Here is a 44,539-nt window from a genome sequence, read left to right as displayed (position 1 = left end):
ACTTTATTGTCTTCGGACAGTCGTAGTCCCAGATATCGGTTTTCGCGCCCACCACATCATAGTAAACGCTGTTCTGTTGACCGAAGGTCAGCGTACCCCAGGTATCGCTCTTCAGACCGGTGTAGAGCATACGACGCGTGGTGTCGTGTGCGCCGTCGGCGTAGTGGTGATCCCAGTTAAACTGCGCAGGAATATTGACACCCAGCTCGTAGTAGCTGATCCAGCTGATGTCATCAAACAGGTAGTAATCAGCCGCGAAACGGAAACGGGTGCCGCCGTCAAAGCCGTTACGCTTGTAGCTGTTTTTACCGTCGTCGCCGGTCATGTTCTGGAACTGAGGACGAATACTGCCGCCAACGGTAAAGTTCAGGCGGCTCAGCGGGTTACCCGCCTGAGGCTCCTGCTTAAGAACGGTGATTTCCGCCTGAGAAGCGAAGGTAGTCAATGCCACTGCCGCGCCGATCGTTGCCGCCAGCGCTGATTTTTTTATAGTCATTATTTTTCCTTAATAGACACGCTGCTAAATATTTAGCGGGTGAATATTAACTGGAAATAATCGGGCCGTGTGGTCGGGTTTTTAATGTTTTGTGCTACTAAATGAGTGGGTATTATCAGTTTGTGCTATTTAAACGCTGCGCACCGGCATTAAAACCCGGTGCGCAACTATCACCGTGCTAAATCAACTCGCAAACTGACGGAACAGGGCTTTGCCCTTTAACAGCCGCGTGCCGAGCCAGCCTCCGCAGAGAGAAAGCAGCACCGCGCCGCTGAGAGGCAGGATCAACCAGAGACGCCAGTCAGGCTCCCACGGGAAGTCGAAAACCTTTGTCTGCAGCACCGCCAGCGCCGTTTCCGCGCCAATGGCCGCTACCAGACCCGCCACCAGCCCCAGCAGCGCAAACTCGCTCCAGAGCGTCATCCGCAGCAGCCGCTTTCCAGCCCCCAGCGTGCGGTAGACCACCAGCTCCTGATGGCGCTGGCGCATGCCCACCTGCACCTGGGCCAGCAGCAACAGCACGCCGCAGAGGGTCACCAGCACCACCATCACCTCCAGCGCGCGGCTCACCTGCTCCAGCACCTGCCCCACCTGCTTCAGGATCGCCCCAATATCCAGCAGGCTGACCGTCGGAAACTCCCGGTTGAGCTGGGTCAGCATGCCGTTGCCATTTTCCCAGCGGAAACTGGTCAGCCAGCTCTGCGGCTGCCCGTCCAGCGCGCCCGGCGGGAAAATAAAGAAGAAGTTTGGCCGCAGGCTTTCCCAGTCCACTTTACGCAGGCTGGTGACTTTCGCGGTAAAATCCTGGGTATCGCCGGTAAAGGTCACGCTGTCCCCGAGCTTCACGTTCAGCCGCGTCGCCAGCCCCTCTTCCATCGACACCTCACCCGCTTTCGGCGGCCAGGTGCCCGCGGTTAGCGGGTTGTGGTCAGGGCGTTTCTCCTGCCAGGTCAGGTTCAGCTCGCGGTTCAGCGACTCGTCCTTGTTTCCGTCCGCTGGCTGGCCGTTGATCTGCGTCAGACGCGCGCGAACGATGGGATAGAACGACTCAGGGATAATGTGATGCTCCGCCAGGAAGCCCTTCAGCGGCGTGACCTGCTCAGGGGCAATGTTGATCAGGAAATAGTTCGGGCTTTCCGGGGGAAGCTGCTGCTGCCAGCGATCCAGCAGATCGCCGCGCAGCACTAACAGCAGCGCCAGCAGCATAAACGACAGCGAAAACGCCGACAGCTGGCTGAGCGTTGACCACGGCTGATGCAGCAGGCGGTTGACCGCCAGGCGCACGGGCAGGGATTTCACCGTGAGCCGCTTCAGGACGTTGAGCAGTATCCAGCCCAGCACGCCGCACAGCAGCGCCAGCACAACCGCGCCGGCCAGAACCGCCCACAGCAGCGTGCTGCCCCCCATCAGCCACGCCAGCAGCCCCACCGCCACGGCAATAATCACCGGAAGGTAGAACTTCAGCGGCCAGACGTTCGCCACCACATCGTTGCGAAGCACACGCAGCGGCTGCGTCGCGAGCAGCAGGCGGTACGGGCGTAGCCCCACCAGCAGCGAAATCACCGTCATCGCACCGATTGCCCACAGCCACGGCCAGAGGCTGGCCGGCGGCAAGGCGGCCGGGAGCACCGGCTTCAGCATCACCATCAGCAGTTTTTCAAACAGCAGCCCGATTATTCCGCCAGTAATCGCGGAGAGGACCAGCAGCATCAGCCACTGGCCGACAATCAGCTTGCGCAGCTGCGCCCTGCCCGCCCCCAGGGTTTTGAGGATCGCCACCAGGTCGTAACGGCTGCGGCAGTAGTGCCCCATCGCCACGGCAACCGCCGCCACCGCCAGCAGCAGGGTCAACAGTGCCGAAAGCAGCAGGAACTGCTGAGAACGTTCAAGAGATTTACCGAGCGCCCCTTCGTCCTGCTCCAGCCCGTACCAGCGGTGCTCCGGCTTGAGCTGCGGCAGAAGCCATTTTTCATACGCGTCAAGCTGGGCAGGCGTGCCGCCAAACTTATAGCGCCAGGTGACGCGGCTGCCCGGCTGTACAGCATGGGTTGCCGCGACATCCGCGGTGTTCATCAGCAGGCGCGGCGCGAGCTGGAAGGGGTTAAAGCCGGAATCGGGCTCCTGCACCACTTCCCCGGCAATGTTGAAGGTGGCGTCGCCGACGTCGATGCTATCGCCGGGTTTCAGGTTCAGAAGCGCCATCAGACGTGATGCCAGCAGCACCGTACCGGGCTTTGGCTTCAGCCCTGGCGGGTTGGTCTGCAGTTCGCCGTACATCGGGTAGATATCATCGACGGCTTTAACGCTGGCGAGCTGCGGCGTGTCGCCCGCAAACGTCATGGTCTGGAAGCTTATCTGCTCCCCCACCTTCAGCCCTTGTTTACGTGCTTCGTCAATCCAGCCCGACGGCACCGGGCGGGAGCTTTGCAGCGCCCGGTCACCCGCCATAAACTCCCGGCTCTGCTGGCTAAGCCCTTTTTCCATGCGGTCGCTGACGCTGCCGAGCGCCAGCACGCAGGCCACCGCCAGGCTTAGCGCCAGCCAGACAATCAGCAGCGAGGGCGAGCGCCACTCGCGCCAGAACCAGCGGGTAATCATGCCTCCTCCTGAAGAATACCGTTCACCAGCCGCAGGCGACGGTCGCAGCGGGCGGCGAGCTGCGGATCGTGGGTGACGAGGATCAGCGTGGTGCCGTGCTCGCGGTTGAGCGAAAACAGCAGGTCGGCAATCCGGTCACCGGTTTTACGGTCAAGGTTACCTGTGGGCTCATCGGCAAACAGGACTTCGGGACGACCGTTAAACGCCCGCGCCAGCGCCACGCGCTGCTGCTCACCGCCGGAAAGCTGTGCGGGAAGGTGGTCGAGACGCTTGCCCAGACCGAGCTGCTCCAGCAGCGCCTTCGCGTGCGCCCGGCTTTCACGGCTGTTTTCACCGCGCAACAGCGCCGGGAGTTCGACGTTTTCCAGCGCGTTCAGGGTGGGGATCAGCATGAAGGACTGGAAGACAAAACCAACGTGACGCGCGCGCAGCGCGGCCCGCGCCTCTTCATCAAGCTGGTGCAGCGGGTGCCCGACAAGGTGGACCTCGCCGCTGCTGCCGTCGTCCAGACCGGCCAAAATCGCCAGCAGCGTGGACTTGCCGGAGCCGGATTCGCCAATCAGCGCGATGGTTTCAGCGCGTTTGACAACGAGTTCAACTCCAGTAAGGATGGAAAGCTCGTGTTCCCCCTGACCGACGGACTTCTTAAGATGATGAACTTCAACACTGTTTTCCGCTGGCATTTGCCCTTCCTGTTTTTGATTCTGATGACCTTCCGCGCGGCGGCAGCGGACACGTTACTGGTTCTCGGCGACAGCCTGAGCGCAGGCTATCGCATGGCGGCCAGCGCGGCCTGGCCCGCGCTGCTCAACGACAAATGGCAGAGCAAGACGTCGGTAATCAACGCCAGCATCAGCGGTGATACCTCGCAGCAGGGCCTGTCGCGCCTGCCAGCACTGCTCAAACAGCATCAGCCGCGCTGGGTGCTGGTGGAGCTTGGCGGTAACGATGGATTGCGCGGTTTTCAGCCTCAGCAAACCGAGCAAACGCTGCGCACCATTTTGCAGGATATAAAAGCGGTAAACGCCCAGCCGCTGCTGATGCAAATTCGCCTGCCCGCCAACTACGGTCGTCGGTATAATGAAGCCTTTAGCGCGATCTACCCTAAGCTTGCCAAAGAGTTTGATATTCCGCTGCTGCCATTTTTCATGGAAGAGGTCTATCTCAAACCCCAGTGGATGCAAGACGACGGGATCCACCCCAATCGCGATGCTCAGCCGTTTATTGCCGACTGGATGGCAACGCGGCTGGCTCCTTTAGTTAAACATGACTCCTGATTAAGCGGAGATCCTGACAGGTAAAGTTATGCAAAAATCGGTCTTAATTACAGGATGTTCCAGTGGAATCGGCCTGGAAAGCGCGCTCGAACTGAAGCGCCAGGGGTTTCGGGTGCTGGCGGCGTGTCGCAAACCCGACGATGTCGAACGCATGAACGGGCTGGGCTTTACCGGCGTGCTGCTGGATATGGACTCGCCGGAGAGCGTTGAACGCGCCGCCGATGAAGTGATCGCGCTGACCGACAATCGTCTGTACGGGCTCTTTAACAATGCCGGCTACGGCGTGTATGGTCCGCTGGATACGCTCTCCCGCGAAACGCTGGAGAAACAGTTTTCGACCAACTTCTTCGGCGTGCATCAGCTCACCATGCGCCTGCTCCCCGCAATGCTGCCGCACGGTGAAGGGCGCATCGTGATGACATCGTCAGTGATGGGACTGATTTCCACCCCGGGCCGCGGCGCCTACGCCGCCAGCAAATATGCGCTGGAGGCCTGGTCCGACGCCCTGCGCATGGAGCTGCGCCACAGCGGCATCAAGGTCAGCCTGATTGAGCCCGGCCCGATCCGCACCCGCTTTACCGAAAACGTGAACCAGACCCAGGCGGATAAGCCGGTCGAGAACCCCGGCATTGCCGCACGTTTTACCCTCGGGCCAGAGGCGGTGGTGGCCAAAGTGCGCCATGCTTTTGAGAGCGAACATCCTAAAATGCGCTATCCGGTGACGCTGGTCACCCATGCCGTAGGCTGGTTAAAACGCCTGCTGCCGGGCCGGATGATGGACAAAATTTTGCACGATTGAGTTGAAGCGACGACGCTCATCCCCATGTAAAGAACAAACCGACAAAAGAGAAAGCCGCATGTCCGTACAGAATATCGTCAATATTACAGAAGCTAACCTGCAACAGACCCTTGAACAGTCGATGACCAAACCGGTCCTGTTCTACTTCTGGTCTGAACGCAGCCAACACTGCCTGCAGCTGACGCCGGTGCTGGAAAGCCTTGCCGCGCAGTACAACGGTCAGTTCATTCTCGCTAAGCTGGACTGTGACGCCGAGCCGATGGTGGCGTCTCAGTTTGGTCTGCGCGCCATTCCTACCGTCTATCTGTTCCAGAACGGTCAGCCCGTTGACGGTTTCCAGGGGCCGCAGCCGGAAGAGGCTATCCGCGCCCTGCTGGATAAAGTGCTGCCGCGTGAAGAAGAGCTGAAAGCGCAGGAAGGCATGGCGCTGATGCAGGAAGGTAAATACGACGAGGCGCTGCCGCTGCTCAAAGAGGCGTGGCAGCTGTCGAATCAGAACAGCCAGATTGGCCTGCTGCTGGCGGAAACGCAGATCGCCCTGCACCGTTCAGAAGACGCGGAAGCCGTACTCAAGACGGTTCCGCTGCAGGATCAGGACACCCGCTATCAGGGTCTGGTCGCGCAGATTGAGCTGCTGAAACAGGCCGCGGACACCCCGGAAATTCAGCAGCTGCAGCAGCAGGTTGCCGACAACCCGGCCGACGCCGCGCTGGCAAGCCAGCTGGCGCTGCAGCTGCACCAGGTGGGGCGTAACGAAGAGGCGCTGGAGCTGCTGTTCAGCCACCTGCAAAAAGACCTGGCAGCCGCAGACGGTCAGGCGCGCAAGATGTTCCAGGAAATTCTGGCCGCGCTGGGCACCGGAGACGCGCTGGCGTCGAAGTATCGTCGTCAGCTGTACGCGTTGCTCTACTAACAAAAAAATGCCCGGTGGCGCTAACGCTTACCGGGCCTACAAAACAGGCTTAACCCGTTTTCTTTAATTGCGTTACCACCAGCTGGTGGCGCGCGTTGTAGAACTTCCGATAGGTCAGGTAGCAGGCAATGATGGTTGACAGGCTTGCCGTGGAGAGCAGCATAAACGTCACCATGATCTGATACTTAATCGCTTTGACCGGATCGATACCGGCAAAAATCAGCCCCGACATCATGCCCGGCAGGCTCACCAGCCCCACCGTTTTGGCTGAATCGACCGTTGGGATCAGCGATGAGCGAATGCTCTCACGAATCAGCCGCGCCGAGGCCACTTTAGGCGTCGCTCCCAGGCTTAATTTCTCCTGCAGCTGCTGCTGTTCACTGCTGAAGCGCTGGCCGAGATTGTTATAACAGAGCCCAACGGCCACCATGGCGTTCCCCGCAATCATCCCGGAGATAGGGATAACCTGCATCGGCGTAAAGGCAATCGAGCCGGAGAGCACCAGCACCGCCAGCGTGAGCGCCGTCCCGGTGGTAATAGCGATAAACGACGAGATAAACGCCTTATCAATGTATTTACTGCGCTTTTTCGCATTCCACGCCGCGTTGAAACAGATAAAGAGCACCATCAGCAGCGTCAGCACAGCGTGATTGACGTTAAATATATACTTCAGCACATAGCCGACTATGATGAGCTGAACCACCGCGCGGCAGATACTCCACACAATATCTTTTTCCAGCCCCAGCTTTTCCCGGTAGCTAACCACAATTGCAATCAGCACCAGCACCATCGAAAACGCCAGGGATTCATTGGTAATGTTATGCTCACCCACGGTTAGCCTCCTGCATTTTCCCGCCGTGCGGCTGAAGCGTAATCACGTCATCCGCATGGGTTATTTCATTAGCGTCGTGCGTCACCCACAGCACGGCAATATTCTGCTCCCGGACGTAGCGATGAATAATCTCGTTAACGTTGCGCTTGTTGACGTCATCGAGCGCGCTGGTAATTTCGTCCAGCAAAAGCACCTTCGGTAAAAACTGCAGGTTGCGGATCAGCGAGACGCGCTGCTTTTCTCCGCCCGACAGCGCAGTGATGGATTTGGTTAACGTCTCCTGCGCCAGGCCAAAGCGGGCCAGATCGCTGATAAACTTTTCCGGCTCCGGCGTTTTATTGCGGATTTGCCACGGGAAAATCAGGTTGTCATAAACCGTATCGCCAAACAGCGCGGGGGTTTGCACGCAGTAGGAGACCTGCTGGCGGTAGTTTTCCGGGGACAGGGTTGAGATATCCTGTCCTTCAAACAGAATGGTGCCCTCCGTCGGGCTGAGGAGTGAGGCCACAATTTTCAGCAGCGTGCTTTTACCGCAGCCTGAAGGGCCCGTGATTAATTTAAACTCGCCCGGCGACAGGCTAAACCCGACGTGCTGAAGAATAATGTTTTCTCCAACACGAAATCCGATATCCCTGAGATGTAATAGTTCTTTTTTATCGTTCATTACGCTTCCGTTAACCGCTTCGTGTAATAACCGCCTGTAGCATAATCCTTTCGTGCGCACAGAGCGAATAGCCTCACGCTAAAGCAAGTGTTAAACTTTTTGTTTGTCATTTGTCTCCACCATCACTACAGGAAGTAAGCAGCATGGCACATATCTTTTATGAGTTTCCTTCCCTGAAGCCTGGTGTTCCTGATGTCGAAACATTAATGGAAGTCATCAAATCGTCGGAACTCACGCGTTTTGTCATCGGTGCAGAGGTGGTGGATTTTGTTAAGAAGGCGCTTATCGTGAACACCACGATCGGCAGTTTCAAAAATTGCTATTTCGCCTTCGACAACGGGACACACTTCCTGGAATTTGACGGCAAGGGAAAATCCAAACGTTTCAATGAGGTACCCGACTGGTTCGTCTCTCCGGCTGAATTTTCTCGTACCCAGTGGCTTATCAACCACGATCTTGCGGATGTAAAGGCCACCCAATTCATTGACGTGCTGATGTCCTACCCGCTGAAAGAGCGCCGTGCGCACTGTAATTTGTTATTCGGGCTGGAGCTGGAAAAGGTGAATGCGGTTCCGGCCCCAGCGTCAGCCGCAGGGAAAATCGGCAATAAAAACGGTAAAACGACCAAACCGCGCGTCACCGATCTGGGATCGTTTGAATTGTTCAGCCAGTTCTTTGCGCGCATGAAAACCGCCGTGCTGGCCGATGAGTTTCCCACCCTGCAGGTTCTGACGGGCATGGATAACCTGACTAAAGCGCCGCATAATTTAAAGCAGGGTATCAGAACATGGTTCAAGGCCATCGCGGGCGACCTTCCCCCTAATAACAAGCGCGTTGAAGCGGGGAATGCCGTTCTGTTCTGCGCCCCCATTCGCGAACAGATCCAGCGTATCGAAGCGCTGGGGCTGGAGAAGTACTACCAGGGATTATCCAAAGCCATTGCCGAAGCGGGTGATGGATTCATCTCTGACTTTACCTATACTTACGAGCAATAAACACACACTTTCACTCATCACAGCATGCAAAACAGGAGGTTTTTATGCTTATCGTTGTTCCTGTCCTTATTTTCGTTGCGCTGGTTATTGTGGGCGCAGGCGTCAAAATTGTCCCTCAGGGCTATCAGTGGACCGTCGAGCGTTTCGGTCGCTACACCAATACCCTCCAGCCAGGCTTAAGCCTGATTGTTCCGTTCATGGATCGGATTGGTCGCAAGATCAACATGATGGAGCAGGTACTGGACATTCCGTCTCAGGAGATCATCTCCAAGGATAACGCCAACGTCACCATCGACGCCGTCTGCTTTATTCAGGTGATTGATGCGCCGAAAGCGGCCTATGAGGTCAGCAACCTGGAGCTGGCGATCGTCAACCTGACGATGACCAACATCCGTACCGTGCTCGGCTCGATGGAGCTGGACGAAATGCTTTCCCAGCGCGACAGCATCAACACCCGCCTGCTGCACATTGTCGATGAAGCAACGAACCCGTGGGGGATCAAAGTCACCCGTATCGAGATCCGCGACGTGCGCCCGCCGGCGGAGCTGATCGCCTCCATGAACGCCCAGATGAAGGCCGAGCGAACCAAGCGTGCCTACATTCTGGAAGCCGAAGGGGTGCGTCAGGCGGAGATCCTCAAAGCGGAAGGGGAAAAACAGTCGCAGATCCTGAAAGCGGAAGGCGATCGTCAGTCCGCATTCTTACAGGCAGAAGCGCGTGAACGTTCGGCCGAGGCGGAAGCCCGCGCCACTCAGATGGTGTCCGAAGCGATTGCCGCCGGTGATATCCAGGCCGTGAACTACTTTGTCGCGCAAAAATATACCGACGCGCTGAAACAGATCGGCTCGGCGAACAACAGCAAAGTGGTGATGATGCCGCTGGAGGCCAGCAGCCTGATGGGCTCTATCGCCGGTATTGCCGAACTGATTAAAGACAGCGGAAACGAGCGTAAAAAATGATTGAGCTGATCGCTGCACATCCTCATGCCTTCTGGCTAAGCCTCGGCGGCTTATTGCTGGCGGCGGAGATGCTGGGCGGCAACGGCTACCTGCTCTGGAGCGGTGTTGCCGCCGTCATTACGGGCCTTCTGGTCTGGATCCTTCCCCTGGACTGGGCGTGGCAGGGTGCGCTATTTGCCGTGCTGACGCTGGTGGCCGCGTGGCTGTGGTGGCGCTGGCTAAACCGGCGGGTTAACGAGCAAAAACCGCTGGACGCGCACCTCAACCAGCGCGGACAGCAGATTGTCGGCAAGCGTTTTACGCTCGACACCTCGCTGGTGAATGGGCGCGGGCATATGCGCGTGGGCGACAGCTCGTGGCCGGTGGTCGCCGACGACGACCTCAGCGCCGGCACGCGGGTTGAGGTCATTGCGGTGGAAGGCATTACCCTGCGGGTGAAAGCCTGCTAAGCAGAAGCCTTACGATGACAGCAGCCGGCAAGATTATCGATAATCGGGCAGTCGGCGCTGTCATCCCCCGGACAGGATTCCGCGAGCTGCAGCAGCTGTTCGCGCATCGACTGCAGCTCGATGATGTGGCGTTCAATTTCGGCCACTTTTTCCAGCGTGCGTTTTTTCACGTCGGCGCTGTGACGCTTCGGATCGTTAAACAGGTTCACCAGCTCGCCGCACTCTTCCAGATTAAAACCGACCTGTCTTGCCTGGCGCAGCAGCGTCAGTTCATCCAGATGCAGCTGCGTGTAGCTGCGGTAGCCGTTTTCACTGCGCAGCGGTGGCGTTACCAGCCCCTTCTCTTCATAAAAGCGGATTGCCTTGCTGGTTAAGCCGGTTTTTTTTGCCACGTCACTGATATTCACATTTCCCCCTTGACCTTCCCCTTGATGGAAGGTTTAACCTTTATAACAGTCAGTGAAAAGCACTGTATCGGTCAACAACTGACCAGATCATTATACGGGAGTTTTACTATGTCTCACACTATCGACCTGACGCTGGACGGCCTCTCCTGCGGCCACTGCGTCAAACGCGTTAAAGAAAGCCTGGAACAGCGCCCTGACGTTGAAAGCGCTGACGTGACTATCGATCATGCCGCCGTGACCGGCAGCGCCAGCGCGGATGCGCTGATCGATACCATCAAGCAGGCCGGTTACGGGGCGGAGTTAAGCCACCCAAAGGCTAAACCGCTGGCAGAGTCATCATCCCCGTCGGAAGCACTGACAGCGGCCACTCCTGAGCTTCCGGCAGCTGATGATATTGACGACAGCCAACAGCTGCTGATCAACGGCATGAGCTGCGCCAGCTGCGTCTCCCGGGTACAAAACGCCTTGCAGGCCGTACCGGGCGTCGCGCAGGCACGGGTAAACCTCGCGGAGCGCACTGCGCTGGTGATGGGCAGCGCCTCCGCCGCAGATTTAGTGCAGGCCGTTGAGAAAGCGGGCTACGGCGCAGAGGCCATCGAAGATGATGCCGAGCGCCGCGAGCGCCAGCAGGAAACGGCTATCGCCACCATGAAACGCTTCCGCTGGCAGGCAATTGTCGCCCTGCTGGTGGGTATTCCGGTGATGGTGTGGGGCATGATGGGTGACAACATGATGGTCACCGCTGACAACCGCACGCTGTGGCTGGTGATTGGCCTGATTACCCTTGCGGTGATGGTGTTTGCAGGCGGGCATTTCTATACCAGCGCCTGGAAGAGCCTGAAAAACCGCACCGCGACGATGGATACGCTGGTGGCGCTCGGAACCGGCGCGGCGTGGCTCTATTCGATGAGCGTGAACGTCTGGCCGCAGTGGTTCCCGATGGAGGCGCGCCATCTCTACTATGAAGCCAGCGCGATGATTATCGGCCTGATTAACCTGGGCCACATGCTGGAAGCCCGCGCCCGCCAGCGCTCCTCGAAAGCGCTGGAAAGATTGCTTGATTTAACCCCGCCGACGGCGCGCGTGGTCACGGACGAGGGGGAGAAAAGCGTCCCGCTGGCGGAAGTTCAGCCCGGCATGACGCTGCGCCTGACGACGGGCGATCGCGTTCCCGTTGACGGCAAGATAACCCAGGGCGAAGCCTGGCTGGATGAAGCGATGCTGACCGGCGAGCCTATCCCCCAGCAGAAATCAGACGGCGACGCCGTTCATGCCGGCACGGTGGTGCAGGACGGCAGCGTGCTGTTTACCGCCAGCGCCGTCGGCAGCCACACGACGCTGTCGCGTATCATCCGCATGGTGCGCCAGGCGCAGAGCAGCAAGCCGGAAATTGGCCAGCTTGCTGACAGGATCTCCGCCGTTTTTGTTCCAGTAGTGGTCGGCATTGCCCTGCTGAGCGCGGCGATCTGGTATTTCTTCGGCCCGGCACCGCAGATTGTTTACACCCTGGTGATTGCCACCACGGTGCTGATCATCGCCTGTCCTTGCGCCCTTGGCCTGGCGACCCCAATGTCGATTATCTCCGGCGTAGGCCGCGCGGCCGAATTTGGCGTACTGGTACGGGATGCGGACGCGCTGCAGCGGGCCAGCACCCTCGACACGCTGGTGTTTGATAAAACCGGGACGCTGACCGAAGGCAAACCGCAGGTGGTGGCCGTCACTACCGCAGGCATTGCGCAAGAGGAGGCGCTGCGTCTCGCCGCCGCGCTGGAGCAAGGATCCAGCCATCCGCTGGCGCGCGCCATTCTCGATAAAGCGAATGCTTCTGCCCTGCCGCAGGTCAGCAATTTCCGCACCCTGCGCGGGCTCGGCGTCAGCGGTGAAGCAGAAGGCCACGCGCTGCTGCTGGGCAACCAGGCATTGCTCAATGAAAATGGTATTGATACCGCCGCGCTGGAAAGCGAGCTGAAGGCGCAGGCGTCTCAGGGCGCTACGCCGGTTCTGCTGGCGGTGGATGGCAAAGCCGCCGCGCTGCTGGCCGTGCGCGATCCGCTTCGCCAGGACAGCGTGGACGCCCTGCAGCGTCTGCACCGTGCGGGCTATCGTCTGGTGATGCTGACCGGGGACAATCCGACAACGGCCAACGCCATCGCGAAAGAGGCCGGAATTGATGAGGTCATTGCAGGCGTACTGCCGGACGGTAAAGCGGACGCCATCAAGAAACTGCAAAGTCAGGGTCATCAGGTGGCGATGGTCGGCGACGGCATCAACGATGCCCCGGCGCTGGCCCAGGCGGACGTCGGGATTGCCATGGGCGGCGGGAGCGATGTCGCCATCGAAACCGCTGCCATTACGCTGATGCGCCATAGCCTGATGGGCGTTGCCGACGCGCTGGCCATTTCAAAAGCCACGCTGCGCAACATGAAGCAGAACTTACTGGGAGCGTTCGTCTATAACACCCTCGGTATCCCAATCGCGGCCGGTATTCTGTGGCCGCTGACCGGTACGCTGCTTAACCCGGTGGTCGCGGGTGCGGCGATGGCGCTCTCCTCCATTACCGTGGTGAGCAACGCCAACCGGCTGCTGCGCTTTAAACCGAAGGATTGAACCTTGTACCCGTACGCGCTAGCATGAACCTTTCCATTCATGGAGCGCGTATGGGTCTGTTTAATCGTATAAAAGCATCGTTTCGCGCCCTCTTTCCTCGCCGTTATGCCTGGCCCGGTCTGGATATCTCTCTCCCCGGCGGGCAGCACCTGCACCTGGTCGGCAGCATTCATATGGGTACGCAGGATATGTCTCCCCTGCCACCCGGGCTGATTAAACTGCTAAAACGCGCCGACGCGCTGGTCGTTGAGGCGGACATTTCGGGTCAGGAGTCGCCGTTTGTCGGGCTGGAAAGCGCTCTCACTCTGGCGGAACGTCTGGATGATCCCCGGCTTGCCGAACTGACGCGCGTCGCGGATGAAACCGGCGTGTCGCTCTCCATGATTGACACCCTGCCGCTCTGGCAAATTGCGATGGTGCTGCAGGCTACGCAGGCGCAGCGTCTGGGACTGCGCGGTGACTACGGCATTGATTACCAGCTGCTGAACGCGGCAAGGGCCCGCAGCCTGCCCGTCATTGAGCTGGAAGGGACGGACAGCCAGATTGCGCTTCTGCGCCAGCTTCCCGACGACGGCCTGATGCTGCTGGATGATACGTTGACCCACTGGCACACCAACGCGCGCCTGCTGCAGACCATGATTGGCTGGTGGCTGGACGCGCCGCCTGAGGACGGTAAGCTGGCATTGCCCTCGACGTTCAGCGAATCGCTGTATGATGTGCTGATGAATGCGCGCAACAAAGCCTGGCGGCAGACGCTGCATGCTTTGCCCGCGGGGCATTACGTGGTGGCGGTTGGGGCGTTACATTTGTACGGAGAAGGGAATTTGCCGTCACTGTTGAAATAAAAAAATGGCCAATATTTCTATTGGCCCGTCAAAGAGGAATTTCATCGTTTTTATTATGCCGAAGGAGACCTTCGGTTGAGCCGATTGTCGCTCAAAGTGACCATCACTGCCAATACTATTGCGCAAGATGGTGCTATTTTTTAGACAAACGTCAGGCGTATGCTGATGGCATGATTTGTCTGTCGTAAGAAGGATAGCTATGACTCCCGCCGTTAAATTACTCGAAAAAAACAACATTTCTTTCCGGATCCACACTTACGATCACGATCCGAATGAAACTAACTTTGGTGATGAAGTGGTACGCAAGCTGGGGCTGAATGCTGACCAGGTTTATAAAACGCTGCTGGTGGCGGTGAATGGCGATATGAAACACCTCGCCGTCGCGGTTACTCCGGTGGCGGGACAGCTGGATCTGAAGAAAGTCGCCAAAGCCCTGGGCGCGAAGAAGGTGGATATGGCGGATCCGATGGTGGCGCAGCGCACCACGGGCTACCTGGTGGGTGGGATCAGTCCGCTCGGGCAGAAAAAACGCCTGCCGACGCTGATTGATGCCCCTTCACAGGAGTTTGAAACCATCTTTATATCCGGCGGCAAACGCGGGCTGGATATCGAGCTGGCGGCGGGCGATCTGGCGAAAATGCTGGACGCGCAGTTTGCGGATATTGCGCGCCGGGATTGAGAAAATTGCCCGGTGGCGGCTGCGAGGTAAAAGCAAAACGGTAACAGGCGTTACCGTTTTTTGTGTTCGCGCCCTCTCCCGGTGGGAGAGGGTTGGGGTGAGGGCATCAGGCCGCACACCACTACTGCCAGCTCACCTCACCTTTCGGCTCGTAGGCATTCACGTCAATCGGCGAATTCTGCTCGATGAACTGCTTCAGCACTTCCGCGTCGATAAAGCCGGTATTCACGTATCCCGGTTTGTTATCAATATGCGGATAGCCGTCGCCGCCGGTGGCGTTAAAGCTTAACGTCGCCAGACGGTAAGTCTTGGCCGGGTCAACCGGTTCGCCTTTGATCTTCAGGTCGTTAAGCTTGCCGTCTTTCGCCACAAAGCTGACGTTGGCAAACTGCGGATAGGCCCCAGAATCCGGCTTCATCTGCGCCACGGCGGTCAGGTAGTCAATCACCTCTTTCCCGCTCATGTCCGCATAAACCACCACGTTGCCGAACGGCTGCACCTTCAGGACATCCTTATAGGTAATGTTTCCACCCTCGATGGAATCACGAATACCGCCGCCGCTCATCACGCCGAAGTCGGCGCCGGTGCGCGCCATTTGCGCCGCCAGCACCAGGTGGCCCATGTTGGTCTGCACGAAGCGAACTTTACTGCGGTCTCCCTCCAGACGACCGTTCAGCGTGCCGATTTTCACGTCCAGCTGCGCCTTGCCCTTGTTCTGGAACGGCGTCAGCAGGGAGAGCATCTGCTGGTTTTCAGCGATCTCTGGCGTGTAGAGTACGCGCTCACTTTTACCGTCCGGGTAGGTGACTTTCTTCTTCAGGTTGACCGGGATGAGCTGATAATGAACAAGCTTCATCTCGCCGTTACGGAACTCAAAATCCGCCCGGCCGACGTATTTGCCCCACTCGTGCGCCTGAACAATCCAGATACCGTTCTGACGGTCCGGCGCGCACGGCGTGCCCGGCACGTAGTCCACCTGCTTTTTGTTCTCGGATGCCATACACACCGGATCCTGTGAGTGACCGCCCACAATCATTGCCAGCGAGCCCGCAGGCAGGCTGCGCGCCATCTCCACATCGCCGGGCGCGTTAGAGCCGTGCTCGCCGTTGTCGTAGTGCCCCATGTGCGTGGTGGCGATAATCACGTCCGGCTTTTCGTTTTGCTGCAGCTCCTGAATCACCAGCTTCGCTTCGTCTGCCGGTTTGCGGAATTCAATATCGGTAAAGAACTCGGGGTTGCCAATTTTCGCCGTGTCGTCAGTGGTTAAGCCGATGACCGCAATTTTCAGATCCTGGCGCTTAAACAGCGCCCACGGCTTAAACAGGCGTTCGCCGGTGCTTTTCTGGTAAATATTGGCGGAGAGGAAGGGGAATTTGGCCCATTTTTCCTGCTGACGCAGCACGGTCAGCGGATTATCGAACTCGTGGTTACCCACGGCCATCGCGTCGTAGCCAATCAGGTTCATGCCGCGAAAATCAGGTTCCGCGTCCTGTAAATCGGATTCCGGCACGCCGGTATTGATATCGCCACCCGACAGCAGCAGCACGCTGCCGCCCTGGGCAGCCACCTCTTTGCGGATGCCGTCCACCAGCGTTTTTTGCGCCGACAGGCCATATTCGCCGTATTCGCTGCGCCAGAAATGACCGTGGTGATCGTTGGTATGCAGAATGGTGATTTTATAGGTTTTGTCTTTTTCATACGCCTGCGCGGGCAAGCTTACCAGGCCCCACGCGGCGATGAGCGCCAGCGCGACGCCCCGCTTCATAAACTTCATCTTCTCTCTCCCTGACCAATAGACAAAGGCAAAAATTACAGTGACTAACAAGAATAGACAAATAAGTTTTCAGAATTGCGACTTTCTTCAAATGTCCCGGACGGGTATGTTAGTCGGATAATAATTACACCCTGCATCTCTAATAACGAAAAACGTGGTACTTCTCTCTATGGCAATCAGTGAATCAACCCAGCCCGTTCCGGGCGCGCCGGCGTCGCGCACCTCCTTTAAAGTCTTAGGCGCAATCAGTCTCTCGCACCTGCTCAATGACATGATCCAGTCGTTGATTCTGGCAATTTATCCGCTGCTGCAGTCCGAGTTTTCGTTAACGTTCGTGCAGATCGGGATGATCACCCTGACCTTCCAGCTGGCTTCCTCACTGCTGCAGCCGCTGGTGGGCTACTGGACGGATAAATACCCGATGCCGTGGTCGCTGCCGATTGGCATGTGCTTCACCCTAAGCGGGCTGGTGCTGCTGGCCATGGCGGGGAGCTTTGAAGCGGTGCTGATTGCCGCCGCGCTGGTGGGCACCGGCTCGTCCGTTTTCCACCCGGAGTCCTCGCGCGTGGCGCGTATGGCTTCAGGGGGGCGTCACGGTCTGGCGCAGTCTCTCTTCCAGGTGGGCGGTAACTTTGGTAGCTCTCTCGGCCCGCTGCTGGCCGCGGTGATTATTGCCCCTTACGGTAAAGGCAACGTGGCATGGTTTGTACTGGCCGCGCTGCTGGCGATCATCGTGCTGGCGCAGATCAGCCGCTGGTATGCCGCTCAGCATCGCGTGAATAAAGGGAAACCTAAAGCGAAGGTTATCAATCCCCTGCCGCGCAATAAGGTTATTCTGGCCGTCTCTGTGCTGCTGGTGCTGATTTTCTCGAAATACTTCTATATGGCGAGCATCAGCAGCTATTACACCTTTTATCTGATGCAAAAATTCGGATTATCGGTACAGAATGCACAGTTTCACCTGTTTGCCTTCCTGTTCGCCGTTGCGGCCGGTACGGTCATTGGCGGGCCCGTGGGGGATAAGATTGGGCGTAAATACGTCATTTGGGGCTCTATCCTCGGCGTGGCGCCGTTTACCCTTATTTTGCCGTACGCCAGCCTTGAATGGACGGGGATTTTAACCGTGATCATTGGTTTTATTCTCGCATCCGCGTTTTCCGCCATTCTGGTCTATGCCCAGGAGCTGCTGCCTGGCCGTATCGGTATGGTTTCCGGGCTCTTTTTCGGTTTCGCCTTCGGCATGGGCGGGCTTGGCGCGGCGGTGTTGGGGATGGTGGCGGATCACACCAGCATCTTCCTGGTCTATAAAATCTGCGCTTTCCTGCCACTTCTTGGGATGTTGACCATATTCCTGCCTGATAACCGTCATAAAGCGTAAATTACGGGTAGCCAAAGTTTTACTTTGGCTACCTGATACCCTGATGCCATAAGGGTTTCTTCTTCTTACCCTCGCTGAATTTATCAAAACGCGCTTTTTTACGTGCATATTGCTGTTTTATTCAAACTTCAACAATAATTCATAAACACAAGGGTAAAAATTGTCATAAACTATTACTCGGTTTTTTGGTTTTCGCCAAAAAGGAACACCCACAACGAAAGGAGACGGAATGCACCACGCCACACCGCTTATCACCACCATTGTTGGTGGACTTGTGCTCGCTTTTATCCTCGGCATGATTGCCAATAAGCTGCGTATTTCTCCTCTTGTCGGCTATCTGTTAGCGGGTGTACTGGCGGGACCCTTTACGCCAGGCTTCGTGGCGGATACCAAGCTGGCCCCTGAGCTGGCGGAATTGGGCGTGATTCTGCTGATGTTTGGCGTCGGCCTGCACTTCTCCCTGAAGGATCTGATGGCGGTAAAGTCGATCGCCATACCGGGAGCGATCGCCCAGATTGGGGTGGCGACGCTGCTGGGGATGGCGCTTTCGGCGGTGCTGGGCTGGTCGTTAATGACCGGTATCGTATTTGGGCTGTGTCTCTCAACCGCCAGTACCGTGGTGCTGCTGCGCGCGCTTGAAGAGAGACAGCTGATAGACAGCCAGCGCGGGCAAATCGCGATAGGCTGGCTGATTGTTGAAGACCTGGTGATGGTCCTGACGCTGGTGCTGCTGCCAGCCGTCGCCGGGATGATGGAAAAAGACAACGTCGGCTTTGCCTCGCTGGCGCTGGATATGAGTATCACCATTGGCAAGGTGGTGGCGTTTATCGCCATCATGATGCTGGTGGGACGCCGTCTGGTGCCGTGGATCATGTCCCGCAGCGCGGCAACCGGCTCCCGCGAGCTGTTCACCCTCTCCGTGCTGGCGCTGGCGCTGGGTATCGCTTTTGGTGCCGTAGAGCTGTTTGACGTCTCCTTTGCCCTGGGCGCGTTCTTCGCCGGGATGGTGCTGAACGAATCCGAGCTGAGCCACCGCGCGGCGCATGACACTCTGCCGCTGCGCGATGCCTTCGCCGTGCTGTTCTTCGTCTCCGTCGGGATGCTGTTTGACCCGATTGTCCTGATTCACCAGCCGCTGGCCGTGCTGGGCACGCTGGCGATCATCATCTTTGGTAAGTCGCTTGCCGCCTTCTTCCTGGTGAGAATGTTCGGCCACTCCCCGCGCACGGCGTTGACCATCGCCGCCAGCCTGGCGCAGATCGGTGAGTTCGCCTTTATTCTGGCCGGTCTGGGCATGGCCCTGAACCTGCTGCCGCAGGCGGGGCAAAACCTGGTGCTGGCGGGGGCGATCCTGTCGATTATGCTGAACCCGGTGCTGTTTGCCCTGCTGGAAAAATACCTCGATAAAACCGAAACGCTGGAAGAACAGACGCTCGAAGAGGCCATCGAAGAAGAGAAGCAGATCCCAGTGGATATTTGCAACCACGCCCTGCTGGTCGGCTTTGGCCGCGTGGGCAGCCTGCTCGGTGAGAAGCTGATGGCGCAGGGCATTCCGCTGGTGGTGATTGAGACCTCACGCACCCGCGTCGACGAGCTGCGCGAGCGCGGCATTCGTGCGGTACTGGGCAATGCGGCAAACGAAGAGATCATGAATCTGGCGCATCTGGACTGCGCGCGCTGGCTGCTGCTGACCATACCTAACGGCTATGAAGCGGGCGAGATTGTGGCCTCCGCGCGCGAGAAGTGCCCAACGATTGAGATTATCGCCCGGGCGCATTATGACGACGAGGTGGAGTACATTACCGAGCGCGGTGCAAATAAGGTGGTGATGGGCGAGCGCGAGATTGCGAATACGATGCTGACGCTGCTGGAGAATCCGCCGGTTGAAGAAGGGGTGACGGGGTAGGTTTGTGCGGCCTGATGCCCTCACCCTGACCCTCTCCCACAGGGAGAGGGAACGAACACTAAAAACGGCAACCAGGGTTGCCGTTTTGCTTTTACCTTGTGCGGTCTGATGCCCTCACCCTGGCCCTCTCCCACGAGGAGAGGGAACAAACACTAAAACGGCAACCACAGGTTGCCGTTTTGCTTTTACCTTGTGCGGCCTAATGCCCTCACCCTGGCCCTCTCCCACAGGGAGAGGGAACAAACACTAAAAACGGCAACCACAGGTTGCCGTTTTACTTTTACCTGTCCCAGTACGCCTCTTCGAGGCTGTCTTCACGTTCCGGCAGACCACGCGTTAAGCGCGGGGAGTGCTGGTTCAGTACCTGATAGCTCACGCGGTTGGCATATTTACACACCTGCGCCAGCGAGGAATAGGTCAGCCAGCTGAACTTGTGCTTGCTGGAGTTCGGCACGTTGGTTTTATGGTAGGCGTTAGCGGTGATGTCGTGCAGCAGTGCGGCCAGCGCGCCGTCGCCCGCACCGTTGGTGTTCATGATCTTCTCCGGCCCGCCCATATACGGCGCGATATGAGAGTAGATTCGCAGCGGATTCACGCAATCTTTGTAGCGCATGCCGCGGCTGAACTCGTACTGGTTGAACTCGGCAATCGCACCGGGCAGCAGCGGGTGCTGGGTTTTGCGCTTGCTCTCTTCTTCCGTGAAGCCCGCCATATAGAGCCCAACCGGGCCGGCGGTGCAGAGCACCAGATCCACCCAGTCCAGCGCTTTGTCAGACGCCAGCAGCGGATCGCTTTCGCCGGTCAGCGCTTCGGCCTCTTCTTCGTTCATTGCCAGAATCGAGACGTGCTCTTTCAGGAACGCCTGCCACCACTCCGGGTTTTCGGCGATAACGAATTTCGTGCCCAGCGTCAGAACGACCGGCACGTTGTATTTCTTCGCGTACTCGATCGCTTTCATGGTCGCTTCCGGCATCGGCTCGCCCGGCTTACAGCGCACCAGATAGGAAGTCAGCACCAGCGCCGAGGCGCCCGCGATCACCTCTTCCGGAATACTCTCGGCGCGCAGCTTATTCATATGACCCGGGCTGATGGCAAAAGTACGCTCGCCGGAATCGCTAATCAGCGTAAAGCAGCGGCCAATAGGCCCGTCGACGCCCTGAAGGTAGTTCAGATCGGTACGGCTGGAGGTGTTGCAGAGATAGCGGTAGGCATAGCCACCGATTTCAATATTGCTGCACATCACGCCGAGCAGCACCGAGCGGTCGTCGGCCAGCACGGAGTAGTTATGCATGGTATTGCCGATGGTGCCACCGGCGAACTGATGGGTAATCAGGTTTTCGCGCACCAGCTCCTGGTACAGCGCTTCGGCAACGTCGTCCTCAATCACCAGCGAGTGACCGGCGCTCAGACCGTAACGGGCGACAAACGCATCATCCACTTTCGCTTCAATGTCCACCAGCGTCTGATCGATACCGACGACCCATGCCGCGCTGGTTTCGTTTTCTGGCTGGATTTGCTGCAGGAGCGGGTCGCGGGCATCGACGGGGAAGTAGTGTTTGGATTTGCGTTTACCGGGAAATTTCATGGTCTGAACTGTACGAAGAATATGGGCCGGGAATGGTAGCACAAACCCGGCCCGGAGTGCGATCAGCGGCTGTTCGTTACCAGCGAGACCATCATGTCGATATGCTCAGGCGAGTCGTTAAGCGCCGGAATGTACTCGTACTTTTCGCCGCCAGCCTCAAGGAAAAATTCCCGGTTTTGCACCGCGATCTCCTCCAGCGTTTCCAGACAGTCTGCCGAGAAGCCCGGCGACATCACCTGAATGTGCTTCACGCCCTTCTCACCCAGCATTTTGAGGGTTTCATCGGTATAAGGCGTCAGCCACGGCTCGCGACCGAAGCGCGACTGGAAGGTCATCATCACCTTCTCCGGCGGCAGGCCAAGGGCGGAAACCAGCTCGCGCGTGGTATCGCGGCAGCGCTGCGGATAATCATCCCCTTCATTGGCGAAACGCTGCGGGATCCCGTGATAGGAAAGCAGCAGCAGATCCGGCTCGCCGTGCTTTTCAAACGACGCGCGCGCGCTGTTGGCAAGCGCCTGGATGTAGAGATCGTTATCTGCGTAGTCGCGAATAAAGGTCACGCCCGGAATGCGGCGGCGGGTCGCCAGAATGCGGGCCAGCTCGTCCCAGACGGCGGCCACCGTCGAGCAGGAGTACTGCGGGTAGAGCGCCAGCACGACGATATGGTCCACGCCCTGCGCCAGCAGTGATTCCACCGCGCTTTGCAGGGACGGTTTTCCGTAGCTCATGCCGAGCGCGACGGGCATATCCGGCAGGCGGGCGGCCAGCGCTTTTTCCTGACGACGGCTGTATACCATCAGCGGCGAGCCCTCTTCCATCCAGACGGACTGATAGAGTTTGGCGACGCGCGGAGAACGAATCGGCAGAATGACGCCACGCAGCAGCGGCCACCACAGCAGTCTCGGGAAATCCACGACGCGCGTGTCGCTTAAAAATTGTCGCAGGTAGCGTTTTACCGCGTCTGATGTAGGTGCTTCTGGAGTGCCCAGATTGGCAAGCAGGATGCCGGTTTTCGCCTGACTCATTCACGCCTCTTAACCATTTGATAGGTTGTCAATTGTAGCGGAAATGCGTTTAAACGAAACCCATTGCTGTAATAGGTAAGATGAGAATATTTCTCACCCGGGAGCCCGGGTGAGAGGCGCGCGATTAGCCGAGGATTTTTTCCAGCTCTGCACGTACGTCAGCCACGGCTTTGGTGCCGTCAACTTTCGCGTATTTGGTGTTACCCGCCTGCGCTTCTTTGGTGTAGTAGCCGATCAGCGGCGCGGTCATCTGATGGTATTCCACCAGGCGTTTACGCACGGTCTCTTCCTGATCGTCTTTACGGGTGGTCAGATCTTCGCCGGTCACGTCGTCTTTGCCTTCAACCTTAGGCGGGTTGAATTTGATGTGGTAAACGCGGCCAGAAGCAGCGTGTACGCGACGGCCAACGATACGGTCAACGATCAGCTCGTCCGGTACGTCGAACTCCAGAACGTAGTCCACGTTGATGCCCGCTTCTTTCATGGCATCAGCCTGAGGAATGGTGCGTGGGAAGCCGTCCAGCAGGAAACCGTTACGGCAGTCTTCCTGCGCAATGCGCTCTTTGACCAGAGCAATAACCAGCTCGTCGGTCACCAGCTTGCCTGCGTCCATGATGTCTTTCGCTTGTTTACCCAGCTCGGAGCCAGATTTTACAGCGGCGCGCAGCATGTCACCGGTGGAGATTTGCGGAATACCGTATTTCTCCATGATGAACTGAGCCTGAGTTCCTTTACCCGCGCCCGGAGCGCCAAGCAGAATAATACGCATTGCGAAAATCCCCTCAAAAGTCGTTTCAATTTTTCAAAAGCGCTAAACAATACCACCAGAACGGGCATCGCTCAAGGAAGGCGGGAAGGCTGAAACGGTTAACGGGGGGAGATTATTTGGGTTAGTGCGGTCTGGTGCCCTCACCCCGGCCCTCTCCCACGGGAGAGGGAGAAGACCAGGGGAGGCGTGTTCAATTACGCCAGCAGCAGCGCATTCACACGTTTAATGAACAGGTTAGGATCTTCCAGCGTGCCGCGCTCGGCCAGCAGGGACTGATCCAGCAGCAGTTCAACCCACTCGGCAAAGCGAGCGTCGTCCTGGGTATCCGCCGCGCGTTTCACCAGAGGATGATCCGGATTAAGCTCAAAGATATATTTCACTTCCGGCATCGCCTGGCCCGCCGCCGCGAACAGTTTCGCCATCTGGGTGCTCATTTCGTCCGCATCGGTAGTGACAATCGCCGGGGTGTCGGTCAGACGGTGCGTGAAGCGCACCTCTTTCACGCGCTCGCCCAGCAGGGTTTTCACGCGCTCAACGAACGGCTCCAGCGCCTTCTCGGCTTCTTTCGCGCTTTCGTCCACTTCATCCGCCAGCTTGTCGATGGACTCGTCGGCTTTGGCTACGGACTGGAACGCCTTACCGTCGAACTCGGTCAGGTAGTTCATCATCCACTCGTCGATGCGGTCAGAAAGCAGCAGCACTTCGATGCCTTTCTTACGCAGCAGCTCCAGGTGCGGACTGCTTTTCGCCGCCGCGTAGCTGTCGGCGGTGATGTAGTAGATCTTCTCCTGCCCTTCTTTCATGCGGGAGACGTACTCTTCCAGCGACACGGTCTGCGCGGAGGAGTCGGTGTGCGTAGAGGCGAAGCGCAGCAGTTTGGCGATCGTTTCAACGTTCGCGGTGTCTTCTGCCGGGCCTTCTTTCAGCACCAGGCCAAACTGTTTCCAGAAGGTCTGATATTTTTCCGCATCGTCTTTCGCTAGTTTTTCCAGCATCTGCAGCGCACGTTTGGTCAGGGCGTTGCGCAGGTTACGGGTGACGGTGCTGTCCTGAAGGATCTCACGGGAGACGTTCAGCGGCAGATCGTTGGAATCGATCAGACCACGCACGAAGCGCAGGTAGTTCGGCATGAACTGCTCGGCGTCGTCCATGATGAATACGCGCTGCACGTACAGCTTCAGGCCGTGCTTGTGATCGCGGTTCCACATGTCCCACGGCGCCTGTGCCGGGATGTACAGCAGGCTGGTGTACTCCTGCTTACCTTCCACGCGGTTGTGGCTCCAGGTCAGCGGGTCGGTAAAGTCGTGGGCGATGTGCTTGTAGAACTCGTTATATTCGTCGTCTTTAATTTCAGACTTGTTGCGCGTCCACAGCGCCTGCGCCTTGTTGATCTTCTCCCAGGAAACCACGGTTTCACCGTCTTTCTCTTCCTGTTTTTCAATCTCTACCGGCAGGGCGATGTGATCGGAATATTTGCTGATGATGGAGCGCACGCGCCAGTCGTTCAGGAAATCATCTTCCCCTTCACGCAGGTGCAGGGTGATTTCGGTACCGCGATCCGCTTTGGTGATGTCATCAACGGTATATTCGCCTTCCCCTTTGGATTCCCACAGCACGCCGTTCTCGGCGCTGTCGCCTGCCGCACGGGTACGGACGGTAACTTTGTCGGCCACGATAAACGCCGAGTAGAAGCCCACGCCGAACTGGCCGATGAGCTGGCTGTCTTTCGCCTGGTCAGAGCCCATGGACTCAAGGAACGCTTTGGTGCCGGATTTGGCGATGGTGCCGAGGTGGTCGATCACCTCGTCGCGGTTCATCCCGATGCCGTTATCGGCGATGGTCAGGGTGCGGTTCTCTTTATTGAACGAGACGCGCACGCGCAGCTCGCCGTCGCCTTCATACAGGTCCGGGTTGGACAGCGCGCGGAAGCGCAGCTTGTCCGCCGCGTCCGAGGCGTTGGAAATCAGCTCACGCAGGAAAATTTCTTTGTTGGAATACAGGGAATGGATCATCAGGTGCAGAAGCTGTTTTACTTCTGACTGGAAACCACGGGTTTCTTGTCCTTTCATCTATGTCGACCTCAACAATGCCATTTAATGGGGTTTTAAAACGTTGAGTGAGAGATGGGGATAAGGGGGGAAATTTTCAAGCGGAGGCCGCGCGCGCAGCCTCCGTTTGGTCAGAAAATAATCTTATGACGCCCTGCCAGAGAGTGCGACAGCGTGGTGCCGTCGACCATTTCCAGCTCGCCGCCCACCGGCACGCCGTGGGCGATGCGGCTGGCGTCAACGCCGTACTGCGAGCACAGTTCGGCGATGTAGTTGGCGGTTGCCTCCCCTTCCACCGTTGGGTTGGTGGCGAGGATCACCTCTTTGATGGTTTCGGACTCAAGACGCTGTTCAAGGCGGTCAAGACCGATATCATCCGGGCCAATGCCGTCCAGCGGGGAGAGATGCCCCATCAGCACGAAGTAGCGGCCGGAAAACTGCCCGGTTTGTTCGATGGCGTAGATGTCCGCCGGACTCTCCACCACGCAAATCTGACCGTTTTCCTGACGACGCGGGTTCGTACAAATGTTACACACGTCCTGCTCGGTAAAGGTGCGGCAATCCGCACAGTGACCAATTTCTGACATGGCGCGGGTTAAAGCCTGCGCCAGGCGCATCCCGCCGCTGCGGTCGCGCTGCAATAGCGTAAACGCCATGCGCTGCGCCGACTTCGGGCCAACGCCCGGCAGGCAGCGCAGTGCTTCCATTAACTGCGTGAGCAGCGGACTGGTTTGCATCAGAATGGCATCTTGAAGCCAGGCGGCAGCTGCATACCGCTGGAAACAGAGGCCATTTTCTCTTTCTGAGTTTCGTCGATACGGCGAGCGGCATCGTTAAACGCGGCTGCAACCAGATCTTCCAGCATCTCTTTGTCGTCTTCGAGCAGGCTCGGGTCGATTTCCACGCGACGGCAGTTGTGCGCACCGTTGATGGTCACTTTGACCAGACCGGCACCGGACTCACCCGTGACTTCCAGCTGAGCGATCTCTTCCTGCATCTTCTGCATTTTTTCCTGCATCTGCTGAGCCTGCTTCATCAGGCCACCCAGACCGCCTTTTCCACCAAACATAGGCTTCTCTCTTCTTTCACGTTTAAGGATTACAACCGTAAGTCAGACTCACGATCAAATGGGGCGAATACTCTCTTCATCCAGATCGGCGTCGAAGAACCGGCGCAGGGTCTGAATGTTGTTATCCGCAATAATCGCCTCGCGCGCCTGCGCGAGCTTTTCTTCATAAATGGCCTGGCGCCACTCGAGCGGCGTTTTCACTGCCGGATTATCATCTTCAATGATAGTCAATTCAACCGGCGCACCCTGTAATGCGGTGAGCGCCTCGGCCAGCGCCTTTTGCGCGCCAGGGGAATTGAGGTGCCGCTGGCCCGGACGCAGGTGCAAACGCACCTGATTGCCGTCCTGCTCTTTCCAGGCATTCAGCGCGACCTGCTCGACCAGCTTCGGCAGCTGGAGTTTGCTGACCTCGGCGGCCCAAGGGTCGCGCGCAATGGACTCTTCGGCAAGCTTCGCGGAAAGCTCCGGCGTTTTCTCATGCTCCAGCGCCTTTTTCAGCGCTTTCGGCGTGGCGACCTCTTCCTTCACCTCTTCGGTGATGGTGGTTGCCTTCCAGCGGTAAGCCTCTTCTTTCACCGGGGCTTTCTGCTCGAGCGCGGACGGTGCAGGACGCGACTGTACGCGCTCCGTTACCGAGGCCAGTCGTTCAAGCGCGGCGTTGTTCACCGGCCGCGCTCTTCCTGGCGCTGCCGGTTCACTCTTTTTTGGTTTGGTTACTCCCTGCGCACGCTGCAGCTGGCTGCGTGCGGCAAGCACCGAACTGGTGGCATCCGACAGCGGCACGTTTTGCGGCGGCGGCGGTGTCGGCTGCGGTGGCACCTGCTGCGGCGACATCACCGCCGTAGGGGCGACCGGCGCGAAAGACTGCCGCGGCGCTTCCGGCTCCGGCAATGGCATGCGCGGGTGGAACGCCAGCGCGCGCAGCAGCGTCATTTCAACGCCCATTCGTGGATCCGGCGCGAACGGTAACTCTTTGCGGCCAATCAGCAGCGTCTGGTAGTACAGCTGCACGTCGGCAGGCGGCACGGTGCGGGCAAGTTCACGCATCCGCTGTTCAATGGCGGCCATATCCGCACCGATGGCGGACGGAGAAAGCTGCAGCATCGCCACGCGGTGCAGCAGGCTGAGCATCTCAACCAGCAGTCCTTCCCATTCGATACCGCGGGCAGCGGCCGCGTTCACCTGCGACATCACGCGTTCGCCGTTGGCGGCGATCATCGCCTCGATAAGCGACAGCGCCTGATCGTCATCCAGCGTGCCGAGCATGGTGCTGACCGCCTCGGTGGAGAGCTTGCCGTCACCGCTGGCAATCGCCTGGTCGGTCAGGCTGAGCGCATCACGCAGGCTGCCGTCCGCCGCGCGGGCCAGCAGCTGCAGGGCGCGCGGCTCGTGAACGATCTTCTCTTCATCAAGAATGTGCTCAAGCTGCGCGCGGATCTGCTCAACGTCCAGCGCCTTCAGGTGGAACTGCAGGCAGCGCGACAAAATCGTGACCGGCAGCTTTTGCGGATCGGTGGTCGCCAGCAGGAACTTCACGTGCGCGGGCGGCTCTTCCAGCGTTTTCAGCAGGGCGTTAAAGCTGTGGCGCGACAGCATGTGCACTTCATCGATCAGGTAGACCTTGAAGCGGCCGCGCGCCGGGGCGTACTGCACGTTATCGAGCAGATCGCGGGTATCTTCCACTTTGGTACGCGAGGCGGCGTCGATCTCGATCAGATCGACAAAACGCCCCTGCTCGATCTCCCGGCAGTTATCGCACACGCCGCACGGCGTGGCGGTGATCCCGGTTTCGCAGTTGAGACCTTTTGCCAGCAAACGGGCAATAGAGGTCTTACCGACGCCGCGGGTGCCGGAGAAAAGATAGGCGTGATGGATACGACCTAGCGACAAGCCGTTCGCCAGGGCCGTCAGCACATGTTCCTGACCGACAACGTCAGCAAAGGTTTGTGGTCGCCATTTACGGGCTAACACCTGATAACTCATGGGCAGGCTCTGCAACGCTGGAAGGTGAATTTATGGAGGGGAATGCTATCACAACCTCACCCATTGAGCGAGGTTGTGAAAACCGGGATTAATGACCCGGGAAAGGCACCAGGCTGTAGCTGGTGATGCCCTGTTTTTCCAGGCGCTGTTCACCGCCGAGATCGAACAGGTTGATGATGAATGCCGCGTCGGTCACTTCACCACCCAGACGACGGATCAATTTCACGGTCGCTTCAATGGTACCGCCGGTTGCCAGCAGATCGTCCACCACCAGCACTTTGTCGCCAGGCTTGATCGCATCAACGTGGATCTCCAGCTGATCGGTGCCGTACTCCAGCTCATAGCTCTCAGCAATGGTTTCACGCGGCAGTTTGCGCGGCTTACGCACCGGCACAAAACCCACGCCCATTGCCAGCGCAACCGGTGCGCCAAACAGGAAGCCACGGGCTTCGGTACCTACTACTTTGGTGATCCCGGCGTTTTTATAACGCTCGACCAGCAGTTCAATGCTGAGCGCGTACGCTTTCGGGTCTTCCAGCAAGCTGGTGACATCACGGAAAAGAATGCCAGGCTTTGGATAGTCCTGGATGCTTTTGATGCTGTTTTTCAGATATTCAAGCTGCTGTGCAGTTGCGGTCATCGGTTTTGCCTAAATGAAACAGTGTTACTCACAGCGCGCAACGAGTCGGCCAAGGTAACAATTGTTTAACCTTTGACCAGGCGCACCTGTGCTCGAAAACGGTCGAATTTACTGGCTGCGCGTGATAATTGCAACAGCCATGATGAGGCTTCAGTGCTTTTGTTGCTTTTCATCAACCACGGGGATCCGCCACATGAAGAAAAGCAGGCAGGAGAGGATCGCCAGCAGCAGAATACGTACCCACATCATTTTCACCAGCCATAATGAAATAGCGAAGGTGATGAGGATCACCGCGATCGCGCGCGGCTTCGCGCCGGGCGGCATGGCCCGGTGTTTTTGCCAGTGCCGCAGATAGCCGCCAAACCACGAGCGATAGAGCAGCCAGTGGTGAAAACGCGGCGACGAGCGGGCGAAGCACCAGGCCGCAAGCAGGATAAACGGGGTGGTCGGCAGCAAGGGTAAAAACACGCCCAGCGTGCCAAGCACTACCGCGAGCCAGCCAATGATGATTAAAATAGTACGCTTCATAATGCGAATCGTTATCAAACTGAACGGCTACTTTACCACTGGAGAGCGCCTTGAAAACAGCACTGCTTCTTGAGAGGCTGCAAAATCAGCTCATTGCTCTGCGGGAGCAGGCTACACCGCTGATGGGCCACGCCACGCTGAAACCGCGCTTTGACCGGCAGCTTTTTCGTACCCGCAGCACCGTCATTCAGGATTATCTGGCGGAAGCGCAGACGAACCTCGACGAGCTTCGCCATGCGGTTGAGAGTGAACAGCAAGAACAGGTGGCGTGGCTCGCAGAGCATCTGACAGAGCAGATCACCGCTCTGCATCGCGAAATCGCCGCCTGGCCGCTGCGCGCCTGGGACAGCGCCTCGCCGGGACTCGGTAAATGGCAGCGCAAGCGGCTGGAGAACCAGGAGTTTGAGCGCCGGCTCTTTGAGATGAAGCGCGAGCGCGAGACGCGGCTGAACAACAGCGAGACGCTGGAAGAGCAGCAGCTATTGATGCGCGAGATTAGCGCGCTGGAAGGACGTATCGTCCGCTGCCGTCAGGCGCGGGACGAGATTGAGCGCGTCATTGAACGTTTGACCCGTTAACAGGAGCCACACCCATGTCACTGGAAAATGCACCCGATGAGGTCAAGCTGGCCGTCGATTTGATTATGCTTCTCGAGAATCATGAGATCCCCGCCGAGACGGTGCTTAAGGCGCTGGAGATTGTGCGGCGGGATTTTGAAGGAAAATTACCCTCACCCCAGCCCTCTCCCTGAGGGAGAGGGGGAAAATCGTTCCCTCGCCCCTGAGGGCTGAGAGAAAATAGATTAAGCAGGCGTAGGATCGTCACCCTTAATGTCGCGCTTCACTTCCGTATGCTCATCACCCTTCTCGTTGCGCAGGTGAACCTCAAGCTGGTTGAAGGCGATATTAATATCGTTTTCACGACACAGACGATCGATAGAGCGGTTGAGTTCATCCACCGTGTAGCTGCGGTCACGCAGCTCGCGCACGTATAAACGCAGCTCGTGATCCAGCGTGCTCGGCCCAAAGGTGGTGAAGAAGACCGCCGGCGCCGGATCGTGCATCACTTTCGGGTGTTCTGACGCCGCCTTGAGCAGTACCTCTTTCACCTTCTCCAGATCCGATCCGTAGGCTACGCCCAGGCGGATCACCACGCGCGTCACCGTATCGGAGAGCGACCAGTTGATCAGGCGCTCGGTCACGAACGCTTTGTTCGGGATGATCACCTCTTTGCGATCGAAGTCGGTGATGGTGGTGGCACGAATACGGATCTTGCTGACCGTACCGGAGAAGGTGCCGATGGTGACGGTATCACCGATTCGTACCGGACGTTCGAACAGGATGATCAGGCCGGACACGAAGTTACCGAAGATCTCCTGCAGGCCAAAACCCAGACCGACCGAGAGGGCGGCAGCAAGCCACTGCAGTTTATCCCACGAGACGCCAAGCGAGCCAAAGACCGTCATCGCCCCAACAATAATGATCACGTAGTTGAGGATCGTGGTAATGGCGTAGGACGCCCCCTGGCGGAGATTCAGACGTGACAGGAGCAGCACTTCAAGCAGGCCTGGCAGGTTGCGAATCAGCGCCCAGGCCACCACCGACGACACCAGCGCAAACAGCAGGCTGCCCATGGTCACGCTTTTCATGACCGCCGCGCCCGCTTCGGTACCGTTGTATTGCCAGAGGGTAATACTGTCGAGATAGGCGAAAACGGTAATAAGATCGGACCAGATAGCCCAGAACATCACCGCAAACAGGGCGATCATCACCAGCATGGTGATGCGCAGCGTCTGCTGGTTAACCTGCTCCAGGGCGATGGTCGGCTCTTCCTGAGGCTCCGCGCCTTCGGCCCCCTCTTTAACCTGATGCTGACGACGCGCGATAGCACGGCGATAGGCAATGCGGCGGGCCGCCACGCTCAGGCCGCGCAGCACGGTCTGATAGAGCAGGTTCCAGACGATCACCAGATAGACCGTTTCAATCCAGCGCCCGGACAGGCGCAGCGTGGTATAGAAGTAGCCCGTTGCCGTCAGCACCATTAGCGCCAGCGGAATGATCGCCAGCACCGTCACGGTGGCCAGGCGAATATTGTGGGACTCTTTATCACGCCAGCTGTCGCGACACATCGGCCACATCAGGATCGCAATCAGCAGCAGGTTCAGCAGGATAACCAGCTGGCCCAGCACGTCATCCATCAGGTGCAGCGGAGAAAGCTCAGAGACAACCGACCAGAAGTGCAGCGGCAGGAGCGCCAGGCTGATGCGCACAATCTGACGACGCCAGTGGCTGGTCAGCTGCGCTGGCATGTTGAAATGACGCACCGCCACGCCGTCTTTTTCCAGCACCTTCCAGCACACGCCAAAGACCAGCCAGAACAGCGCCAGTTTTTTACTGAACGCCCACAGCAGGTCGCTGACGTTGAGCTGCATCGTGAGCAGAATCAGGCCCACGGCCAGAATAATCAGACACACCGGCAGGGCGCGGATGAGATCGATGAGAATCGCTTTTGGCGTATGGAGCTGGCTATCGTTGCGCAGCTGACCCACTTCGGAGGCAAGCTTCGCCTGGTATTTTTTCAGCCAGCCCAGACGCCAGCGGATCAGGCCGGCAATCAGCAGCAGCGGTAATCCCGCCAGCAGGGCAATCGTCACCGCAGGCCAGGCTTTCTCCCAGTTTACGGTGATCTTCATGCTCTTAATCTGCGTTTTCAGCGTCTCCGGGAAGGATTTGACCCAGTCCCAGTCCATCGGCTTGTTGCTGTTCACCCAGAAAATCTGCTGGGTCAGGATCTCCTGCAGACTTTTCGAGACGCTCACCAGCTGCTGCTGGTTGATTTGCAGGTTAATGGCCATCATCAGCTGGTTGCCCAGCTGTTTGTTGAGCTGGTCCAGCAGCTCGCGACGCATATCGACGACCTGGAGCAGCGCGTCATGCACTTCCGGGTTCACGTCGCTGGAATGCCCCTCTTCAATTTTGGCGACAAAGGCATCGCTCTGGAAAAGGGCATCGCGCTGCTGGTTGACGTCAAACTGTTCCAGACGTAAATCCGCAATGCGGTTGGTCATGTCCTCCAGCTCATCGGCGGACGGGAGCGTCTGCTGCTGCTGGTAGAGAATACGCGACAGCAGGAGGCTGCCCTTCAGGACCGCAATCTGCTCTTTGATGTTGCGCTCAGCCTGCAGCGCGCGATCCAGCCAGTTCTTCACTTTGATATTTTGCTGAACCAGCGAGTTGCCGTTTTCCGTCGCCAGTATCAGGCGCTGGCTAAGCTGGTGGTTGGCCTCGAGCTCCTGTTTCACCAGCGGATTCGCCTGAATGCGGGCGGTTTCGTCAGGCGATACGGCCTCCTGGGCGGTTTTTTCCGTCAGGGTCAGGCGTTTGCTGTTGACCGCCTCCTGCAACAGCTGAAGCTGGTGTTCCAGGCGGTTAATATTCGCGGTGACGTAATCACGCTGTTTCTGAAGCGTGTCCTGCAGCACCGTATTCCCTTCCAGGCTTTTACGCTGCTGTTCAATCTGTGCATTGAGCAAGGCCTGCTGAACCAGCAGCAGGGTTTGCTGCGTCGGGCGCAGCGTGCCTTCGCCGACCGTCGTGCCGTTCAGACGGTTGCGGATCTGCTGCAGCTGCTGAGACGCGGCGTACATCGCGTTTTGCACGCGCTCGGGCTGGGTCTGCAGCGAGACAAGCTGGCTGTTATAGGTTGCGAGATCCGACTGCGCGGTTTGCAGGTCGTCGAGCAGTTGCGCGACGCGGGACTCCAGCTGGCGTAAAGAGAGCGTCGAGAGCGTCTTGCGCGTCTCGTCGTCGTTATCCACATCGCTGAGGGCATTCAGCGCGTCGGTGGCCTTACGCATGTTTTCAGGCGCCTGCGCCACCTTCTGACGAAGCTGGACGGTTTCCGCTTTGATGCGTTCAATTTTATCCAGCGTTTCCAGCGTTTCCGTCAGATCCTGCTGGACGAGTTTCTCCTGAGGGGAGAGATCTTTTTGTTTGTTCAGCGTGTCGAGCTGCGACTGAACATCGCCGCGCGAGGGAATATCATTGCTGTTATCGGCGCGGGCCCAGGTCAGCGGCGCCGTGGCGAAGAAAAACAGCATCGCAAAGAGCAATGCAAAAACAGGATGTTGCGAGCGATTGATGGGCAGCATAGTTGTGAATGATGTCAGAAGATGACCGAAAATAGTCCGGCGTGAAGAATATCACGCTCGCTGAAAGCAGAATAGCGCGAACGTTATCCTCTGAGATAAATCCTGGAAAGGGATCAGGCCGTTAGCGAAGGCGCGTCGCTGCGCAGCGTGGGGCAGAGCTGTAGCATTTCCAGTAAAATCGCCACGTAGCTGCGGGCTTCCTCTTTGAGGTCAAAGGATTGCGGCGAGAAAAGCCAGTTTTCCATCAGACCTGAAATGTAGCTGCGCATCAGGATTGCCGCCCGTCGGGTCAAGAGATTGGCCGGTAAGAGTTTTGCCTGCATACACAGGTTCAGATTCTGTTCAATACGATCATAGCTCTCCAGGCTAAGGCTGCGTTGCGCCTGCTGCACCACCGCCATCTCGCCCACGAACTCGCATTTATGAAAAATAATCTCCATCATTAATCTGCGACGTTCTTCAACTACCGTTGCTTCAAGGATATATACTAATATTTCTCTCAATACTGAGAGTGGATCGTCAGGGAATTTTGCCCGATACTCACTCTCGAGATCGCTAATGCTGGACTCTGAAAGCTCCCAGATTTCACTGAACAGATCTGACTTATCTTTAAAATGCCAGTAAATCGCTCCTCGCGTCACACCGGCAGCCTGAGCAATCTGCGCCAGCGAGGTGGATGAAACACCCTGCTGCGAGAACAAACGTATTGCCACATCCAGAATGTGTTGTCGGGTTTCCAGCGCTTGTTGTTTAGTTTTTCGTGCCATAGGTGGGTGAATTTACAGGAGTCAGATTTACATACATTTGTGAATGTATGTACCATAGCATGACGATAATATAAACGCAGCAATGGGTTTTTAGACTCAGGACCCTTGATCAATTTGAAATCGGACACTCGAGGTTTACATATGAACAAAAACAGAGGGTTAACGCCTCTGGCGGTCGTTCTGATGCTCTCAGGCAGCTTAGCGCTAACAGGATGTGACGACAAACCAGCTCAACAAGGAGCTCAGCAGGCGCCAGAAGTAGGCGTCGTGACGCTCAAATCTGAACCTCTACAAATCACCACCGAATTACCAGGCCGTACCAATGCTTACCGCATTGCGGAAGTGCGTCCTCAGGTCAGCGGCATTATCCTGAAGCGTAACTTCACCGAAGGTGGTGATGTGAAAGCCGGTGAGTCTCTGTATCAGATTGATCCAGCAACCTATCAGGCCTCTTATGAAAGTGCGAAAGGCGACCTGGCGAAAGCACAAGCCGCGGCCAAAATTGCTCAGCTGACGTTGAACCGCTACCAAAAGCTGCTCGGCACCAAGTACATCAGCCAACAGGATTACGATACCGCTCTGGCCGATGCACAGCAGGCTAACGCGGCCGTGGTGGCAGCCAAAGCGGCCGTCGAAACCGCGCGCATTAACCTGGCCTATACCAAAGTGACCTCTCCTATCAGCGGTCGTATTGGTAAATCTTCCGTCACGGAAGGAGCGCTGGTGCAGAACGGTCAGACCAATGCGCTGGCAACCGTGCAGCAGCTTGATCCGATCTACGTTGACGTGACGCAGTCCAGCAACGATTTCCTGCGCCTGAAACAGGAGCTGGCTAACGGCACCCTGAAACAGGAAAACGGCAAAGCCAAGGTGGAGCTGATTACCAACGACGGTATTAAGTTCCCGCAGGAAGGTACCCTGGAATTCTCTGACGTGACGGTCGACCAGACTACCGGTTCCATCACCTTACGTGCGATTTTCCCGAACCCTGACAAAAATCTGCTGCCAGGTATGTTCGTTCGCGCGCGTCTGGAAGAAGGAACGAATCCAACCGCACTTCTGGTTCCACAGCAGGGTGTGACCCGTACGCCACGCGGCGATGCGAGCGCGCTGGTTGTTGGGGCTGATGACAAAGTCGAAACGCGCAATATCACCGCCACTCAGGCGATTGGCGATAAATGGCTGGTGACGGAAGGTCTGAAAGATGGCGATCGCGTGATTGTTACTGGTTTGCAAAAAGTTCGTCCTGGCGCGCAGGTTAAAGCACAGGAAGTGAAATCTGACGATAAACAACAAGCTTCGGCCGCTGGCCAGTCAGAACAAACCAAGTCTTAACTTAAACAGGAGCCGTTAAGACATGCCTAATTTCTTTATCGATCGCCCCATATTTGCGTGGGTGATCGCCATAATCATCATGCTGGCCGGGGGACTTGCGATCCTGAAGCTGCCTGTCGCGCAATATCCAACGATTGCGCCACCGGCGGTGACAATTTCCGCAACCTACCCGGGGGCTGATGCGAAAACGGTGCAGGACACCGTCACCCAGGTTATCGAACAGAACATGAACGGTATCGATAACCTGATGTACATGTCCTCAAACAGTGACTCCACCGGTACGGTGCAGATCACCCTGACCTTCCAGTCAGGTACGGATGCTGACATTGCGCAGGTTCAGGTGCAGAACAAACTGCAGCTGGCAATGCCTTTGCTGCCGCAGGAAGTACAACAGCAGGGTGTGAGCGTCGAGAAATCGTCCAGTAGCTTCCTGATGGTTGTCGGCGTTATCAACACCAACGGCACCATGACGCAGGAGGATATTTCCGACTACGTGGGCGCCAACATGAAGGACGCTATTAGCCGTACTTCCGGTGTGGGTGACGTGCAGCTGTTCGGTTCCCAGTACGCGATGCGTATCTGGATGGATCCGAACAAGCTGAACAACTTCCAGCTGACGCCGGTTGACGTGATCAGCGCAATTAAAGCGCAGAACGCCCAGGTAGCGGCAGGTCAGTTAGGCGGTACGCCGCCGGTAAAAGGCCAGCAGCTTAACGCCTCGATCATCGCGCAGACCCGTCTGACCTCTGCCGATGAATTCAGCAAAATTCTGCTGAAGGTGAATCAGGACGGTTCGCAGGTTCGCCTGCGCGACGTGGCGAAAGTTGAGCTGGGCGGTGAGAACTACGACATCATCGCGAAGTTTAACGGTAAACCGGCTTCCGGTCTGGGTATCAAACTGGCGACCGGCGCTAACGCCCTGGACACCGCCACGGCGATCCGCGCAGAGCTGAAGAAGATGGAACCGTTCTTCCCGTCAGGTCTGAAAATCGTTTACCCGTACGACACCACGCCGTTCGTCAAAATCTCGATTCATGAAGTGGTTAAGACGCTGGTTGAGGCGATCATCCTGGTATTCCTGGTGATGTACCTGTTCCTGCAAAACTTCCGCGCGACGCTTATCCCAACGATTGCCGTGCCGGTAGTATTGCTCGGGACCTTTGCGATCCTGTCGATATTCGGCTACTCGATAAACACCCTGACGATGTTCGGGATGGTGCTCGCCATCGGCCTGCTGGTGGATGATGCCATCGTCGTGGTCGAGAACGTCGAACGCGTGATGGCGGAAGAAGGTTTGCCGCCGAAAGAAGCGACCCGTAAATCAATGGGCCAGATCCAGGGCGCGCTGGTCGGTATCGCGATGGTGCTGTCTGCGGTATTTATCCCGATGGCCTTCTTCGGGGGCTCTACCGGTGCGATTTATCGTCAGTTCTCTATTACCATCGTTTCCGCGATGGCGCTGTCGGTGCTGGTGGCGTTGATCCTGACCCCTGCCCTGTGTGCCACCATGCTGAAGCCAATTCAGAAAGGCGGTCACGGCGAGCACAAAGGGTTCTTCGGCTGGTTTAACCGCATGTTCGATAAGAGCACGCACCACTACACCGACAGCGTGGGTAACATCCTGCGCAGCACCGGTCGTTACCTGCTGCTCTATATCATCATCGTGGTGGGCATGGCCTTCCTGTTCGTTCGTCTGCCAAGCTCGTTCCTGCCAGATGAAGACCAGGGCGTGTTCCTGACGATGGCACAGCTTCCGGCGGGTGCCTCGCAAGAGCGTACCCAGAAAGTGCTGGATGAAGTGACGGACTACTATCTCACCAAAGAGAAAGACAACGTTGAGTCCGTGTTTGCGGTTAACGGCTTTGGCTTTGCGGGTCGTGGTCAGAACACCGGTATTGCCTTCGTTTCTCTGAAAGACTGGTCTGAACGTCCAGGCGAAAAGAACAAGGTTGAAGCCATCACCGGCCGTGCAATGGGAACCTTCTCGCAGATTAAAGATGCGATGGTCTTTGCCTTTAACCTGCCAGCGATTGTTGAACTGGGTACGGCGACCGGTTTCGACTTCCAGCTGATTGACCAGGGCGGTCTGGGCCACGAAAAACTGACGCAGGCGCGTAACCAGCTGTTTGGTGAAGTCGCTAAACACCCTGACCTGCTGGTCGGCGTGCGTCCAAACGGCCTGGAAGATACGCCACAGTACAAGATCGATATCGACCAGGAGAAAGCTCAGGCGCTGGGCGTATCCATCAGTGACATCAATACCACGCTGGGCGCAGCCTGGGGCGGTAGCTACGTTAACGACTTCATCGACCGCGGTCGTGTGAAGAAAGTGTACGTGATGTCAGAGGCGCAGTACCGTATGTTGCCTAACGATATCAACAGTTGGTTCGTGCGCGGCAGCAATGGTCAGATGGTACCGTTCTCGGCGTTCTCAACCTCACGCTGGGAATACGGTTCGCCGCGTCTGGAACGCTATAACGGTCTGCCATCGATGGAGATCCTGGGTCAGGCTGCTCCGGGCCGAAGCACCGGTGAAGCCATGAACCTGATGGAAGAGCTGGCAAGCAAACTGCCTGCGGGTATCGGCTATGACTGGACCGGTATGTCCTATCAGGAACGTCTGTCCGGTAACCAGGCCCCTGCCCTGTACGCCATTTCACTGATTGTGGTCTTCCTGTGTCTGGCGGCACTGTACGAGAGCTGGTCGATTCCGTTCTCCGTTATGCTGGTGGTTCCGCTCGGGGTTATCGGTGCGCTGCTTGCGGCAACGTTCCGTGGACTGACCAACGACGTTTACTTCCAGGTAGGCCTGCTGACAACCATTGGCTTGTCGGCGAAGAACGCGATACTTATCGTTGAATTCGCCAAAGATCTGATGGAGAAAGAAGGCAAAGGCCTTATTGAGGCGACGCTTGAAGCGGTTCGTATGCGTCTGCGCCCAATCCTGATGACGTCGCTGGCGTTTATCCTCGGTGTCCTGCCGCTGGTTATCAGCTCCGGCGCAGGCTCCGGCGCGCAGAACGCGGTAGGTACAGGCGTAATGGGCGGTATGGTTACCGCGACCGTACTGGCTATCTTCTTCGTACCGGTGTTCTTCGTGGTGGTTCGCCGCCGCTTTAGCCGCAAGAATGAAGATGTTGAACACAGTCATTCGGTAGAACCTCACTGATACCGGTTCCACATGATAAAAAGGCCGCATTAGCGGCCTTTTTCATTTTCAGAAAAAATCATAAATTACGCTTATTGTGGCTCTATTTATTTTCTGCCATCTTAAATAGACATATCATAATTAACTGATACCTTAATCGGTGAATTCAGGATTTTTTTAATTTCATTTCCCCGCTTAAGCTATTAGGAATATTCCTAATAAGAAGTTCTTACAAAGATAAGTCTGAATCTGAACTTTTCTCATCATTTTTGCTAAGCCGATGAAACGTAAGGAAGCGATAAAACCCCGTCGTTAATTTGGATAAAAACGTTGAGTCCAGGGTGACCATTTGCGTACACGCTCCCAGCCTGCGGTTTTTATTTGTAATTTTTCGTAATAGCGCGGTGAAATCCAGGAAGGAGTGGCTTATAGTTAGGTTATCAGGAACACAGCACTCATGTAGCTAAGTCAGTTGTATCCATCCCGACAATGATGTTCGGTGAGTAAGAAATCACTCAGAAGGGGATGCGCTATGGACGAGTACTCGCCAAAAAGGCATGATATCGCGCAGTTGAAATTTCTCTGCGAATCCTTGTACCATGACTGCCTTGCCAATCTTGATGAAAGTAACCATGGCTGGGTAAACGACCCAACATCTGCCATCAATTTACAGTTGAATGAGCTGATAGAGCATATCGCAACCTTCGCACTTAATTATAAAATTAAGTACAATGAAGATAATAAGCTCATTGAGCAAATTGATGAATACCTGGACGACACCTTTATGTTGTTCAGCAGTTACGGCATTAACGCGCAGGATTTGCAAAAATGGCGTAAATCGGGAAATCGGCTATTCCGCTGTTTCGTCAACGTGAGCAGAGCTAACCCGGTGAGTCTTTCCTGTTAAAATTATTACAATTACTAAGGTGAATTTATGTCTGATAAACCACTCACAAAAATCGATTATTTGATGCGCTTACGGCGTTGTCAGTCAATTGACACGCTTGAGCGCGTCATTGAAAAGAATAAATACGAGCTTTCTGATAATGAACTGGCGGTATTTTATTCAGCCGCTGACCATCGTCTTGCTGAACTGACAATGAATAAACTGTATGACAAAATCCCTACTTCTGTGTGGAAATTTGTCCGTTAATCTTTGAAGGGTGTCTGTAGAGTTCTACGCCTCGTTCTGAGTATTTACCTGTCCCGTTATGCTCCCTGTGCGTAAGCCAGGTCTCCGTGTAAAACGTGTTCATCAACAGCAATGTTGTGACGTCAGTCACATCGGCTTTTCGGGAACGTTCCCCTTCTGACCTGTTCCGATTACCCTTCGGTAATAACATCCAGAGAGGTTTCCAATGAGCTTAGAAAAACAGAAAATGATTGCCGGTGAACATTACCGCCCCGGCGATGAGACGTTACGGGCTGACCGACTGCGGGCCCGACATCTGGTTTACCGCTATAACCACACCGCGCCTGATGAAAAAACAGAACGCCAGAACATTCTGGCGGAACTTCTGGCACAAAGCGCAGGCGCTTATATTGAGCCGAGCTTCCGCTGCGACTATGGATATAACATTTATCTGGGCAAAAACTTTTACGCTAACTTCGACTGCGTGATGCTGGATGTCTGCCCTGTGCATATTGGCGATAACTGCATGCTCGCGCCGGGTGTTCATATTTATACGGCTACCCATCCCCTGGACGCGGAAGAACGAAACAGCGGCGTGGAGTTTGGAAAACCCGTCAATATTAGCAATAACGTCTGGATTGGCGGCAGGGCTGTCATTAACCCTGGCGTCACCATTGGTGATAATGTGGTCGTGGCCTCCGGTGCCGTCGTGACGAAAGACGTCCCGGCTAATGTCGTCGTTGGCGGCAATCCGGCAAAAATCATCAAAACGCTGTGAGGTTGCGGGGAGTCAACTGTTATAGTCTTTTAGCGCCAGACTGTTACTTTTTTCAGCCTGATGGCTCCCCTAAAATTGGCAGATCCCCTGTATTGTCAACTCTTATGAAGGCAAAAAATGACCGAGATACAGCGCCTGCTTACCGCCACCATCGACGATCTTAACCTCCGCGAAAAGCGCGACAATCGCCCGCGCTTTAGCATTAGCTTTATTCGCAAACATCCTGGACTGTTTGTCGCCATGTATGCCGCCTGGCTGGCGACTCTTATTGTGATGCTGAAGTCCGAAACGCTGGTGGACTCCGTCTGGCTGCTGGTTGTACTGTTTGTCGTCTTTAACGCCTTTTTCTTTTTCGACGTGAATCCGCGCTACCGTTACGAAGATATCGACGTGCTCGATTTCCGGGTCTGCTATAACGGCGAATGGTACAACACGCGTTACGTGCCAGAGGAGCTGATCGAAAACATCATGCACTCTCCGGCGGTTGAAGCCGGGCAAAAAGAGAAGCTGCAGAAAATGGTCTCCACCAAAGGTCAGCTCTCATTCTATGATGTTTTTACCCTTTCCCGCCCTGCTGCTGCGTAATTAACGCCTGCAGGCGTCGGATCCCCGGCGCAAACTGAGAAGCAGAGGTATTGCCGTAACCTAAAACCAGACCGGTTTGCCCCTGCTTCGCCTCCAGGTAGTACCCGCTCAGCGCAGCGGGTGCCAGCTGAAACGCCCTCGCCTGCTCCACCAGCTTCTGGTCGTCAATAACGTCTATCGCCAGCGTCAGATGCATTCCCCCTTCGCCTGCCAGAATGCGATGCGGAGAATGAAGCTCTGCGCTCAGCACCTCACGCAGCTGGCGGTAGCGTTTACGGTAGAGCCGACGCATGGCGGCAAGATGACGGGCATAGTGACCTTCTTCAATGAACAGCGCCAGGGTACGCTGCTCCGCACGATGCCCTCCGCGCAACAGCGAGCCGATGGCCGGGCGAGCCGCTTTCGCCAGCGCTGGCGGTAGCACCATGAACCCCATTCTGAGCGAGGGAAACAGCGTTTTACTGAACGTCCCCAGATACACAACGGGCGCATTGTTGACCATTCCCAGCATCGCCGGTACGGGCTCACCGGCATAACGGAACTCGCTGTCGTAATCGTCTTCAATGATCCACGCGTTATGCTGCCGTGCCAGCTCCAGCAGCGCCAGCCGCCGCCGCGCGCTGAGCACGCTCCCGTAAGGGAACTGATGCGAAGGTGAGGTAAAAATCAGTGAAGGAGCGGGCGAATTCAACCCTTCCCAGCACATTCCCTCGTCATCTACCGGTATTCCCGTCATTGCCAGGCCAGTTTTAACAAACGCACTCTTTGCCCCGCTATAGCCGGGGTTTTCTACCCAGGCGACATCGCCAGGCTCGCTTAACAGCATCGTGCAGAGGTTGACGCCTTCAAGCGCCCCTTCGGTTATCACAATCTGGCTGGCGTCGCAGTCGATACCGCGGGACAGGGCGAGATGCCGGGCAATCGCGGCGCGCAGCGACGGCTCGCCGGCCGGGTCGCCATAGCCTAACAGGGCGCTTCCCTCCTCGCGCAGGACACGATCGTACAATCGCCGCCACAGCGGCAAGGGGAAATAGTTAATGGCTGGCGTTCCCGGCGTAAACGCCATCACCGGGGTGTCGCGCGGCACGGGCGCGGGCAGCAGGGCGACCCGTTTTGTCAGCCTGATGTCAGGATCCGGCAATGCCCGGGCAATCGTACGATGAGCGAATTGCCCCACCCGCGTTCCCTGACGGTTACGCAGTAAATAACCTTCGAGCGTGAGCTGGTCCAGCGCCGCATTGACCGTGTTTCGGGAAACCGAGATCTGCTGCGCCAGCGTTCGCGAACCGGGCAGCTGGCTGCCGGACCGAAGCCTTCCGCTCAGTATGGCCTCCCGCAAAGCGAGATAGAGCGCGCGCTGAAGCGTCTCCTGCCCACGCTTTTTCAGCGCAGCATGGAGCAAAGTGTAAAGCTCATCACCCGGTATATTCATCTTCCCTCCTTGTGGTACCAGAAAAACATAGCCTGGTGGTTCTTTTTAAGGAACCAGCAATTCACTAATCTGGAGATCTTTTCAACGTCATGGAAATAAAGATGAATACATTCAACGAGTTTGGACAGCCTGTAGGCGAAGCCCTTATCGACTGGCAGCCTCCTCAGCCCCCGTCCCGGTTGGTCCTTCAGGGTCACTATTGCCGGCTTGAGCCGCTGCGCGTGGAGCATGCCCACGCGTTGTTCTCCGCCTATTCACTGGCCGAAGATACCCGCAGCTGGACGTGGCTGCTGCGTGAACCCGATGCCAACGCAGAGGATTTTGCCGAATGGGTGGCGAGCGTAAGTGAGTTATCCGATCCCATCCACTTTACCGTTATGGATAACCGGACCCAGTCTCCTGTCGGGACGCTGTCCCTGATGCGGATCGATCCTAAAAACGGCGTCGTGGAAGTGGGGCACGTTCACTTCTCTCCTCTGTTAAGCCGCACGCCAGGGTCGACAGAAGCGCAGTATCTGCTGATGCGATACGTGTTCGATACCCTGGGGTACCGGCGTTATGAATGGAAGTGCAATAGCCTGAACGAGCCTTCCCGTAAAGCGGCGCTGCGTCTGGGCTTTCAGTTTGAAGGACGCTTTCGCCAGGCGCTGGTGATAAAAGGCCGTAACCGGGATACCGACTGGTTTTCGATTCTCGACAAAGAGTGGCCGGCGCTGGCTAACTCCTTTGAAAGCTGGCTTGCCACCGACAATTTTACTGCCGATGGCAAACAGAAAAGATCCCTGGAAAGCTGGCGAGAAACGCGCGTTTAGCGTCTTTTTTTACGTCCCTGAACCGCCTTAAAGCGCGGATTAGATTTGCAAATCACGTATAAGCGTCCTTTGCGTTTGACTATCTGGCAATCCGGGTGACGCTGCTTTGCACTGCGTAATGAGTTAAGTACCTGCATGGTTAGCCCCGCTTCGCATTGAGAAAACCGCCAAAACGCTTACGGAAGCGCGCTGCGCTGCCGTCCGTGGAGAACGTTTTCTGCTTACCGGTATAAAACGGGTGCGATTTTGAAGAAACCTCGATGGTGATGTACGGATATGTCTCACCGTCGAGTTCAATTTCGCGGTCGGTTTTAATGGTTGAGCCGACTTTAAAGTATTCATTAGCGCTGGTGTCGTGGAATACCACGGTGCGATAGGCTGGGTGGATATCGGGTTTCATCGTAAATCCTTTATGTTTTGTTATAACATAACAAAATAATATCCAGGCGAGGTTAAAAAAACAACCCCTCTCTTCTGACGATAATTTCTCGTATGCCTGAGATAAAATGAAAACCATGCCAACCACGTGCTATAACTATATCATTTCGCGGTAAAATCTTTCTCTTCAGGCAGGGAACTCAATGCCCAGGAACGGGTATACGAGGAAGGACACGACAGCATGAAAACCCGACATCTGGTCAGTCTGGTGACTGGCGTACTTATCTTTTCTGTGCTGGTCCCCATTTGCCTGAGCATCTGGCTGGCCCATCGCCAGGCGGAAGATAAATTCGCCGATGCGCTGGATAACTATGCCTCCCGCGTGCTGGTACGCACCGACAGGGTTGTGGATCAGGCAAAAGAAGCGCTCGATCACCTGCAGGCCTTTGAGGGCGTGCCGTGTAGCCCCTTGCAATTGCGGGAAATGCGCCGGGTCGCTTTCTCGTGGCGATATGTCCAGGAAGTGATTTATATCGACAACCTTCGACCGCTCTGCTCCTCCCTGGAGCAAACCAGCCATGCGTCCCCTTTCCCTCCTCCAATGCGCATTACCGAAGATGGTTACAGCGCGTGGCTGACCACGCAAAACGATCTTGGGTTTAACCGCTACATGACGGTGCTGGGAAAAGGCCACTACCTTGTCATGATCGATCCTGCCTCGCTGGTGGACGTGATCCCTTTCGGCGAGATAGCGATTGATGCCGCCCTGGTAGGAAGCGCAACGCATCGCATATTTG

At 56.8% G+C, this 44,539-nt stretch carries 41 protein-coding genes, 1 pseudogene and 1 other annotated feature (1 of these 43 cut by a window edge); of the genes and pseudogenes, 21 read left to right on the top strand and 21 right to left on the bottom strand.

From position 1 onward, the window contains the following. From IM317_RS08585 to ybbA, 3 genes are all read right to left on the bottom strand, one after another. Positions 1 to 496, bottom strand: a 496-nt coding sequence (locus IM317_RS08585) for a porin (protein ID WP_193362472.1), incomplete at its 3' end; no start/stop codon positions are given. A gap of 183 nt (positions 497 to 679) precedes the next feature. Next, the gene (ybbP, locus tag IM317_RS08580; RefSeq protein WP_033144813.1) at positions 680 to 3,094 is read right to left on the bottom strand and encodes a putative ABC transporter permease subunit YbbP; all 2,415 of its coding nucleotides are present in this window, start codon (positions 3,092 to 3,094) and stop codon (positions 680 to 682) included. Next, positions 3,091 to 3,777, bottom strand: coding sequence for a putative ABC transporter ATP-binding protein YbbA (ybbA, locus tag IM317_RS08575; RefSeq protein ID WP_033144812.1), 687 nt, complete (start codon positions 3,775 to 3,777; stop codon positions 3,091 to 3,093). The genes ybbP and ybbA overlap by 4 nt, the downstream gene beginning before the upstream one ends. Here ybbA and tesA point away from each other — a divergent pair. From tesA to IM317_RS08560, 3 genes are read left to right on the top strand one after another with little or no spacing between them, the layout of a single operon-like run. Then, positions 3,748 to 4,371, top strand: coding sequence for a multifunctional acyl-CoA thioesterase I/protease I/lysophospholipase L1 (tesA, locus tag IM317_RS08570; protein ID WP_033144811.1), 624 nt, complete (start codon positions 3,748 to 3,750; stop codon positions 4,369 to 4,371). The genes ybbA and tesA overlap by 30 nt on opposite strands. A 28-nt stretch (positions 4,372 to 4,399) precedes the next feature. Continuing rightward, positions 4,400 to 5,170 carry an SDR family oxidoreductase gene (locus IM317_RS08565; RefSeq protein WP_033144810.1) on the top strand — a complete coding sequence of 257 codons (771 nt, stop codon included), beginning with the start codon at positions 4,400 to 4,402 and terminating at the stop codon, positions 5,168 to 5,170. Between the two features lie 58 nt (positions 5,171 to 5,228). Beyond that, complete coding sequence (locus IM317_RS08560; protein ID WP_023310624.1) at positions 5,229 to 6,083, top strand: co-chaperone YbbN; 855 nt, start codon at positions 5,229 to 5,231, stop codon at positions 6,081 to 6,083. 49 nt (positions 6,084 to 6,132) lie between these two features. Here IM317_RS08560 and fetB read toward each other — a convergent pair whose 3' ends face one another. Together fetB and fetA are read right to left on the bottom strand one after the other, a co-directional pair. Next, entirely contained in the window at positions 6,133 to 6,915 is a 783-nt protein-coding gene (gene fetB, locus IM317_RS08555; RefSeq protein ID WP_023310623.1) for an iron efflux ABC transporter permease subunit FetB, read from the bottom strand. After that, positions 6,908 to 7,579 (bottom strand): iron efflux ABC transporter ATP-binding subunit FetA, encoded by a 672-nt coding sequence (gene fetA, locus IM317_RS08550; protein WP_033144809.1) that lies wholly within the window; start codon positions 7,577 to 7,579, stop codon positions 6,908 to 6,910. Before fetA ends, fetB begins: the two co-directional genes overlap by 8 nt. 143 nt (positions 7,580 to 7,722) lie before the next feature. On the opposite strand from fetA, the gene IM317_RS08545 reads away from it, so the two are divergent. From IM317_RS08545 to IM317_RS08535, 3 genes are read left to right on the top strand one after another with little or no spacing between them, the layout of a single operon-like run. After that, positions 7,723 to 8,574, top strand: a complete 852-nt coding sequence (locus tag IM317_RS08545) for a hypothetical protein (protein ID WP_033144808.1) — start codon at positions 7,723 to 7,725, stop codon at positions 8,572 to 8,574. Between the two features lie 44 nt (positions 8,575 to 8,618). Next, positions 8,619 to 9,533, top strand: a complete 915-nt coding sequence (locus IM317_RS08540; RefSeq protein ID WP_023310620.1) for an SPFH domain-containing protein — start codon at positions 8,619 to 8,621, stop codon at positions 9,531 to 9,533. After that, a complete protein-coding gene (locus tag IM317_RS08535; protein ID WP_033144807.1) occupies positions 9,530 to 9,982 on the top strand; it encodes an NfeD family protein in 453 nt (150 codons plus the stop codon). Before IM317_RS08540 ends, IM317_RS08535 begins: the two co-directional genes overlap by 4 nt. Here the strand turns inward: IM317_RS08535 and cueR are convergent. Beyond that, complete coding sequence (gene cueR / locus IM317_RS08530; RefSeq protein WP_033144806.1) at positions 9,979 to 10,389, bottom strand: Cu(I)-responsive transcriptional regulator; 411 nt, start codon at positions 10,387 to 10,389, stop codon at positions 9,979 to 9,981. The two genes, IM317_RS08535 and cueR, sit on opposite strands and share 4 nt — an antisense overlap. 108 nt (positions 10,390 to 10,497) lie before the next feature. On the opposite strand from cueR, the gene copA reads away from it, so the two are divergent. The 3 genes from copA (at position 10,498) to ybaK (ending at position 14,520) form a co-directional block, all read left to right on the top strand. Next, positions 10,498 to 12,996 (top strand): copper-exporting P-type ATPase CopA, encoded by a 2,499-nt coding sequence (gene copA / locus IM317_RS08525; protein WP_033144805.1) that lies wholly within the window; start codon positions 10,498 to 10,500, stop codon positions 12,994 to 12,996. Positions 12,997 to 13,046: 50 nt separating this feature from the next. Continuing rightward, a complete protein-coding gene (locus IM317_RS08520; protein ID WP_033144804.1) occupies positions 13,047 to 13,841 on the top strand; it encodes a TraB/GumN family protein in 795 nt (264 codons plus the stop codon). A 199-nt stretch (positions 13,842 to 14,040) separates the two neighbouring features. Further along, positions 14,041 to 14,520: a Cys-tRNA(Pro)/Cys-tRNA(Cys) deacylase YbaK gene (ybaK, locus tag IM317_RS08515; protein WP_033144803.1), complete on the top strand. Its 480-nt coding sequence runs from the start codon at positions 14,041 to 14,043 to the stop codon at positions 14,518 to 14,520. Positions 14,521 to 14,641: 121 nt separating this feature from the next. On the opposite strand, the gene ushA is transcribed toward ybaK, so the two are convergent. Then, positions 14,642 to 16,294 (bottom strand): bifunctional UDP-sugar hydrolase/5'-nucleotidase UshA, encoded by a 1,653-nt coding sequence (ushA, locus tag IM317_RS08510; protein ID WP_033144802.1) that lies wholly within the window; start codon positions 16,292 to 16,294, stop codon positions 14,642 to 14,644. A 169-nt stretch (positions 16,295 to 16,463) separates the two neighbouring features. On the opposite strand from ushA, the gene IM317_RS08505 reads away from it, so the two are divergent. Further along, on the top strand, positions 16,464 to 17,672 hold the full coding sequence (locus IM317_RS08505) for an MFS transporter (RefSeq protein WP_033144801.1): 1,209 nt from the start codon (positions 16,464 to 16,466) through the stop codon (positions 17,670 to 17,672). Between the two features lie 229 nt (positions 17,673 to 17,901). Next, complete coding sequence (ybaL, locus tag IM317_RS08500; protein ID WP_033144800.1) at positions 17,902 to 19,578, top strand: YbaL family putative K(+) efflux transporter; 1,677 nt, start codon at positions 17,902 to 17,904, stop codon at positions 19,576 to 19,578. 280 nt (positions 19,579 to 19,858) lie between these two features. Here the strand turns inward: ybaL and IM317_RS08495 are convergent, their stop codons facing one another. The 9 genes from IM317_RS08495 to IM317_RS08455 all read right to left on the bottom strand — a co-directional run bounded on the left by IM317_RS08495 (position 19,859) and on the right by IM317_RS08455 (position 29,225). After that, positions 19,859 to 21,163, bottom strand: a complete 1,305-nt coding sequence (locus IM317_RS08495; RefSeq protein ID WP_033144799.1) for an inosine/guanosine kinase — start codon at positions 21,161 to 21,163, stop codon at positions 19,859 to 19,861. Positions 21,164 to 21,225: 62 nt separating this feature from the next. After that, on the bottom strand, positions 21,226 to 22,188 hold the full coding sequence (gene hemH, locus IM317_RS08490; protein WP_033144798.1) for a ferrochelatase: 963 nt from the start codon (positions 22,186 to 22,188) through the stop codon (positions 21,226 to 21,228). Between the two features lie 124 nt (positions 22,189 to 22,312). Beyond that, complete coding sequence (gene adk / locus IM317_RS08485) at positions 22,313 to 22,957, bottom strand: adenylate kinase (RefSeq protein WP_033144797.1); 645 nt, start codon at positions 22,955 to 22,957, stop codon at positions 22,313 to 22,315. A gap of 194 nt (positions 22,958 to 23,151) precedes the next feature. After that, positions 23,152 to 25,026 (bottom strand): molecular chaperone HtpG, encoded by a 1,875-nt coding sequence (gene htpG / locus IM317_RS08480; protein WP_033144796.1) that lies wholly within the window; start codon positions 25,024 to 25,026, stop codon positions 23,152 to 23,154. Between the two features lie 110 nt (positions 25,027 to 25,136). Further along, entirely contained in the window at positions 25,137 to 25,742 is a 606-nt protein-coding gene (gene recR, locus IM317_RS08475; protein WP_008499298.1) for a recombination mediator RecR, read from the bottom strand. After that, a complete protein-coding gene (locus tag IM317_RS08470) occupies positions 25,742 to 26,074 on the bottom strand; it encodes a YbaB/EbfC family nucleoid-associated protein (protein WP_003858972.1) in 333 nt (110 codons plus the stop codon). The genes recR and IM317_RS08470 overlap by 1 nt, the downstream gene beginning before the upstream one ends. Positions 26,075 to 26,128: 54 nt before the next feature. Further along, positions 26,129 to 28,057: a DNA polymerase III subunit gamma/tau gene (gene dnaX / locus IM317_RS08465; RefSeq protein WP_033144795.1), complete on the bottom strand. Its 1,929-nt coding sequence runs from the start codon at positions 28,055 to 28,057 to the stop codon at positions 26,129 to 26,131. Further along, positions 26,735 to 26,799, bottom strand: a sequence feature (DnaX frameshifting element). Its footprint overlaps the gene before it by 65 nt. An 88-nt stretch (positions 28,058 to 28,145) precedes the next feature. Then, positions 28,146 to 28,697, bottom strand: coding sequence for an adenine phosphoribosyltransferase (gene apt, locus IM317_RS08460; RefSeq protein ID WP_000127359.1), 552 nt, complete (start codon positions 28,695 to 28,697; stop codon positions 28,146 to 28,148). Positions 28,698 to 28,847: 150 nt separating this feature from the next. Further along, positions 28,848 to 29,225, bottom strand: a complete 378-nt coding sequence (locus IM317_RS08455) for a DUF454 family protein (protein ID WP_033144794.1) — start codon at positions 29,223 to 29,225, stop codon at positions 28,848 to 28,850. Positions 29,226 to 29,275: 50 nt separating this feature from the next. Between IM317_RS08455 and priC the strand changes: the two genes are divergently transcribed. Together priC and rsmS are read left to right on the top strand one after the other, a co-directional pair. Then, the gene (gene priC / locus IM317_RS08450) at positions 29,276 to 29,803 is read left to right on the top strand and encodes a primosomal replication protein N'' (RefSeq protein ID WP_033144793.1); all 528 of its coding nucleotides are present in this window, start codon (positions 29,276 to 29,278) and stop codon (positions 29,801 to 29,803) included. 14 nt (positions 29,804 to 29,817) lie between these two features. Further along, positions 29,818 to 30,016, top strand: a pseudogene (rsmS, locus tag IM317_RS08445) (pleiotropic regulatory protein RsmS). Positions 30,017 to 30,027: 11 nt separating this feature from the next. Here rsmS and mscK read toward each other — a convergent pair. Together mscK and acrR are read right to left on the bottom strand one after the other, a co-directional pair. After that, positions 30,028 to 33,375 carry a mechanosensitive channel MscK gene (mscK, locus tag IM317_RS08440; RefSeq protein ID WP_033144792.1) on the bottom strand — a complete coding sequence of 1,116 codons (3,348 nt, stop codon included), beginning with the start codon at positions 33,373 to 33,375 and terminating at the stop codon, positions 30,028 to 30,030. Positions 33,376 to 33,488: 113 nt separating this feature from the next. After that, the gene (gene acrR, locus IM317_RS08435; protein WP_033144791.1) at positions 33,489 to 34,142 is read right to left on the bottom strand and encodes a multidrug efflux transporter transcriptional repressor AcrR; all 654 of its coding nucleotides are present in this window, start codon (positions 34,140 to 34,142) and stop codon (positions 33,489 to 33,491) included. Positions 34,143 to 34,283: 141 nt separating this feature from the next. Between acrR and acrA the strand changes: the two genes are divergently transcribed. The 6 genes from acrA (at position 34,284) to IM317_RS08405 (ending at position 41,120) form a co-directional block, all read left to right on the top strand. Then, the gene (gene acrA, locus IM317_RS08430) at positions 34,284 to 35,477 is read left to right on the top strand and encodes a multidrug efflux RND transporter periplasmic adaptor subunit AcrA (RefSeq protein ID WP_029741963.1); all 1,194 of its coding nucleotides are present in this window, start codon (positions 34,284 to 34,286) and stop codon (positions 35,475 to 35,477) included. 22 nt (positions 35,478 to 35,499) lie between these two features. Continuing rightward, entirely contained in the window at positions 35,500 to 38,646 is a 3,147-nt protein-coding gene (gene acrB / locus IM317_RS08425; protein ID WP_029741964.1) for a multidrug efflux RND transporter permease subunit AcrB, read from the top strand. 511 nt (positions 38,647 to 39,157) lie between these two features. After that, positions 39,158 to 39,532 (top strand): Hha toxicity modulator TomB, encoded by a 375-nt coding sequence (gene tomB, locus IM317_RS08420; RefSeq protein WP_008499288.1) that lies wholly within the window; start codon positions 39,158 to 39,160, stop codon positions 39,530 to 39,532. A gap of 27 nt (positions 39,533 to 39,559) precedes the next feature. After that, positions 39,560 to 39,778, top strand: a complete 219-nt coding sequence (locus IM317_RS08415; protein WP_008499287.1) for an HHA domain-containing protein — start codon at positions 39,560 to 39,562, stop codon at positions 39,776 to 39,778. Positions 39,779 to 39,983: 205 nt separating this feature from the next. Next, positions 39,984 to 40,535 (top strand): maltose O-acetyltransferase, encoded by a 552-nt coding sequence (maa, locus tag IM317_RS08410; RefSeq protein WP_033144790.1) that lies wholly within the window; start codon positions 39,984 to 39,986, stop codon positions 40,533 to 40,535. Positions 40,536 to 40,652: 117 nt separating this feature from the next. Then, complete coding sequence (locus IM317_RS08405) at positions 40,653 to 41,120, top strand: YlaC family protein (RefSeq protein WP_023310598.1); 468 nt, start codon at positions 40,653 to 40,655, stop codon at positions 41,118 to 41,120. Here IM317_RS08405 and IM317_RS08400 read toward each other — a convergent pair. Continuing rightward, a complete protein-coding gene (locus IM317_RS08400; RefSeq protein WP_033144789.1) occupies positions 41,092 to 42,552 on the bottom strand; it encodes a PLP-dependent aminotransferase family protein in 1,461 nt (486 codons plus the stop codon). The two genes, IM317_RS08405 and IM317_RS08400, sit on opposite strands and share 29 nt — an antisense overlap. Before the next feature lie 101 nt (positions 42,553 to 42,653). Between IM317_RS08400 and IM317_RS08395 the strand changes: the two genes are divergently transcribed. Next, the gene (locus tag IM317_RS08395) at positions 42,654 to 43,364 is read left to right on the top strand and encodes a GNAT family N-acetyltransferase (protein WP_033144788.1); all 711 of its coding nucleotides are present in this window, start codon (positions 42,654 to 42,656) and stop codon (positions 43,362 to 43,364) included. On the opposite strand, the gene ykgO is transcribed toward IM317_RS08395, so the two are convergent. Further along, positions 43,361 to 43,501 carry a type B 50S ribosomal protein L36 gene (gene ykgO, locus IM317_RS08390; RefSeq protein ID WP_003859006.1) on the bottom strand — a complete coding sequence of 47 codons (141 nt, stop codon included), beginning with the start codon at positions 43,499 to 43,501 and terminating at the stop codon, positions 43,361 to 43,363. The two genes, IM317_RS08395 and ykgO, sit on opposite strands and share 4 nt — an antisense overlap. Positions 43,502 to 43,503: 2 nt before the next feature. After that, a complete protein-coding gene (locus IM317_RS08385) occupies positions 43,504 to 43,764 on the bottom strand; it encodes a type B 50S ribosomal protein L31 (RefSeq protein WP_010428154.1) in 261 nt (86 codons plus the stop codon). A gap of 219 nt (positions 43,765 to 43,983) precedes the next feature. On the opposite strand from IM317_RS08385, the gene IM317_RS08380 reads away from it, so the two are divergent. Continuing rightward, positions 43,984 to 44,539: the beginning of an EAL domain-containing protein gene (locus IM317_RS08380; protein WP_033144787.1), read on the top strand. 1,010 nt of this gene lie beyond the right edge of the window; the window shows 556 of its 1,566 coding nt (coding positions 1–556); it begins with the start codon at positions 43,984 to 43,986; the stop codon falls past the right edge of the window.

This window comes from Enterobacter cloacae complex sp. S3 (assembly GCF_014930495.1).
Classification (GTDB): Bacteria; Pseudomonadota; Gammaproteobacteria; order Enterobacterales; family Enterobacteriaceae; genus Enterobacter; species Enterobacter asburiae_B.
The sequence above is the reverse complement of the archived record's forward strand: the minus strand, read 5'-3'. Positions and strand labels throughout refer to the sequence as shown.

Coding starts and splice junctions, on each gene's coding strand:
- ybbP (WP_033144813.1), bottom strand. CDS start 3,094: ATGATTACCCGCTGGTTCTGGCGCGAGTGGCGCTCGCCCTCGCTGCTG.
- tesA (WP_033144811.1), top strand. CDS start 3,748: ATGAACTTCAACACTGTTTTCCGCTGGCATTTGCCCTTCCTGTTTTTG.
- ybbA (WP_033144812.1), bottom strand. CDS start 3,777: ATGCCAGCGGAAAACAGTGTTGAAGTTCATCATCTTAAGAAGTCCGTC.
- IM317_RS08565 (WP_033144810.1), top strand. CDS start 4,400: ATGCAAAAATCGGTCTTAATTACAGGATGTTCCAGTGGAATCGGCCTG.
- IM317_RS08560 (WP_023310624.1), top strand. CDS start 5,229: ATGTCCGTACAGAATATCGTCAATATTACAGAAGCTAACCTGCAACAG.
- fetA (WP_033144809.1), bottom strand. CDS start 7,579: ATGAACGATAAAAAAGAACTATTACATCTCAGGGATATCGGATTTCGT.
- IM317_RS08545 (WP_033144808.1), top strand. CDS start 7,723: ATGGCACATATCTTTTATGAGTTTCCTTCCCTGAAGCCTGGTGTTCCT.
- IM317_RS08540 (WP_023310620.1), top strand. CDS start 8,619: ATGCTTATCGTTGTTCCTGTCCTTATTTTCGTTGCGCTGGTTATTGTG.
- IM317_RS08535 (WP_033144807.1), top strand. CDS start 9,530: ATGATTGAGCTGATCGCTGCACATCCTCATGCCTTCTGGCTAAGCCTC.
- copA (WP_033144805.1), top strand. CDS start 10,498: ATGTCTCACACTATCGACCTGACGCTGGACGGCCTCTCCTGCGGCCAC.
- IM317_RS08520 (WP_033144804.1), top strand. CDS start 13,047: ATGGGTCTGTTTAATCGTATAAAAGCATCGTTTCGCGCCCTCTTTCCT.
- ybaK (WP_033144803.1), top strand. CDS start 14,041: ATGACTCCCGCCGTTAAATTACTCGAAAAAAACAACATTTCTTTCCGG.
- ushA (WP_033144802.1), bottom strand. CDS start 16,294: ATGAAGTTTATGAAGCGGGGCGTCGCGCTGGCGCTCATCGCCGCGTGG.
- IM317_RS08505 (WP_033144801.1), top strand. CDS start 16,464: ATGGCAATCAGTGAATCAACCCAGCCCGTTCCGGGCGCGCCGGCGTCG.
- ybaL (WP_033144800.1), top strand. CDS start 17,902: ATGCACCACGCCACACCGCTTATCACCACCATTGTTGGTGGACTTGTG.
- IM317_RS08495 (WP_033144799.1), bottom strand. CDS start 21,163: ATGAAATTTCCCGGTAAACGCAAATCCAAACACTACTTCCCCGTCGAT.
- hemH (WP_033144798.1), bottom strand. CDS start 22,188: ATGAGTCAGGCGAAAACCGGCATCCTGCTTGCCAATCTGGGCACTCCA.
- adk (WP_033144797.1), bottom strand. CDS start 22,957: ATGCGTATTATTCTGCTTGGCGCTCCGGGCGCGGGTAAAGGAACTCAG.
- htpG (WP_033144796.1), bottom strand. CDS start 25,026: ATGAAAGGACAAGAAACCCGTGGTTTCCAGTCAGAAGTAAAACAGCTT.
- recR (WP_008499298.1), bottom strand. CDS start 25,742: ATGCAAACCAGTCCGCTGCTCACGCAGTTAATGGAAGCACTGCGCTGC.
- IM317_RS08470 (WP_003858972.1), bottom strand. CDS start 26,074: ATGTTTGGTGGAAAAGGCGGTCTGGGTGGCCTGATGAAGCAGGCTCAG.
- dnaX (WP_033144795.1), bottom strand. CDS start 28,057: ATGAGTTATCAGGTGTTAGCCCGTAAATGGCGACCACAAACCTTTGCT.
- apt (WP_000127359.1), bottom strand. CDS start 28,697: ATGACCGCAACTGCACAGCAGCTTGAATATCTGAAAAACAGCATCAAA.
- IM317_RS08455 (WP_033144794.1), bottom strand. CDS start 29,225: ATGAAGCGTACTATTTTAATCATCATTGGCTGGCTCGCGGTAGTGCTT.
- mscK (WP_033144792.1), bottom strand. CDS start 33,375: ATGCTGCCCATCAATCGCTCGCAACATCCTGTTTTTGCATTGCTCTTT.
- acrR (WP_033144791.1), bottom strand. CDS start 34,142: ATGGCACGAAAAACTAAACAACAAGCGCTGGAAACCCGACAACACATT.
- acrA (WP_029741963.1), top strand. CDS start 34,284: ATGAACAAAAACAGAGGGTTAACGCCTCTGGCGGTCGTTCTGATGCTC.
- acrB (WP_029741964.1), top strand. CDS start 35,500: ATGCCTAATTTCTTTATCGATCGCCCCATATTTGCGTGGGTGATCGCC.
- tomB (WP_008499288.1), top strand. CDS start 39,158: ATGGACGAGTACTCGCCAAAAAGGCATGATATCGCGCAGTTGAAATTT.
- IM317_RS08415 (WP_008499287.1), top strand. CDS start 39,560: ATGTCTGATAAACCACTCACAAAAATCGATTATTTGATGCGCTTACGG.
- maa (WP_033144790.1), top strand. CDS start 39,984: ATGAGCTTAGAAAAACAGAAAATGATTGCCGGTGAACATTACCGCCCC.
- IM317_RS08405 (WP_023310598.1), top strand. CDS start 40,653: ATGACCGAGATACAGCGCCTGCTTACCGCCACCATCGACGATCTTAAC.
- IM317_RS08400 (WP_033144789.1), bottom strand. CDS start 42,552: ATGAATATACCGGGTGATGAGCTTTACACTTTGCTCCATGCTGCGCTG.
- IM317_RS08395 (WP_033144788.1), top strand. CDS start 42,654: ATGAATACATTCAACGAGTTTGGACAGCCTGTAGGCGAAGCCCTTATC.
- ykgO (WP_003859006.1), bottom strand. CDS start 43,501: ATGCAGGTACTTAACTCATTACGCAGTGCAAAGCAGCGTCACCCGGAT.
- IM317_RS08385 (WP_010428154.1), bottom strand. CDS start 43,764: ATGAAACCCGATATCCACCCAGCCTATCGCACCGTGGTATTCCACGAC.